Here is a 57398-nt window from a genome sequence, read left to right as displayed (position 1 = left end):
GCAGCAGTTCGCCGATCTCGGTGTCCTCCAGCTTGCGCAGCAAGCGCTTGTGGAGGAAATCCGGGCCGGGCAGCTCGAGCTCGTGGCCGTCCCGGAGCCGGCCGGTGGCGGCGAGCAGCGTGCGCACGTCGTAGGTGGACGCGAACACCTCCGGCACGCCCCGCTCGACCCCGAGCAGGGTGTAAACCGCTTCCATCGCGGTGCGCACCGAGTATTCGGTGGTGAAGATGCAGTCCCGCCCCGACTCGGCGAACTGCCCGATGAAGGCGAAATTCACCGATCCTTCGGGTACGACGTCGGGGCGGTCGCCGGCCTGGCGGGGCATGAAGAACGAGGTGACGTACGGCATCATCACCGGCACCGTCTTCGCCCCGGTGGCCGCCATCTCGGCGATGTCCTCGACCGGCACGCCGAGGTGGTACAGCCATTCCTGGGTGATCTCCTCGCCGGTGCACTCCTGCATGGTCTTGCCGACGAAGTCGCCGGGGCGGTCGACGAAGAGCGAGTAGATCCAGACCACGATCTGGTCGGCCGGCTGCTGCTTGAAGTGCGGCTGCCGGTTGACCGTCCAGCTCAGCAGCCAGCTCGAATCCTTGACGGTGACGATGCCGCCGGTGACCACCTTGCCGCTGAACGGGTCGCGCTTGCAGATCTTCTGGATGTAGTCGGGGATCCGCCGGTCGAGGGTCGTCACGGTGGCCGACTCCCACTTGGTCTGTGCGATGTGCGAGCCGAAGACGTCCGGCCGGCCGAACAGCGGGTCCTTGGCCGCGATCCGTCGCCACAGGTCCCACGCCGGCGCCGGGCCCTCGTCGAGCTTGGCGGGCGTGTGGTGGTCGCCGTTGTCGGAGTTCTCGGTCAGCGACCCGATCGTCATGAACAGCAGGTCGTCCGGGCCGAGGTCGGCTCCGCCGGCGGCGCCGTCCCGGAGCCAGTGCAGCCGGGTGGCCTGCCGGCGGCCGTCGGTGCGGTCGACGTCGAAGTCGACGTCGGTGACCTCGGTGTCGAAGTGGAAGACGACGCCCTGGTCGAGCAGCCACCGGTAGAGCGGCAGCACCAGCGACTCGTACTGGTTGTACTTGGTGAACTTGAGCGCGGTGAAGTCCGGCAGGCCGCCGATGTGGTGGATGAAGCGGTGCAGGTAGAGCTTCATCTCCAGGGCGCTGTGCCACTCCTCGAAGGCGAACATCGTCCGCCAGTACAGCCAGAAGTTGCTGTCCAGGAACTCGCGGCCGAAGACCTCGTCGATCCGCTTGTTCTCCATGTCCTCGCGCGTGGCCAGGAAGACCTTGATGATCTCCTTCTGCGCCTTGTCGGTCAGCGTGAACAGGCCGTCGGTGTGCGCGTCCTGCCCCTGCTCGACGGTGGCCCGCTGCAGCGAGAAGTTCGGGTCGTCCTTGTTGAGCCAGTAGAACTCGTCGAGGACGCTCGCCCCGGCGGTCTCGATCGACGGGATCGACCGGAACAGATCCCACAGGCACTCGAAATGGTCCTCCATCTCGCGGCCGCCCCGGATCACGAACCCTTTCCGCGGCTCCTTGATGCCGTCGAGGGCGCCGCCGGGCAGCTTGAGCCGCTCCAGGACGGTGATCCGGTCGCCGGGCATCTGACCGTCGCGGATCAGGAACGCCGCGCCGGACAGCGACGCGAGGCCACCCCCGACGAACCAGGCGGTCTTCTCCTCGACCCGGTCGGCCTTGCGCGGCCGGGCGAACGCTTCGTAGTTACCGCTGCTGTAGAACATCTCCGCTCCTCCGGGGTCCGTGCCAGTTACGCACCTGGCAGTAGCGAAACTCCCAGTAGCGATATTAGACTCCTCGATCATGAGCGACAACTCGGCCCGCCCGCGTGGTGGCCGCCCCCGCCGGGCCGGCGTCGGCGCCGCCGTGCGGCAGGCTGCGGAGGAGCTGATCGCCGAGCGCGGCTACGCGGGCACCACCCTCGATCTGATCGCCCAGCGGGCCGGCGTCGCCAAGACCACCGTCTACCGCCGCTGGCGGTCGAAGAGCCACCTGGCCATCGACACCCTGGCCGACCTGCTCGGCGACCCGCCCGCCGGGATCGATCTGCTGTCGCCGATCACCTGGCTCGCCGCGCAGGTGCGCGAGCCGAGCGTGCGCCGGCTGCTGGTCGGCCTGGTCGGTGAGGCCGGGCAGGACGAGAGCGTCCGGGCCGAGCTGCGGGCCCGCATCCGGGAGCCGTTCACCCGGCACCTCGTCGACGAGTTCGGGCTGTCCGCACCCGACGTCGACCTCGCGTTCGACGTGGTGGTCGGCGCCCTGCTGCACCGTCTCGCGATGACCGGCGAGCTCACCGACACCGACGCCCTCGCCGTCACCGACCTGGCCACCAGGCTCGTCTTCGGGCGCTGAGCCGATCGACCGTTCCCGATGTCTGCGCAGTAGGGTGTGGGGATGCCGGTCGAGCCGAACGTGCTGGTGGTCGCCCCGGATCACCGCGACCTCACGTCGCCGCTGAGCCGGCACGGCTACCGGGTCACCTCGACGGCGACCGGCGCCGCCGCGGTCCGGCTGCTCGACGCGCACGACGTCGACCTGGTCGTGGTCGATGTGGACACCCCCGACCTGCACGAACTCGCCCGGGGGCAGCGGACCTTCAGCGAACGCCCCCCGGTCCTGGCCGTCACCGCCTGCGAGTTCCTCGGTGACCTGGTGCCGGTGCTCGGCACCCGGATCGAGGACTACATCACCAAGCCGTGCCGCAGCGCCGAGTTGCTGGCCCGGGTGCAGGTGCTGGTGCGCAATCGGGCCGCGGCCGGCCGGGCCGACGTGCTGCGCCACGGTGACCTGCTGCTCGACGACGTCGTCTGCCGGGCCTGGCGTGCCGACCGGATGCTCGGGGTGACCCCGGCCGAATATCGGCTGCTGCGCCATCTGCTGCGCAACGCCGACCGGGTGCTGTCCAAGGAGCAGCTGGCCTGGCATCTGTGGGGCGAGTCGCGGGACGTCAACGCGATCGAGCGGATGGTCTCCCGGCTGCGGCAGAAGGTCGACCGGACGCCGCCCGCGCTGATCCATACGCATCGAGGATTCGGGTACCGGCTGAGCCTCGCGGAGTGACCCCCGTCACGTTCATGCGCTGTCAGGTCGCTGTCCGGATCGTGTCAGGTTGCCCTGCTGGGATGGGCGCATGCCTGAGACGCCCGACTACCCGGCGGCCCGCGAGCCGGGCTGCCCGTTCGCCCCGGCCGCCGCCGTCCGCACGATGACCAGGGACAACCCGGTCGGCCGGGTACGCATCTGGGACGGCAGCACGCCGTGGTTCATCACCCGGCACGCCGACCAGCGCGCCCTGCTCAACGACCCCCGGCTGAGCATCGACGAGAAGCGGGCCGGTTACCCGCACATGACCCGCGCCCGGGCGGCCTCCGCCCCGCACCATCCGGCGCTGATCACGAACACCGACCCGCCGGAACACACCCGGTTACGCCGTACGGTCAATGGGCCTTTCATGGTTAAAAGGGTGGAGGCTCTTCGGCCGCGCATCCAGGAAGTGCTCGACAGTCTCATCGACGACATGCTCGCCCTGCCTTCAAAAAAGGCCGACCTGGTGCAGGCGATCGGGCTGCCGGTGCCGACGCTGGTGATCACCGAGATCCTCGGCGCGCCCTACGCCGATCACGAGCTCTTCCAGACCACCAGCCACGTGCTGATCAGCCACGACTCGACGCCGGAGGAGGCCGCGGCGGCCGGGCGGGCGATCGGCGGCTACCTCAGCGACCTGCTCGACCGGAAGATCGCCGAGCCGGGCGACGACGTGGTGTCCGAGATGGCCGGCTGGGTCACCGCCGGGCAGATGACCCGACCCGAGGCGATCACCATGGCCAACGCGATCCTCATCGCCGGCCACGAGACCAGCGCGAGCATGATCTCGCTCGGCACCCTCGCGCTCCTGCAGAACCCGGAGCAGCTGGCGCTGTTGCGCGACAACAGCGACGACCCGAAGTTCGTCGCGAACGCCGCCGAGGAACTGCTGCGCTACCTGACCATCGTGCACAGCGGCATCCGGCGCATCGCGAACGAGGACATCGAACTGCACGACACGGTGATCAGGGCCGGCGACGGCGTCATCTTCGACCTGGCCGCGGCCAACTGGGACGACGCTCAATTTCCGGAACCGGACCGCCTCGATCTGCGCCGCCCGGCCCGCCAGCATCACGCGTTCGGCTTCGGCGCCCACCAGTGCCTCGGCCAGTCGCTGGCCCGGGTCGAGTTGCAGATCGCGTACGGCACGCTCTACCGCCGCATCCCCACGCTCGCCCTCGCGGTGCCGTTCGAGGAGGTGCCGTTCGCGATGGAGGGCGTCGCCTACGGCCTGAAGTCGCTGCCGGTCACGTGGTGAGGATCGAGTTCGACGAGCCGCGGTGTGTCGCGGCCGGTCAGTGCGCGATGGTGGCCCCGGAGCTGTTCGATCAGCGTGACGACGACGGCGTGGCGATCGTCCTGAACGCCTCGCCCGGCCCGGACCAGCAGGACGATGCCCGCGAGGCGGCGGCGGTGTGTCCCGCCGCGGCTATTCGCCTGGTGGCGGAGTGAACCGGATCGTCATCGTGGGTGCCTCGGCCGCCGGCCTGACGGCGGCGGAAACCCTGCGACGCGAGGGCTTCGGCGGCACGATCACGCTGATCAGCGAGGAGAGCGATTTACCGTACGATCGTCCGCCGCTCTCGAAGCAGGTGCTGGCGTCCACCTGGGACGCCGACCGCCTGTCCTTGCGCACCGATGAACAACTGACCGCGCTGAAACTGGACCTGCGCCTCGGCACCCGGGCCACCGGTCTGTCGGAGCGGGAGGTGTGGCTCGCGGACGGGACCGGGGTGCCGTTCGACGGGCTGATCGTGGCGACCGGGGTGCGGCCGCGCCGGCTTCCCGGGGCGTCCGCGCACGTCCTGCGTACCCTCGGCGACGCCCTTGACCTGCGCCGGACCCTGCGCCCCGGCACCCGGCTGGCCATCGTCGGCGCCGGGTTTCTCGGCGCCGAATGCGCCGCGGTGGCCCGCGGGCTCGGCTGCGCGGTGACCCTGCTGGAGCCGGCCCCGGTGCCGCTCGCCCACGCGATCGGCGACCAGGTGGGCCGGTTCCTCACCGCGGTGCATGAGGAGAACGGCGTCGACCTGCGCACCGGCGTGACCGTCACCGCGGTCACCGAGAACGGCGTGCAGCTCGGCGGCGGTGAGTCCGTCGAGGCCGACGTGGTGCTGGTGGCGGTCGGGTCGGTGCCCAACACCGAGTGGCTCGAGGGCAGCGGCCTCACCCTCGACGACGGCCTGGTCTGCGACCAGTACTGCGCGGCCGCGCCGGGCGTCTACGGCGCCGGCGACGTGGCCCGCTGGCACAACCCGCTGTTCGGGCTGTCGATGCGGATCGAACACCGCACCAACGCCGCCGAGCAGGGCATGGCCGCCGCCCGCAACCTGCTCAACCCCGGTATGCCATTCGCGCCGGTGCCTTACTTCTGGTCCGACCAGTACGACCTGAAGATCCACGCCTACGGCTACCTGCGCGGCCACGACGAGGTGGAAATCGTCGAGGGTTCGCTCGCGGACCGGCGCTTCCTCGCTGCGTACCGCACGGACGATCGCCTGGTCGGTGTCCTCGCCGCCGGCATGCCGCCCAAGGCCATTCGCCGGTGGCGGCACGCCATCGCCACCGGATCCAGCTGGAAGGATGTTCGATGACAGTCGTAGTTATCACCGGCGCCGGCGGCATGGGCGCTGCCGTGGCCCGTCGGATCGGTGCCGGGCGCACGCTGGTCCTGGCCGACGCCGCCCCCGAGGCGCTGGACCGCTGCGCCGAAGCCCTGGAGGCCGAGGGCTATACGGTGAAGACGCACGTCACCGACGTGTCGGACGCCTCGGCGGTGACCAAACTGGCCTCGGCTGCGGCAGCCGAGGGCCCGTTGACCGCGGTCGTGCACACCGCTGGCGTCTCGGCGGCCACCGCCACCACCCACCAGATCATGCAGGTCGACCTGCTCGGCACCGCCCACGTGATCGACGCGTTCGAGCAGGTCGCGACCGGCGGAACGTCGTTGGTCTGCATAGCGAGCATGGCCGGCCACTACGCGACGCCGACCCCTGCGCAGGAAGCCGCGCTGGCCACCACCCCCACCGCCGACCTGGCGGCCCTGGACGTGGTCCGGTCGGCGGGCGACGACCCGATCGCGGCCTACATCCTGGCCAAGCGGGCCAACCAGTTGCGGGTTCAGGCGGCCGCCCTGGCCTACAACCGCCGGGGCGCCCGGATCAACACGGTCAGCCCCGGCGTGATCGCCACCGCGATGGCCAAGGCGGAACGCGAGGGCCCGGCCGGCGCCCACATGATGGCCACGCTGGACGCCTGCGGCATCGGCCGGGCCGGCACCCCCGGCGAGCTGGCCGAGGCGGTTGCCTTTTTGACCGGTCCCGGTGCGCTCTACATCACCGGGACCGATCTGCTCCTCGACGGTGGCCAGGCCGCGTGGTTGCGCTGGCACCGCCCGCGGTAGGCGCTTACTTGGCGATCGCCGTCCCGTGCCGGCAACCGGAACAGGTGACGGCGGTGAGGCTCGTCCAGGTGTTGAGGTCGGTGCTGGTGGCGGTCCAGATGTTGCCGCCGGTGCTGTACTTGTCGACGTAGATCCGCCAGCTGCCGTTGTCCAGCTTGACCAGCGACGGGCCCTCGTAGCCGGAGGCGAACAGGGTGCCCTTGTTGACCCAGCCCGTGGTCAGGCTCGCGGTGGTGGTCCAGTGCTCGATGTACTTGCCGGTCTCGTCCTTGACGAACGCGTGCCAGGTGCTGCCCGACTTCAGCACGTAGGCGTCGATGTGGTTGGTGCCGAGGCCCCACATCTGCGACGGCCCGCTCCACGAGGTCAGGGCGGTGTTCTGGGCGGTGTAGACGTACGGCCGGAAGCAGGCCGAGCAGGTGCTGGCCGCGACGTTGGTGATGATCCGGACCGTGCTGCCCTCGACATAGAATTCCGGAGCCCAGGTGTACGCCGTGTTGGCGATCCCGGACGGGATGCTCGCGATGTTCGTCCAGCTGGTGAGGTTGCTGCTGGACGCGATGTTGAAGTAGGTCGAGTTGGTCGTCCACGACTGCACCGTGTAGGCGATGTAGTAGATCCCGTTGTATTTCAGGATGCTCGGGTCGCGCAGCACCCCGGTCGGGCCGTGGAAGTTGGTGTCGGTCAGCACGCTGTAGCTGGTGCCGCCGTTTGTCGACTGGTAGATCCAGAGTTCCTCGTCGGCGGCCGCGTCACCCTTGAAGGTGGCGTAGATCAGCGTGGTGGCCGCGGCGGCCGGCTGCGGCGGAGCGGCCAGGACGGCGAGGAGCCCGGCGAGCACGAGGGCGAGAAGGCGCTTCACAGCCCCCACCCCCAGCGCAGCTGTGCGACCCCGGAGGCGTTGTTGACGGCCAGCCCGGTCCCGCTCTGCCGGGTGATCGAGTAGGTGTCTCCGGAGCGCAGGCCGGGCCAGTAGACGATGCCCATCTGCCGGGCTCGGGTGAGGTCGGTGGTGGCGGCGAAGTACGAGGTGAACACGTTGCCGTCCTGATTCTGGCCGCCCGTGTAGGTCAGCCCGGTGGTCATCGGGGAGCCGGCCTCGTCGATCACGGTGCGCGACGAGTAGGAGCCGAGCCGGTTGCTGAGATTGGTGGTCCACGCGGCCCGGGTGGTGTCCGAGGCCCAGAACCCGTAGAAGTGCAGCGAGAGCAGGGTGCCGCTGAGCGCGCTCGCGGCGCCGACGCCGGTGACGTTGTCGTTGTAGCCGGTACCGCTGATCAGGACCCGGCCGCGGGGGATGGCCGAGTGCCGGGACAGCCAGGTCGAGCAGAGCGACACCCAGGAGCTGAGGCTGTAGCCGAACGGCTCGTTCATCGGCTCGAAGTAGACGTTGGCGTTGCCGGCGAAGTCGCTGGTGACCTTGTCCCACATGGTGTTCCAGGCGGCGGTGTCGTCGACGAGGCCGTCCTTGGCGGTGTCCGCCTCCCAGTACGACACGATGACCTTCATGCCGTGCGCGAGGGCGGAGTCGAACGCCCCCTTGTAGCTGGCCCACCAGGTGCTGTTGACGCTCTGCGGGTTGATCGGGAGCCGGACCGTGTTGGCGCCGAGCAGGTTCTGGAAGCCGGTGATGATGCCGTCCGCCTTGGTGTAGACGGTGCTGTAGCTGTCCGCGGCGGTCAGGCCGGTCGGGATGACCCAGCCGTTGACGTAGTTGTCGCGGGCATCGGCCCAGTTGACCCCGCGGAAGCTGTTGGTGGCGGCGGAGGCTTCCCCGGCGGTGACGGCCACCGGGACGGCGACGGCGATGGCGAGGGCGGCGGCGAGTAGTGCGCGTTTCATGGAGCACTCCAACCATGGCGAATGTTTACGTAAACATCGTGCTGGGGGAGCAGTGGATGCACACGTACGGGGGATAGCTCGGCACGTCATCTCGACGTATCGGAGTTGCTGAATCTTTACGTCGAGATGACGTGCGTGTCAAGAAATCAAGACGCGGCCCGCGCGATCCGGATCACCCGGTCGTCGAGGCCGGTGGCGACGATTTCCCGGTTGCCGAAGTCGAAGCTGGGCGTCGCCGCGTCGGCCGGTATCGCCAGGGCAGTGATGAACATCTATATTACTGCGCCGCTTGTGGACGATAGATATCGAAAGATATCGTTCGGTCTTGTGGGAGTGTGTTCGCCGGTGGGTGGAGGCTACGGATGACTCGATGGCTGCGCGCGCTCCTGATCCTGTTGCTGATCCCCGTGGCCCTGCCTTCGCCGGCCGCGGCTGCGCCCCCATCGCATACGGTCACCTTCGACGGCTACTCGTTCCTCGTCGACGGGCAGCGCACCTACCTCTGGGCGGGGGAGTTCCACTACTTCCGGCTGCCCAGCCCCAGCCTCTGGCTGGACATCTTCCAGAAGTTGAAAGCGGCCGGCTTCAATGCCACCTCGCTCTACTTCGACTGGGGCTACCATTCGCCGCGACCCGGGGTCTACGACTTCACCGGCGTCCGCGACGCCGATCTGGTGCTCGACATGGCCGAGCAGGCCGGCCTCTACGTCATCGCGCGCCCCGCGCCGTACATCAACGCCGAGGTCGACAGCGGCGGCCTCCCGGTCTGGCTGACCACCAAGGACGAGCAAAACCGAAGCAACGACCCCAAATTCCTTGCGTACGCCGATGAATGGCTCACGCAGATCGACAACATCGTGGCCCGTCATCAATTGACCAACGGCACCGGGTCGGTCATCGCCTACCAGGTCGAGAACGAGTACTACAACGGCAGCGCGGCTGCCCGCCTCTACATGCAGCACCTCGCGGACAAGGCCCGCGCCGACGGCATCACCGTGCCGTTGACCGGCAACAACAACGGGACCTTCAACGAGGGCGTCGGCAAGCTCGACATCGATGGTCCCGACTCGTACCCGCAAGGCTTTGATTGTTCGAATCCGACGGTCTGGCGCGGGGTGCCGGACATCAGCTACGACCATCCGGCCGGGCGGCCGCTCTACACGCCCGAGTTTCAGGGCGGGGCCTTCGATCCGTGGGGCGGGCCCGGTTACGACAAATGCGCGCAGCTGATCAACGACCAGTTCGCGAACGTGTTCTACAAGAACAACATCGCGGTGGGGTCGACCGCGCAGAGCTTCTACATGACCTATGGCGGCACCAACTGGGGCTGGCTCGGCATGCCGCAGAACTACACGTCCTACGACTACGGCGCGGCCATTCGCGAGACGCGGCAACTGGATCCGAAGTATTACCAGGACAAGCTGATCGGCTACCTGACCCAGTCACTTCCGGACCTGACGAAGACCGACCGGATCCCGGTGACGCCGCCCGATGCCGCGGCGATCGTCGACACCGCACGCCGCAATCCCGACACCGGCGCCCAGTTCCACGTGCTGCGGCACAACGACTCGACGTCGACCGCGGTCACCCGGACGCACCTTTCGATCGACTTCAATGCGCGGGCGACCACGTCGTACACCTATGACGATGTCGACCCGGCGCTGCAATACGCCGGTGCCTGGTCGCACGTGGCGAACGAGAGCTACACCGGAAGCGACTACCTTCATACCGAGTCGTTCTCCAACGTCGCCGGGGATTCGCTGACCGTTCCGTTCGCCGGCACCGCGATCCGGTGGATCGGCTCGAAAACCAGTAACCACGGACTCGCCGACGTGTACGTCGACGACGTCAAGCAGGCCACCGTCGACGCATCCGGGGGAGCCGCACAGGCAGTTCTCTTCCAGGCGACCGGTCTCGCCGACGCGCCGCACTCCTTGAAAATCGTGGTGACCGGCACGCACGCATCGGGATCCACCGACAATTTCGTCGCGGTCGACGCGATCGACCTGCCCCCGGCCGTGGCCACCACCGAGCCGGTCTATTCGACGGTCCCGCAGAAGCCGGGCACCGCGATCACGCTCAACGGCCGCGATTCCCGCCTCCTGGTCGCCGACGCGAAGCTCGGGCAGACGCAATTGCAGTATTCGACCTCGGAATTGCTGACCCAGGCCGCGATCGGGGCGCAGGACGTAGCCGTTCTCTACGGCGATCCCGGCACCGACGGCGAGACCGTTCTGCGATTCGCGACCAAACCGGCGGTGCGGGGCGCGGTCGAGGAGACCTGGGATCCGGCCACCGGCGATCTGCGGCTCAACTACACGCATGGTGGTCTGACCCGCGTCGTTGTTTCCGAGGCGGGCCGGCGACCGCTGCTCCTTCTGCTGGCCGACAAACCGACCGCGGAGACGTTCTGGCGCCAGGACACCGCCGCCGGGCCGGTGCTGGTGCGCGGCACCCATCTGTTGCGGACGGCGGTTTCCCACGGCCGGACCCTCGAACTGACCGGCGACAACGGGACCGACCCGACCATCGAGGTCTTCAGCACGGCCTCTTCGGTCCGATGGAACGGTGCGGCCATTTCCCATGGCACCATCCCGACCGCCGCGCCCGTTTCCCTGCCCGCCCTGACCAACTGGAAGCACCAGGCCGAATCGCCCGAGGCTCAGCCCGGATTCGACGATTCGGCGTGGGTGGTCGCCGACAAGACGACCACGTTCAGCATCACCGGCCCGGGTGCGCTGCCGATCCTCTACGCCGACGACTACGGATTCCACACCGGCAGCACCTGGTATCGAGGTCGTTTCCCGGCGTCGGCCGGCGTCACCGGCGTACACCTCACCTCCGATTCCGGCGGCGGCGCGCAGGCCTTCTCGGCCTGGGTCAACGGCGTGTTCCTGGGTAGTTCGACGACCGGCGCCGGCAATTTCCCGTTCCCGGCCGGCAGCCTCAAGCCCGACGGCGACAACATCGTCTCGGTGCTGACCGTCAACATGGGCCACGAGGAGGACTACAACTCCAGCAACGGCAACAAAGCGGCGCGCGGCTTGACCGGCGCCGCGCTGATCGGCGCCCCCACCACCCCGATCACCTGGCGGCTTCAGGGCGCACGCGATGTCGATGCGGTCCGCGGGCCGCTGTCCACCGGCGGACTGTTCGGCGAGCGCGCGGGTTGGCAGCTACCCGGTTTCGACGACCGCCGCTGGGTTATGGCATCGCCCGACCGGGACACCACTCCCGGCGTTTCCTGGTATCGCACCACTGCGGATCTGCACCTGCCGAAGGGGCAGGACACGTCGATCGGCGTGACATTCACCGACGACCCGTCCCGCCGCTACCGGGCCCAGCTGTACGTGAACGGCTGGATGCTCGGCAATTACGTCAACTACCTGGGTCCACAGCACACGTTCCCGATCCCGAACGGCATTCTGAAGACCGACGGCCGCACCACGATCGCGATAGCGGTCTGGAACCTGGACGGCTCGACCGGCGGCCTGGGCCAGGTGTCCCTGACGAATTACGGAAGCTACGCGTCGTCCCTGAAGGTGCACGATGTGGCGAGCCCTGGTTATGACGCGCGCAAGTATGCGATCCCGCCGCCGCCGAAGGTGACGGTCAATCTGCGGGTGCCGCCGAGCGTCCAGCCCGGCGTCCCGTTCACCGCCACCGCGCAGGTGACCGGCTCGGCGCACGCCACCGCCACGCTGACCGCACCGACCGGCTGGACCATCCGAAGGCTCACCGCCCTGACCTGGGAGGTGACCCCACCGACCGGCACCCAGCCGTCGACGGCGGCGCTCACCGTGACCGTCCCCTACCGGGGCGGAACCGCCCGCGACGAACGGATGGTCGGTTACTACGTGCCACCACCCGCGGGTTCGGTGGCGGTGAGTGACCTGCCGTTCCTGTCCTCGACCAACGGCTGGGGCCCGGTCGAACGAGACACCAGCAACGGCGAACAGCCATCCGGCGACGGCAGGCCGATCACCATCGCCGGCCAGGTCTACCCCCGGGGCCTGGGCACCAACGCGGTCAGCGACGTGCAGGTCTACCTGGGCGGCAGGTGCACTCGCTTCACCACCGCCACCGGCGTCGACGACGAGCAGAACGGCGCCGGCACGGTGACCTTCGAGGTGCTGGCCGACGGCCGCCCGCTGGCGACAACCCCGGTCCTCCGTGGCCACCAGCCCGCCACGACGATCGACGTGGACGTAACCGGCGCCCAGGCCCTGGAACTGGTCGTGGGCGACGGCGGCGACGGAAACGGCAACGACCACGGCGACTGGGCGGGGCCCACGTTGACTTGCGGCTAAGTCGTCAGGCCGCACGGATCGTCAACACCAGTTTGCCGGTGACGTGGTTCTGCTCGCCGAGTCGATGTGCTTGGGCCGCCTGCTCAAGGGGGAAGGTTTTCTCGACCGCGACGACGAGTTCCCCGCTGTCGGCCAGGTTCGCCAGTCGATTCAGGCCGGGGCCGTCCGGGTCGACGAGGATCGCCGGAGTCACCCTGATCTGACGGTCGCCGGCCTTGGCGGCAAGGTCCGGCGGGACGATGGGGGCGACCTGGACAAAAAGGCCGTTCTTCTCGAGTACGTCCAGGGATCGGGTGCTCGTCCGGTCGTAGCCGTCGCCGACGAGGTCGATGACCACGTCCACCGGGTCGATGGCGTCTTCGAAACGGACGGCGGTGTAGTCGACGACTTCGTCGGCCCCGAGTTCACGCAGCCAGTCGTGTCTGGGGGCGCGGGCAGTGGCGATGACGTGCGCGCCGAGGTGTTTGGCGATCTGCACCGCGAGATGGCCGACACCGCCGCCGCCCGCGTGGATCAGCACCCGTTGACCGGGGCGGACATCGGCGGCGTCGGTCAGAGCGTGCAACGCGGTGAGGCCGGCGAGTGGCATCGCAGCGGCATGCACGTGGTCGAAGGCAGCCGGTTTGCGGGCGAACTGCCGAGCCGGTGCCGCCACGTACTCGGCATAGGCGCCGCCCGGACGAGGGAACCACACCAGGCCGTAGACCTCGTCCCCCGGGGCGAGCAGGTGCACTCCCGGGCCGGCCTCCTCGACGGTTCCCGAGACGTCCCAGCCGAGAATGTGCGGCGGATCGCCGAACGCCGCAGCAGCCGGGGTGGGAAATCCCGCGCGCGTCTTCCAGTCGACCGGGTTCACTCCAGCGGCGTGCACCCGGACCAGGACGTCACCGGGCAACGGCCGGGGACGGGCAACCGTCGCCATCCGCAATACCTCAGGACCGCCGAACGCCTCCACCACGACAGCACGCATCACGCCGGCGTCCTGAACTCCCGTTGACTTCACTTCAGCCCACTTCCGATGACCATGCGGGGTGTCGTCGAGAACGGTAGGCGCGGCTGCCGGGTCACCCGCAAGGGAACCCACTATCATTTGGATAGCCATGCAGCTCAGGAGGGGTTCTGGATGACAGCGGCCTGCCGCACGGGAGAACACGACAAGCACGACGTCTACGCCGTTCTGTGCCCATGCCGGGACGTCTTCGAGGTCCTCACCAACAAGTGGTCAGCGCTGACGATCGGTGCCCTCGCCGACGGACCCCAGCGTTACACCGCTCTGCAGACTCGCTTGCAGGGAGTCAGCCCCAAGGTGCTCAGTGCGACCGTACGGCGCCTGGAGGCGTACGGATTCCTCACTCGCACCGTCTACCCGGCCGTGCCGTCCCACGTCGTCTACGAACTCACCGACCTCGGCCACAGCGTCTGCGCGCCGCTGGCCGCACTCAGCGACTGGGTGGAGGAGCACGTCGACCGCATCCGCGCCGCCGCAAAATAGCGACCCGGGCCGCCCTGGTGGATCGGCGCGGTCAGGGTGCGGGGCAGCGTCGAAGGAGCGCTCAAGAGGGCCAGGCGTCCGGGATCAGCTCGATCTCCGGCATCCCCGCGGGACGACTCTCGAACGGATGAACCTCGGCACCCGGCGGGATGCCGGCCCGGCCGAGCCAGATGCCGTGATGGCACCGGTCGCACCAGGCCGTCACCGAGCCGGTGCGGCTGTCGGGATAGCCGTAGAAGGTCAGGCGGATGTGGCCGCCGTCGCCCTCCGGGCACGGCACCTCGACCGGCTGGGGAAAGGCCTCGAACACCCGGAGAAAGGCCTGATACCAGGACTCCCAGCGACGTTCCGCCTCCGTCATCTCCGGCATCCGCGGTCATTCCCCCTCGAGTAGATGCTTGTGTTCCTGCCACCAGCGTTCCTCATGGGCATACGCCCGCGCCTCATAGGCGCGCCGGGCGGCCTCGGTCCACGGGAACGGCAGGCCCTGCCGCAACTCGTCGAGGTGGAACCGCTCGTGCGCGAGGGTGCGGGCCAGCTGCTCCTCATCCATGAACGCGTCCCGCGCCAGCTTGATCTCGCCGTCCGGCATGGTCGCACCGTAGAACTCCTTGCCCGGTCCGCCGCCGCGCCGGAACTTGTCGATGCTGAGCTGCACGCCTTTCATGTCGATGCCGTACTTCTTCGCCAGCGCCAGCACATTGTCGCGGCTCATCAGGATCTTCCGGCCGTTGCGGACGATCCCGTCGCCTTCTCGGAGGAGACCGTGCTCCAGCCCGCGCGATCCGCGCAGCCGGGCGATCAGATCCTGGATGATCTCGCCGAGCTTGCGCATCGCCGAGCCGAGGTTGCGCAGGCTGGAGAGCAGGTCCCGGAGCCAGCGGGCGATCTTCGCGGCCCAGGAGGCACACAGCGTGGCCACCTGCTCGACCACCACCGGCGTGGCCGCGCCGAGCGTGGCGATCAGTTCCCCCGCGTAGACGATCAGCCGCGAGACCACCGTGGCGATCGCATCCCGCACCATCATCCGCACGGCGGCGATCAGCATTCCGGCGCCCTCGGTGATCAGGGCCATCGTGTCGGCGGCCTTGACCAGCGCGCGCATCGACTCCTCGCGCTGACCGGCCCAGGTCCGGTAGGCGTCGGCGGCAGCCCCCTGCCACTCGGCCAGGTCGAACCGGACCGCCCGGACCAGCTGGTCCGACTCGGCCCGGACCGATGCGGCGACGTTGCGCCAGGTCTGGGCATGACCGGCGATCGCACCCGGGTCTCCGGCCAGCCAATCAAGGGCCTCGGAGAGCGGCTTCACGTGTTCCATCAGCCACGCGATGCCGTACTGCAGGAGAGCGCCGACCGGGTCGTCACCAGGGCCAGACCGTCGAGGCCGACGCCGACCGCCCCCAGGGTGCCGTCCACCCAGCTGCGGTTCTGCACACCCTGGGCGATGAGCTCGATGTCCTCGGCGATCCAGACCCCGGCCCAGGCCGATTTCGGCTGCTCGACGGGGCCGGCAACCAGCGGGTTGCCGGTCATCCGGCGCCCTTGAACGAGTCGGCGCTGAAGGCGTCGGAAGCCTCGTACTCAGCGGCGGTGACGCGCAGTTTTGCGCCGGTGTCCCGCAGCGACTCGGCGCACTCGTCCAGGCCATCGACCAGGATGTCGTGCAGTAGGTTCAGCATCGTCGGCACCATCACGCAGAGCTGCCCGTACGCCCCGTCGTCGGCGCGGACCGCACGACCGGCCCCGGCCGCCGTCGACACCTGGTCGGCGATCGCCTCGACGTGGCCCGCGTGCGTGACCAGCGCGTCGTGCCGCACGCTCACCTGATCGGACAATGGAGGCACCTCCTGCCTCCGCCCAAGCTAACGAGGCTGGTCAATGTCCGCGTTGGTGCGGATGACCTCGTAGTGGGCCATGACGAAGGCTGCGTTGCGGGTGGTTTCGCGTAGGCGCAGGTCGAGGCGGCGGGGGAGCAGCGGGGCGCCCGCCCCGAGCGTCACCGGGGCGTAGCTCACCATCAGCTCGTCGAGCAGGCCCGCGTCGGTGAACTGGCCGGCCAGGTCGCCGCCGCCGACCACCCACACGTTTCTGCCGTTTGCGGCCTCGGTGGCTGCGGCGTGCACCTCGGTTGCCGGGGCGCTGGTGAAGCGGATGTCGGCGCCGTCCACTCCGGGCAAGGTGCGGTGGGTGAAGACCCAGGACGGCTGGGTGTACGGCCACTTCTCGCCGGTGCCGGCCTGGTGTTTCACCAGCCACTCGTATGTTGACGCGCCCATGATGACCGCGCCTGCCTCGGCGATGAAAGCGTTGTAGTTCATCGGGCCGTTCTCGTCGATGTCCTGCTTGAGCAGCCAGTCCAGCGAGTCGTCGGGGTCGGCGATGAAGCCGTCCAGGGTGCTAGCCACGTAATAGATCGTCTGGGCCATCAGATGTCGTCTCCTCGTTGCGCTGGCGGCGTAGCCACATGATCGGGTCGCCCGGTCCCACCGGGTGGCCGGCGGTGCGCAGCATGAGCCGCGCCAACTGGCGGCGGTGGGCCGAGTAGGTCAGGACGTGGGCGACGACGCTGCTGATCACGAAGCTCTCCGGTGGCTCGCACAGCGCGTCGATCAGCCGGTCGCCCCACGCGCCGCGGGCGTCGAGGTCGCGCACCATCGCCAGCCAGGCCGCGCCGGCGACCTCGTGCCGCTCGATGAGCTCGGCGACCGAAGAAGGCCGGCCGCGCGAAGGGGTGTCCCGGCCGTCGATGGAGGCGAGCCAGGTCTCCTTGGTGCGGACCAGATGGTGCAGGACGTCGCCGATGGTCTCCTCGGGGCCGTCCCACTCGAGCACCACCGCCCCGGGCAGGCGCACCTCGGACAGCTCGGCCTCGGAAAGGCCGGTGGCGAAGGAGAGGAGCGCGGCCGTGTCGTCGAGGTCGTGCCGGACGAGCTGCGAAGTGAGCGGGTTCGTGGTGTGCTCGTTCGCGTCGACCCACAGCGAGAGCGGCGGGTGGAAGTGGATGCCGTTCGGCGCCGGCAGCCAGTGCCGGGCGGCGGGCCGGCTCGGTGGGTGCCCGAATGCCCGCGAATAGGCGCGGGAGAACCCCTCCGCCGAGTCGTACCCGGCCGCCCAGGCCGCGTCGGTCACCGCCGATCCGTTCGACAGCTGCCAGGCGGCCCGCTCCAGCAGCACCCGCCGCCGCATCGCCACCGGTGACTCACCCGTCCCGCGGGCCAGCATCCGGCTGAAGTGAAACGGCGACGAGAACGCGTCGCCGGCCATGTCGTCCAGCGAGCGGGACTCGCCGTCGGCGAGCACTGCGTCGAGGAGCTCGCGGAGCCGATCCCGGCCAACGTTGGTCACCGTTGAATTGTGGTGCCCGGAGCCACCCGGAACCTGACAGTTCTTGCTCTTCCCGGAGACCCCCGAATGGCGCGGCGAGGCCGGAACCAGACTGACGCCGGGGGAGGGCCGGGGATGGACTCCAGAGTGTCCCCTGTGCTCGGCAGGGGAACCGGTGACCAACGGCCCGCCCCGCGAGGGGCGGGCCGGATAACGGTCAGGCCGCGTAGAGCGCCGCGACCTCTGCGTCGCTCAGGCTCCGCTGGTAGACGTGGACGTCGTCGACCGAGCCGGACCAGTAGTCGGTCCGGTTGCCCGCGTACTTCGCCCGCCCGATCGACAGCGGACCGGTGCTCACCACGTCCGGCCCGGCCGGTACCGCGGCGGCTCGCTGCCCGTCGACGTACAGCCGCACCTCACCGCCGGCGTGATCCCGCACGCCGACCAGGTGGTACCAGTGGTTCAGCGCAGGCGTGATCGCCAGCCGGGCGCGATTGCCGCCCGGCGTGCTGAAGGCGAAGGCCCCCTGGCCGTACTGCAGATAGAAGGGATTTTCGGTGGCCCGGCCGTCCTGGCTGACCGCCGAGGCGTAGTTGCCGGGCAGCTTGTCGAGCGTGACCCACGCGGCGACCGTGTAGTCCTTCGTCGTGTCGAGGACGGGCGCCGCGGTGTCGGCCGAGTCGCCGTCACCATCGAACTTCAACGCCTGCCCGTGTACGCCGTCGGTCCACGTGGTGTCGCCGCTCAGCGTGAGGTCGGCCTTGCTGCCACTGGTGTCCTGGGTCGTGCCGTCTAGCGCCCAGTCGCCCCGGCCCGGGAACGTCGCGTCCGCCCCGGCCGCGGCCCCAGCCGCGATGACCTGCGCATTCACCGCCCGTACCTCAGCGGCGTTGACCTTGATCTCGCGCCGGTCGTAGGTCCAGAGGCCGTTGAGCTCGGTCTCCAGGTCGGTGATCTGGGTGTAGACCGAACCGGACAGCTCCGCCCCGGCCGCTTCGAGGTAGAAGCGCGAGGTGTTGTCCACATACTTCGCGGTCAGCGCCGCCTTGTCGGCCACCCCGCTGTAGATGACCGCCGGCGTGCCGGGCCACATGTGACCCGGGGTTCGCAAGGTGAAGCCGCCGTGCTCGCCGTCCATCGCGATCCGGGTCGCGTCCGGGTAGGCCGGGTCGTTGTTGACGTAGTCGTGGTGGTCGATCACGTCGCCCTTGCCCGAGTCACCCTTCGACGAGCAGCAGTTGACGCCGCTGTGCGCGTTGACGATGCGCGACGGGTCAGCCGCCTTGACCTGCTCGGTGATCTGCCCGGTCGCGGTCCGGTCCCATTCGCCCCAGCCCTCGTTGAAGACCACCCAGCCGATCACCGACGGGTAGCTGTGTAGCTGCCGCATCTCCTCGAGGCCCTGGCTGAGCCACGCCTGCTGACCGGCCACGCCGTCGATGTCGGCGGACACGAAGTCCTGCCACACCAGCAGCCCGACCTCGTCGGCATGCCGGTACCAGCGGGCCGACTCGACCTTGATGTGCTTACGCACCGCGTTGAAGCCGAGCTTCTTCGTCTCGACCAGGTCGAACCGCAGCGCCGCGTCGCTCGGCTGGGTGTAGAGCCCGTCCGGCCAGAAGCCCTGGTCGAGGGTGGCGAGCGAGAAGATCGGCTTGCCGTTCAAGACCAACTTCGGAAAACCGCCGACCTTTTGTACGCCTACCGTGCGCAACCCGAAGTAGCTCTTTACGGCGTCAGCGCCGAGGCGAACGTCCAGGTCATAGAGGTACGGGTCGTCCGGCGTCCACAGGTGCGGATTGGCGACCGTCAGCGTGAGGGGAGTGTTGGCCACGCCGCTGACCGTGCCGACCTTCTTGCCCTTCTTGTCGTAGGCGGTGGCGGTCACCCGGGCGTTCGGCGTGGCCGAGTTGACCTGCACGTTCACCGAGGTGAGGGTAGGGGTCGTGACGACCTCGTCGATCGAGGCCGGCGCGACCGGCTCCAGCCACACGGTCTGCCAGATGCCGGAGGACGGCTCGTAGACGATGCCGCCCGGGTTCAGCGACTGCTTGCCCTTGGGCTGGTTCGGGCCGGTCTCGTCGGTGACCGCGACGATGATCTCCTGCTGGCCGCTAGGCTTGAGCGCGCCGGTGATGTCCGCGGTGAAAGCGGTGTAGCCACCGGTGTGTTCGGCCACGAGCGTGCCGTTGACCCAGACCTCGGCCTGGTAGTCGACCGCCCCGAAGTTAATTTTGATTCGCTTTTTGCACCAGTCTTTCGGCACGGTCACGAGTTTGCGGTAGAACATGTGCGACTCGCGCCGCTCGATGCCGGACAGCTGCGACTCGACCGGGTACGGCACGGTGATCGTCTCGGCGAGCCTCGTCCCGAAGGCAGGTTGCGCACCCGCGGCGGCGCCGGCGAACTCCCACGGCCCGTTGAGGTTGAGCCAGTCCTTGCGGACGAGCTGCGGCCGGGGATATTCGGGCAGCGGGTGCTTCCTGTCGACCTTGTCGCCCCACGGCGTGGTGAGCCGGTGCGTGGAGTTGTTGGTCGCCGAGCGGATGACCTGCGGGACCGTCTCGGTGCCGACGACCAGGCCGCCGGTCCCGTCGTAGTTGACCTGGACCTTCTGCCCCTTCTGCACGGGCTGGCCGAGGGTGATGGTGATGCGAGTCCCGTCGCGCCGGGCCGACTTGATCGGGAACGGGGTGGTGTCGACCTCGACGGTGGTCTTCGCGGCGAACTCGCCGAGCGTGGTCACCGTGGCCTCGAAGGCCGCGGTCAGCGTCGTGCCGGCCGGGTCGACCGTGAAGTCGACCGGGAAGATCTGGAAGCCGTCCGGCGGGGTGAACGCCGATTCGGGCACGATCTGCTTGGCGAGCCCGGCCGCCGCCCATCGCAGGAACAGGTTGGCACCGCCGACATCCTGGAACATCTCGATGCGTACGACGTGGGCCTCACCCGCCACGAGATGCACCGGGGCGCTGTTCTGCTCGACGTCCCAGTCGCCGACCCAGTGGTCGATCACCGGCTGCTCGTCCAGCGAGAACCGGAACCCGTTGTCGCCGATCATCGAGAACGTGTAGTCGCCGGTGGCCGGGGCGGTGAGCTTGCCGGTCCAGCGGGCGGTGGTGTGCTCGGTGCGCCCGGTCAGCGACTGGAACGTCCCGACCAGCCCGCCGAGATCGATGTTCGGGTCGAGCACGATCCCGCCGAGCTCCGCGAAGTCCCGGGCGCCGGGCGCCGACATCCGGAAGTACTCGCCCTTGAGCCCATGCACATCGGCGGCGGCAGCGGTCGCGACGCCGGCCGGCGCCACCAATATGGACAGAACCATCAGGGCGGCAAGCAGTAGTGGTCGCAGGGGTGATCGCAGCATCGAGTGTTTCCCTTCGATCAACGACGCGTTGCGAGCACATTTACGCATAGACATCCGTGATGTCAACAGAAAGAAACAAGTGCAAACATTTCCGCTAAGAGTCTGCCCGGACTTACCAACGCCTCCCTGCGGAGAGGGCCGCTCGCACGGGGAGCCGCCGTGGTGTGCGAGGCCGGCAAGGCCGGCGGCACGAGGCGGTCGCCGTGGTGCGGGCCGCGCCCGGAGCCCATTTGTAGCAATCGATCGGAAGGGGCCCTGCGCTTAGAGTGGCCATGTGGGAGCTGTCTGCTCAGACTCGTGCTTGGAGGGGCCTTGATGTTGTCGGCGAACCACCGCATCAAGGACTCGCATGTGGATCTGCTCTGCCATGGATACGGGAGTGCGGATCTGACAGATGCACTGTGGCGAACCGAGTTCAGCCGGCGTCTCCTGCTCCTCGGCGCCGTCGTGGACCTCGTCACGCACCGGCCTGATCTGCTCGGACCGTTGCCGCCGCCGGCCACCTCGATCGAGATGCTGATGGAGATCGACGCCTCGGATCGGGCGATGTTTCGAGAATTGCTGTTGCATCCGCAGGTCGGGAGCTGGGCTGCTTACCTTCTGCGCCGCGCTCGCGGCCTCGTGACGTCGCCGTCTCCGCTGTGGGTTGATGCCGGCGTTCTGCATGCCCTGGCGTTCGTCGGCGCGGTCCGTCAGGGCCGCAGCTGGGCCACGGCTATTCCGGTGCGTGATGGCAAGGTGATGCTGCCCGGCTTGGGCATGGCGGTGTTTTCGGACCGGGCGGCGTGGGGTGTTGCCGAGGCTGAGACGGATGGCCATCAGGTGACGCTCCATCGCCGTGGGCAAGACTTGACGGTCGCAGCTGACGGCCGAAGCTGGTCGGGGGATGGCGACTGGTGGGAGCTGCGCCGGCTTCGGGTCGGCTCCGATCCCGTCATGGAGGTGACACTCGACGACATCGATCTGTTTCGTGACCTTGGCGATCCGGTCGAGCCGCAACGGCTGTCGATGGCCGATCACGAGCGGTGGGGGTCCCTCTTGTCCGAAGCCTGGGAGATCCTCTGCGCGCATCACCGGGCCTCTGCGGAAGCCATGGCCGACGGTGTGGTTTCCCTTGTCCCCCTGAGCGACAACGGTGTGGGCGAGACGCGGAGCGCGTCGACCGGTGAGGCTTTCGGTAGCGTCCTTGTCTCCCAGCCTGTCGATGCCCGGGCCTTGGCCGTCGCTCTGGTCCACGAATCTGCGCACATCCGGCTAGGTGGTCTTCTGCATCTGCTGCCGGCAACCTCGGGCGTTCAGCGGGAGAATCTGTATGCCCCCTGGCGGGACGATCCGAGACCGTTGGCCGGTCTGATCCAAGGAATATATGCATTTGTTGATATATCGGACTTCTGGCGTGTCCAGGCAGGCCTGAGCCAGTCACCGGCCGACGAGTTTGAATATGTTCTCTCGCGCCTTCAGGTGGAACAGGCTCTCCGTGCGGCGGCCGGCTCGGATGGACTTACCCGCCTCGGTGAGCGCCTGATCAACGGCTTGGCCGACCGCGTCGCCGGGTGGAAGCTCGCCCCGACCACCGAAACCGCGGTACGCGCGGCCGAACTGGTAGCTTCCGCTCATCGCACGGGTTGGCGCCTCCGGCATTTGAGCCCGGCGAAGGACACCGTGGATCGGCTCGTCGTCGCCTGGTCGAGCGGAAAGGATGCGCCGGTCCTGGATCCTGGATATGTCGTCGTTGCGGGTCAGCGGCAATGGTCCCAAGGACGGCTCGCCCTCGCCCGCAGATGGGTGATTCGAGGAGACGTGCCTCTTACGGATCGCCTTCGCGCGATGGGGGTGGACGACGCGGACGCGAACCTCCTGCACGCGGAGCGCGCTGAGGCCGCCGCGGCTTTCACCCGCCGTCTGCTCGATGACCCGGACGACCTCGACGCGTGGAGCGGTCTCGGCTTGGCCGTCGATGGGCCGGCGGCAGCAGTCCTCCGTGAGGATGCCGCCCTGGTCCGGGCGGTGCATCGTGGTACCCGCAACCCTGCCCCGGACCCGTCGGTCCTGGCGGAGTGGCTGGCACGGGCGAGCCGTACGGCTACGCCCGGCTCCAGTTCTGCCGGATGACGGCAGCCAAGGCGCCGAACTCCGGCGAGTCCTCGCCGAGCAGCACGCACAGCGAGTCCAGGAGGGCCTCTCGTCCGCTCGGATAGCCCGAACAGGTGCTGACGATGGAGATGACGTGGATCCGGGGAGTCGAACTGTAGGGGACACCGGACCGGATGTAGGCGGGAAGCAGGTCGATGAGCTGCGACCTGGTGTGTTCGTCCCGTACTGCCCGACTGCCGAGGAGCGCCTCGACGATCCGCGGCAGTCCATCCACGTTCCGGTTGCCGCCGGCCCGCGTCGGCGTCGAGATCTCCGGCATGAGCGCTCCCAGAAGAGCGTGCAGATAGGCCGTCGAGGCTGCTGCGGCATGTCCATGCCAGCGGTCGTCCTTTTTCTGATCGGCGAGGTCGGAGATGGCCCGGACGACGAAGAACTCACGGCCGCAGAGTCTTGCGGCGGTGGCCACTCCGGACGCCTCCATCTCGAGCGCGATGATCCGGTGCCGGTGTGCGAGGCCGTCACGCAGGATGGCGTCGCGGAGGAGGATGTCGGCACTGCCGATTGCCCCGCGATGGACGGTCGTGGTTTCGCCTCCACTCGGCCGCCGGAAGGCGACGTTGCTTCGCTCCAGGGTGGCGAGCGTGGTCAGCCACGGGCGGTGTCCATGGATCTCGTGCTCCGCAAGGCGGTTGTCGGCATCGAGGACGGCGGCCGAGACATCGCCAAGCGGACGCCGTAGTTCGGTACCTTCGCCGGTCACCCTCAGGTGCGAATAGTCGACGACACCCTCGGTAGCGCTGACGATGTCACCGAGGCCCAGGCCCGCGTCCGGAATACCGGCCGCTATGCCGGAAACCATGATGGTCCGGACCGAGGGGAAGGATCGGACGAGGCCGATCACGGTGGCAGCCGCGTCCCGAGTCCCATCCCGGGTCAACTGTGTGGCTACGACCTGATGCGGCGTGTCCGGGGCGGCACTGGGAACGCTGCCGACGCAGTAGAGCTTTTGATCACCCTGCATGTGCTGATCGTGCGCGCCTTCCAGCACCTTCCGGACCGGCGCGTACTCGATCGCCAAGGCCGTGACGATCCCGATTGTTATGTCACCCGGCATGTGCGAAGACCCCACTCACCCATACTAATTCCCGCCGGATCATGTATCACGTCGATCATTATCGAGATTGCTGCCGCCCCGAAGCGAATCGTGCCTTGCATCCCAGCGGATATGAGAGACTGGCGAAGATGAATGGCGAAAGGTCCCGCGTGCCGCCATCCCGGTGACCGTACGCTCAACCCCGGCGTGGCCGGCCTTGAGAAGGGAATCTGCGCTGTGGATCTCGATCCCCCAGAGATCGAAACTGATTTGATCGACTTAACGGGTACTTCTCTCCGCGATCTCTGCAAGGCAGATCGCCGGCTTCTCGAGCCGTCGAAGTCGATATTGTTCGAACAACTGGAGCACGCTCGGGTCAATCTGGGCTCCGGCCCACCTGGGCGCATCGACTGAGACGGCGGATGGCGACGGCGGGAAGCCGTCACCATCCGCGATCCGGCGTGCTAGAGCGGCATCGGGTCGACGTCACAGTCGGCCCGCAGGTTCTGAAGTGCATTCAGCGTCGCAGGGTGGCGCTCGCCCAGGGCTCGGCGCAGGCTCGCCAGCGTGTCCGAGAGAATTCGATCGGCTTCGGCCACCCGCTCCAACGCCCTGAGGTCCAACGCCAGATTGACGCTGCAGGCGAGTGTCGAAGGGTGATCATGGCCGAGAATGCGCTCCGACCTGGCGAGCGTGTCGATGTCATGTTCGTAGGCCTCGCCCACGTCTCCGGTCGCAAACAGGTCACTGCCATAGTTGGTTGCGCAGATAAGCGTGACCGGATGATCGGCGCCGAGCGTTTCTCTGAGAATACTCAGGGAATCCTTGTCATGACCCAGCGCCGAGTCGAGCGCTCCGTCCAGGCGAAGAATGACGGCGAGGTTCGTCCGTGCCGAAAGTGTGTACGGGTGCCGCGCGCCGAAGAGTCGCACATACCTTTCCAGCGTGTCTTCGGCCAGCTTGCGGGCGCCTTGCAGATCTCCGTCGTGGCGGCGGTCGACCGCAAGGTTCTGCGCCGTCGCGATGGTCTCAGGATAGTCGTCGCCATAACGGCGCTGGTATTTGTCGAACGTCTCACTCGACATCTTCAACGCCCCTGGGTGGTCGCCCGCCTTGCGGCGGGCCACCGCCAGGGCCCGAGCCATCCGCAGCGTTGCCGGGGCGTCCTTGCCGAAGATTTCGATGCTTCGGGCATATGCGCCCTCGTGTTCTTTGCGAGCCGCGACGTAATCGCCGGACTCGCGCCGGTCGATAAGAAGGTTGTAGAGCGAGAGCGTGGCAGCGTCGCTGTCCGATCCGAGCACATTGACCAGGCGGCGGTAGTTGTCCCGATCGAGTTTTTCAGCTTCCTGGAACAAACCCAGGATCCGAAGATTGACGCCGAGGTTGTTCGTGCCTTGCAAGGTGATGGGATCGTCCGGCCCGAAGGCGCGTCGTGCGGCCTCCACGGCGCGCTGATCGAGTTCCAGGGCAGACTGGAAGTCGCCGGTCACCCGCAAGTCCATCGCAACGACCTTCATCGCGTCCAGCGTGCCCTCGTCCTCGTCGCCGAAGGTCTGCCGATAGAGCTCGAGGGTCTGCTTGTTCAGTTCCCGGGCATCCTCGTACCTGCCGTTGACGAAATACATCCAACTGAGCCACTTCGCCAGCCGCAAGGTGTGCGCGTCGGCCGGGCCGCGGTCGACCTTCCGATGTTCGAACGACTGCTCGGCCAGAGCTTCGCTGCCCTTGTGATCGCCGAAGTAGTACAGGTACTGCACGACACTGAAGACGAGGTCGTGTACTCGGGGCTCGTCCGAGGACACCGCGTCCGATGCCTCCACGTGCGCGCGGAGTGCGCTGTAGCGGTCCCACTGGCTCCGCCGGCCCGGTTCATTCGGGTCCGCGTTCGCCAGCAGGGTGTTCGCGCCCCGTCGCATGCGCTTCTGTTGACCCTCGTCCATGCTGTCGGTCAGCACCAATCGGATGAGGCGGTGAATCTGGAGTGTGTTGTTGCGGTGGTCATACTTTGCCAGCGCCAGCTTCAGGATGTCGCGGATCGCCCGGCCGATGCTGTAGGTGTCGCGCAACATGGCGTCCAGCTCCGGCGTGATGTCTGCTGCGCTCGAGCCGGTGAACAGATTGCGGGAGATCGGCTCCGGGGCGAAGAACGAGCAGACCTGCAACAGCTCAAGGGCGGCGAGGTTGCCCTCGGCCAGCTTCCCGAGCGACATGCTCCACGCCGCCCGCACGGTGAGCCGGTAGTCCGGCGGCGGGTCCACGTCGAAGAGTTCCAGCCGCTTCTCGCTCAGCAGCCGGAGATACTCCGTCGTTTCCATGCCGGTGGTCGCTCGCCAGGCGGAAGCTGCCTCGATCGCGAGTGGCAGGTCACCGAGCGCCTCGGCCAGGCTGTTTGCGTCCTCGTCGTGCAGATCGCTGTTGCGGTTCTGCAGAAAGGTGATGCTTTCGTCGCGGGTGAAAACATCGACCTCGAGTGCGCGAGTTCCCCGTTCCCAGTCAGGGTTCCGAGAAGTCACCAGAATTTGGCCGGCACCGCCGGTCGGGAAGTATTTCCGGGCCTCGGTGGGATTTTCGGCGTTGTCGAACACCAAAAGCCAGTCGCGATAGCCTGTTATTCCCGTGCTCAATGCCTCTTGCACCGCAGGGACGGCCGCATTGGCCTCGAGGCTGACATCCAGTTTCAGGCGCTGTGCCAGCTTTGTCAGTGACGACAGAATCTGACCGGTGTCCTCGGCCGGGATCCACCAGATCAAATCGTATTCGCGGCTGTGGCGATGAACGTATTCAATGGCTATTTGAGACTTGCCGACGCCACCCATGCCATGGATGGCCTGCGGTAGAACGGCGGTCTGGCGTCGTTCGCTGAGTTCGTTGTGAAGCGTTTCGAGAAATTCTTCCCGACCGGTGAAGTCGGGGTTTCTCTGTGGTACTTCTCCCCATACTTGCGGAAGCTTTTCATGGGTGAGCTTCCGGTCGGCGACGGGAGCCATATCATCTCCAATCTTTTCGCTCGTGTCGCCATGGGTCGCCGGCACGGCCTCGGCATCGGCCCTTGAGCTGGGCCCGATATCAACAGCTGGCATGAATCTTGTTCGCGTGTCGTGCTGGTTGTCCATATCACCATTTTCGTCACCAAAGCCACCAAGCTGACCATCGGGGGCGATAAACTGCAAATCGTCCGACATTACGCCTGGTGGCGACGGGTCCGACGGCACATCGGGAGTGTCACCCCGGACGGCGGCTTCGGTGTCGGGGCCCGACGTCACGTCGTCGAGCAACTCGAGCCTCTCGGCGACCTGCTCGACCCAGGCCGCCAACTCCGCGCGGAGGGTGCCGTCGAGCTCGGCCGCGACTCGGTGCGCGAGGATCAGGGCGGTGGCGGTATGCCGGGCGGTGTCACGGCCTGCGGCGAAATCGAATGCCTGCACGAGGTCTGGCGGAGGCTTGATGGAGCCGGAGATCGTCGACAGGGTGATCTCGTGCCATACGGCGTCGTCGGCTTCGGCCGCGGCCCTCCGAAGGAGGTGATGCGCTTGTTGGCTCTCGCCCTGCAGGAGGAGGCTGGCCAGGCTGGCATTGTCGACGAGGGAGCACGCCAGCCGGGTGCCGGGCGCCTCCGGCGCCATGACGATCAATGCTTCTTTGAGTGCGCGGAGCCCTCCGCGGGTGCTTATGCAGGCAAGGACGATCTCAATTACATGGGTCCTGGCCTGATCGCGTTCCGGGACGTCGGGGAACGTGCGGACGTCGCGCCGGACCAGGTTAATCAGCAATCTCCGGTCGGCAAGACTATGTGTGACCGGCACGTCGACCAGGGCGGCCACCAGAGCTTTCCGGAGCTCTGCCGCGGGATCCCGCTTGGTGTTGGTCAACGTCAGAGCCCCCAAATGCTGCGATGACAACGGTCGACGCGCTTCAATGAGTGGCCGGGCTTAAGTAATAGGTTGGCAGCCTACTGGGTCCTGGCCCAAGGCCCCAAACCCGACTGTTAGCCAGGTGGAAAGTTTCTCGGCTGTCGTCGAGTAGCTAATAATGCAAGTTGCACGGATAGGCGTACCATGCCCGAGTATGTGCACTGTGGAGGCGGGCACGCAAGGTAGCTCAGGGTTTCCTGCCCGACCGTGGTAGGCGATCGGGGCTCCCATGGTCACTATCGGGCGATCTTAGTCAGCCCCACGGTGCCGTTATCAAACAGAAATAGGATCTGAAGTCGTTTAATGGTCAACTGCCTTGACCGGGTCGAATAGTTGTGAGTTGCCGGCGCCTCCGGCATGCGGCGGCCGCGGTACCCGCCGGCAGGCGGGCCGACGCCGGTCTCGGCACCTGCACCCGCCCGGCCTCCAGCTCACGGATCGCCCGGACGCTGACCCGGCCCGCTCGGCCGGCTCCTCCTGCGTCAGGCCCAGCCGCCGCCGCTGATCCACGAACATAAGCCTCCCCGTGGGGTCAGTGCGCCACCCGCCGAACCGCGGGCCTACCAGCCGACGTTGTCCGCGGCGAGCACCCCCGAGTGCAGGTTGACGCCGTTCTGGGTGGCGCGCCAGCGGGTGCCGGTGACCGTCATGCCGCTGCCGGTGGCGACGTCCACCGCCCACCGGGCGCTGCCGTAGACGACCGTGTCCTTGACGACCACCCGGTTGGAGGTGGTCACCGAGACGCCGTCGTAGACCTTGTCGGCGGCGTTCGTCCAGCCGTAGCCCGGGTCCTGCACGATGTTGCCGCTGATCTGGGCGATGTCGGCGCCTTCGAGGCGGATGCCGTGCAGGTGCGACCGGTAGACGTGGTTGCCGGTGATCCGGGTGACCTCGGCGCCGACCACCTTGATGCCGAAGTCGCCGGGTGCGTTGTCCTGCAGGTCGATCCGGTTGTCGGCGATGATCGTGCCGCTGACCTGCGCCGTCCCGTCCTCCTGCACCAGGATCCCGCCGTCGGTGGGCTGCAGGATCACGTTGCCGGAGACGACCGTGCCGGTCACCGACCTGTCGAGCGGGTCGCCGGCGAGGATGCGCACGCCGCGCTGCGGGCGCCGGAACACGTTGCCGGTGATCGTGTTGCCCACGCTCACCTCGTCGCCGATGAAGACGCCGTCCTTGCCGCCCTCGGTGGTGTTGCCGACGATGGTCGTGCCGGTGCACCCGTAGCAGTCGATGCTGTTGTCGACGAAGCCGACGATCGTGTTGTTCTCGATCCGGCCGCTGCGGCCGCGGCCGTTGGAGACGCCCTGCGACGTGCCCGTCGCGTCGGCGCCGGCGACGATCAGGTTGCCGCTGCACTCGTAGTAGCTGATCTCGGGCTGGCCGCGGAAGTAGACGCCCCAGTCGCAGTCCAGCAGGTGGCTGTCGACCAGCGTGGTGTAGTCGGCGGCGATCCGCAGCGTGGCCACGAAGGACGTGTCCAGCTTGCCGTCGCTGCCCAGCGGCGGGCGGTGCCCGCAATGCTGGAACAGGCAGCCCGCGATCCGGGTGCGGACCGCCCCCGGGTTCACCAGGATCGCGCTCTCGGCGAGGTCGGTGAAGCGGCAACCCTCGATCCGCGATCCGGGCGCGGTGTCCTCGACGATGATCGCCTTGCCGCCCGCCTGGGCGCGGATCGCCGGGTCGATGCCCTCGAACGCCAGGCCGGAGACCTGGTGCGCGGCCGCCTTCAGGCGCAGCGGACCATGTTTGGCACCGCTGAACCGGATGATCGCGCCGGTGCCCACCAGGAACTGCGGGGTGGCCTGGCCGGCGATCAGGTCCGCGGTCACCCGGTAGATCCTGTCCGGGCCGCCGAAATCGAGCACCCGGGCCTGGGCCAGAGCACGGTTGAGCGCCGCGGTGTCGTCGGCCACGCCGTCGCCGGCCGCCTGGAAGTCGGCCGGCGTCGCGACCGGCCCGGCGGCGGCGGCCAGGGCGGGCGCGGCGGGTGCGCCGACCGCCGCGGTGACGCCGACCACCGGCGCTCCGGCCAGCAGAATCCGGCGGCTGATTCCCCGTGTTGTCACAGATTCGTCCCCTCGTACCGATCGTGTGAGGGCGGGATCATATCGACGGGCGAGAGCCCCGCGCTGTCCCGCGGCGGGGCCACACGAGACGACCGCGCCGCCGTACGCTGCTCCCGCCACGAAGTAGCAAGAACGGGGAAATCTACTGTGGACACAAGTGTGCCCGGCGCGGCCGGTGACGGCGTCACGGACGACACCCTGGCCCTGCGCGCGGCGCTGGCCGGGCAGCGGGTGGTGGACCTGGGCGGTCCGGAGAACGTCTATCTGATCACCGGGACGCTCACCCTCGACCAGGCGGCCGGCCGGCGGCTCACCGGCCGGGGCGCGACGATCCTGGCCGGGACCTCGGGGCTGACCCTGCTCGATCTGGTCACCGGCGGGCACACCGTCGACGGGCTCGTTCTGCACGGCGGCACCGCCATCGTCGTACGCGGAGCCGGTGTTCGGATTGGATCTTGTGCTTTTGATGGTGTGGAAAGCACGGGCGTGCGGGTGGCTGGCGGCGGCGAACGCGTGATCGTGAACCGGTGCGCGTTCCGGAGCTCCGGACAGCTCGCGGTGGCCGTCGAGGGTGCGAAATACGCGACGGTGACCGGCAACGACGTCCAGGGCGGCGGCGGGTTCCGGTTCGGCTCGGGGTCGATCGGCTTCACCTGCCGGGGCAACACCCTCACCGGCGCGACCGGCATCGTGGTCAGCGGCGGCCGCTCCGGATCGATCACCGGCAACACCATTACCGGCGGCACCGGCGACGCGATCGTCAGCGAGGCGAGCAGCGCGCTGGTGATCGCCGGCAACACGGTCAGCGGCGGCAGCGGGGTCTCGGTCACCGGCACCACGGTCGGCGTCACCATCAGGGGAAACACCTTCCGGGACGTACGCCTCGGCGTGCAGCTCGCCGACACCGGCGGGTCCGTCCGCGGGGTGCTGATCACCGGGAACACGATCCTGCAGCCGGCCGCCGCGGGCGTTCAGGGCGTGGTGGGCGCGAGCCAGATCGCCGGCCTGCTGATCGCCGACAACAGCATCGACGTCGGCGGTGCGGGCACCTACGGCGTCGCGCTCACCGGTGTCGACAGCTCCCAGATCCGCGACAACCGGGTGCACCGCCCGAAGGCCGACGCGATCCGCCTCGACGCCGGGGCGATGATCCAGGTTGCCGGCAACACCGTGCGGGACGCCGGATACCCGGGCGCGGTCGCCGACGGCGTGTCGGTGAACGGCTCCGACCGGGTGTTCGTCCGGGACAACGTCGCCTACGGCGGCGGGCGCGCGGTGTTTCTCAACGCGGCGACCAACGCGACCGTGGCCGGCACCCGCTGGCGCTCGGCCGATCCGTCCGCGATCCAGGACACGGCCGAGTCGGCGACGCTGCTGGAGAACGTGGTGCTGACCGGCTGCCGGATCATGGCGCTGGGCGACTCGATCACCGACGGCATGGACCGCACGCGGCCCGGCGCGTACCGCAAGGTTCTCCGGCAGTTGCTCCTCGCCGCGAATTACTCGATCGATTTCGTCGGCACCCGCTACAACCGGGCCGGCGACCTCCCCGACCCCGACCACCAGGGCTACGAGGGCAAAAAGATCACCGACCTTGATGTACGGGTGGAAGCCGCGCTCCGGGCGACGGTGCCGCACGTCGTCCTGCTGCACATCGGCACCAACGACGTCTCCGACCTGACCCTGGCCGTCGCCACCCTCGAGCAGCAGCTGGGCGTGCTGGTCGACCGGATCCACGGCGTCGACGCGCGCATCGACCTGTTCGTTGCGAAGATCATCGACCGCCCGGTGAGCGCGACGATCATGGCGCGGATCAAGGAGTACAACGCCGCCGTGCAGCGGGTCGCCGACGCGCGGGTGGCGAGCGGCCGGCGGATCCGGGTGGTCGACATGTACCCGCTGCTGACCGTCGCCGCCGGGGACTACGAGGACGGCACGCACCCCAACGACCAGGGGTACGCCAAGATGGCCCAGAAGTGGTTCGACGGGCTGGTCGCGGTCCCGGGAGCGTTGTCCGCTCGCTGAAGGGGAGATCGAGCGATAGCGTGCGGTCATGGCGACACGTGCGTTGGTGCTGGGCGGTGGCGGCGTTACCGGCGTCGCCTGGGAGATCGGGATGCTGACCGGCCTGGCCGGGGCCGGGGCGGGGACCGACCTGACCGACGCCGACGTGGTCATCGGCACGTCCGCCGGGTCGGTGGTGGGCGCGCTGGTGGCGGGCGGCGTCGACGCGCAGGCGATGTACGCGAGCCAGCTCGCGCCGCCGGCCGCGGAGATCCCGGCCCGGCTCGGCGCGGGGATGATCCTGCGCTGGGCGTGGGCGGCGGTGGGCCGGCGCGACGACCAGAAGGCCCGGGCCCGGATCGGCGCGATGGCGCTCGCCGCGCCGACCCTGCCGGAGGCCGATCGCCGGGCGGTCATCGCGGCCCGCCTGGGTGACCAGGGCTGGCCCGACCGCCGGCTGCTGATCACCGCGGTCGACGCGCGGACCGGCGAGTTCGTGGTCTTCGACCGCGACCAGGATGTCGACCTGGTGGACGCGGTCGGCGCCAGCTGCGCGGTGCCCGGGGTCTGGCCACCGGTCACCATCGGCGATCGCCGCTTCATCGACGGCGGCGTGCGTTCGCCGGTCAACGCCGACCTCGCCGCCGGCTACGACCGGGTCGTCATCCTCGCGCCGGTGACCGCGAGCTTCGGCCCGGCGAACAGGTTGAGCCGGCACCTCGCCGCTCTCGGCACCGACGTCGTCCTGATCCGGCCGGACAAGGCCGCGAAACGTGCCTTCGGCCGCAACGTGCTGGATCCGGCGCATCGGGCGGCGGCGGCCCGGGCCGGCCACGCCCAGGCCGAGCTGGAGTCCGCACGGGTGGCCGAGGTCTGGGGCCGGCCCGCTCAGCGCGAGTAGCGGTGTTTGACGCCGGCCGGGAAGTACTGGTCCGGTGGCTGGACATTTTGCATGTGTTGCCAGCTCATCAACGATGTCTCACCTGTTGATCACGGCATTCTAATCCCTAGTAGTCCCATAGGCTTTCTGTTAACGTGATCGCGTGTCCCAGGCAGCCCACCTCATCAGCCGGCGATACCTCGACCTGTGTCGTCACGCCGGCTCTCGCGGTCGCTGTTCACCTTCCTGAGACCCCCCGACATCTCTGCGCCCTGACGCCGGCCTGATCGCCCGGCGCCGATGACGCCTGCCCGCCGACCGGCTCCACCGCCGCGCCGTGCCGAAAAACCGCGCCTGAAAGGCCCCCCGCCATGACCACTGACGAATCCACCCTCACCACCAGACCCCCGGCCGCCGACGGCGGGGGAGAGCTGCCCGCCGGCGCCGTGTCCGGGCTCGGCGTCTTCGCCCAGGGGCTGGCCGCGGCCGCCCCCAGCGTCGCGATCGCCGGCGTACCCGGCTCGTTGTTCCTCGTCGCCGGCAAAGGCGCCTTCTGGGCGGCGATCGTCGGCGGCGCGCTGGTCTACCTGATCGCCGCGCTCATCTCGTTCCAGGCCAAGCGGACCGTCTCCTCCGGATCGCTCGGCACCTACGCCGGCAACGGCCTCGGCCCGGTCGCCGCGTTCGTCACCGGCTGGGCGCTGATCCTCGGCTACATCGGCTTCGCGGCCGGCGGCGTGCTCGGCGCGGTGCTCTACTTCAACGCGTTCCTGCAGGAGATCGGCCTGCACACCGACCATCTGGCGATCAAGGTACTGCTGCTCGTGCTCGCCTCGGCCGCCGCCTTCTACCTGCCGTTCCGCGGGGTCAGCCTGTCGGTCAAGTGGGGTCTGGGCTTCGAGGTCGTGTCGCTGGTGGCGATCTTCGTGGTGCTGATCGCCTCCTACCTCCACTATGGCGCGAACCTCGACACCGAGCAGTTCAGCCTCAGCCATCTGGGTGCCAGCACCACCCTGATCGCCGCGGTCACCGCGGTCGGGTCGTACGCCGGGTTCGAGAGCTCCGCCTCCCTCGGCCACGAGGCCCGCGACGCGCACCGCAACGTGCCCCGGGCGGTGCTGCGGCTGGTCATCATCCTGTCCGCGCTCTACCTCTTCGCCACCTACCCGGAGGTCCTCGGCTTCCAGGGGCCGAAGCTGCTGGACGCCGACAGCACCCCGCTGCCGGTGGTCGCCGACAACGCGAACGTCGGCTGGGTCACCTACATCGTCACGCTGTCGCTCGGCACCGCGATGATCGTGTTCTCCGCGGCGGTCATCAACTCCGGGGCGCGCAGCCTGTTCACCCTGGCCCGCGAGCACGCCCTGCCCGCCTCGCTCGGCCGGGTGCACGCCTCCTTCCGTACGCCGCACGTCGCGATCGCCCTGGTCAGCGTGGTCGGCTTCATCATCGGCCTGATCGGCACGGTCAACTCGGTCGGCCGGTTCCAGTGGGACGTCTACGTCGGCATCGTCTCCAGCTACGCCTACCTGTTCGCCTACCTGCTGGTGGCGATCGCGACCCCGCTGTGGCTGCGCAAGATCAAAGCCTTGACCCCGGGCGTCGTGGTGGTCGCGGTGCCGGCCGCGGCCGGCATCCTCTACGTGATCTACAAGAACCTGATCCCGGTCCCGGCCGGTGCCTACAAGTACCTCCCGTATGTGTTCATCGCCCTGCTCCTCGTCGGCCTGGCCCGCTTCCTGCAGCTGCGGGCGACCAAGCCGGAGATCGCCGCCCGGGTCGGCTCGATCCAGACGCTGTCCGAGGCCGAGCAGGAGCGCCTGGCCGAGCTGGGCATCCTCGACGCCGTCCACGGCGACCACCGGAGCAACTGATGCCCTTCTTCGACGGCGCCACCGGCCGCGTCTACTACCGCCACTGGTCCACTCCCGACCCGCGCGCCGCTCTGGTCTTCCTGCACGGGTTCGGCGAGCACACCGGCCTCTACCACCGTTACGCCGCCGAGCTCGGCGCCCACGGCATCGACCTGTGGGCGCTCGACGAGATCGGCCACGGCCTGACCGAGGGTTCGCGCGGGCATTTCGGTTCGCTCGACGACCTCGTCCAAAACGCTCGCGTTCTCGCGTCGCTGGCGAGAGAGCACGGCATACCGCTGGTGGTCGGCGGCCACTCACTCGGCAGTCTGGTCGCCGTGCTGACCGCGCTGGAGGAGGACTTCCGCGGCGTGGTGGTCAGCGGCGCCCCGCTGTCCCCGCTCGCGTGGCTGACCGAGGCGGCGGGCGAGACCCTCGACCTCGACCCCGAGGCCCTGTCGTCCGACCCGTTCTACCTCGACCAGCTGGAGACCGACCCCCTCGCGTTCACCTCCGGCGACATCGTGGAGCTGCTGGCCGCCGCGTTCCCGCCGGCCTGGGAGCGCCTCGACGCGGAGCTGCCCGGCCTGCGGGTGCCGCTGCTGGCCGTGCACGGCCAGGACGACCAGGTCGCGCCGCTCGACGGCGTCCGGCGATGGCAGGAGCGGCTGCCCGGCCTGCGGGTCGAGGTGATCGACGGCGCCGGGCACGACGTGCTCAACGAGGTCGCCCACCGCCGGGTCGCCGATACGGTCGCGGCGTTCGTGCTGGCGGTGACGGCATGACGCTGGACATCTCGGCCAAGGAACAGCAGGCGATCGCCGCCCTGCTGGAGTTCCCGCTGGTCTCGGCGATCACCGGGCGCCGGTCGCGCCGTTTCCCGGTCGGCGGCGCGATCCCGGCCGGCGCCCTCGCCTTCAGCAGCTCGAAGCCGGTGCAGCCGCTCAGCGAGGTGGAGCGGGCCCTGGTGCTGGCCACCGTCACCGGGGTGACCGGCTGGAACTTCGGCATCTCGCACCATCCGGGCTACGCCCCGGCCTTGCCGAACTACTCCGGATCGGCCGGCGGGCGCACGTTCCCGTCGGCGGCCGGCTTCCACACCACCGAGTTCTTCTTCACCGACGACTCCGGCACCTACTTCCTGTCCAGCCGGGACGCCGCCCCGGACCCGGACGAGGACTGGCTCGAAGCCACCGTCAAGCGCTACCACAAGCTCTCCGACCAGCGGATCTGGCTGCCCCGCGAGGAGCCCTACCTGGAGGGCCACAACACCTGGATCGCGAACCACCCCGGTTCGCTGCTGGTCATCCCGGTCGCCGACCTCGCCCAGCACCTGATCGCCAACCTGGCGTTCTTCCTGCAGAACGGCTACGGCGTCTACGACGACATCAACCACCGCCCGATCCCCGGCAGCGACCACCCGTCGCTGCGGCACGCCGGTGACCCGTTCCCGCTGTCCTTCGTCGAGCAGTACACGCTGGCCGAGGCGAGCGCCGAGCTGATCACCAGCGTCTACAACGGGCACCTGCTGCTCGGCGGCCTCGGCCTGGGCGGCTGGACGTTCGACGGGATCGACCGGCTGTCCATCCTCGGCGCCGCCGGGAATCCGGACGTGCCCGGCCTCGGCCTCCACGTCGAGCACGACGACCGCTGGCCGTTCCCCAACCCGACCGGCCTGCCCGGCGTCTTCGAGACCCTGACCCGCCCGCACGTGCGCGACGCCGAGGATGCGGTGGAGAGGTTCACCGAGCGCAAGTTCGGCCGCGGCGGCCCGTTCCACCCGGACACGCCCGGCCCGTGGGCGGACAACGCGGCGGTGCGCGGGTCGGCGGCGCCGTACGACGAGACGTTCCGCCGCCTGCTCACCGACGAGGTCCGCTACATCGACGACACCTTCGGCAAGGTGCCCGGCACGGTGCCGAGCGTGCACATCCTCAACTACCTGCAGGCCCAGCACCTGGACACCGACTTCTACGACCACCACTTCGGCGCCGGCGCCTACCTGGCGACCCACCGTGACCACCAGGAGATCTGGCACTGAGATGACGATCCATCTGCACTGGTACCTGCCCACCAACGGCGACAACCGGGACATCGTCGGCTCCGGCGACGGCTCGCAGAAGACGCTGCTGCGCGACGGGTTCCGTAGGCCGTCGGTCGCCTACCTCAGCGGCATCGCCCGGGCCGCCGAGGACCTCGGCTTCGAGGCGGTCCTCACCCCGACCGGCACCTGGTGCGAGGACGCCTGGATCACCACGGCCGCACTGTCCGCGCTGACCACCCGGCTGAAGTTCCTGGTCGCGTTCCGGCCCGGGCTGATCTCGCCGACCCTGGCCGCCCACCAGGCCGCCACCTTCCAGCGGGTGTCCGGCGGGCGGCTGCTGCTCAACGTGGTCACCGGCGGGGACTCGGTGGAGCAGCGCCGCTTCGGCGACCACCTCGACCACGACCAGCGCTACGACCGCACCGAGGAGTTCCTCACCGTGCTGCGCGGGGTGAGCGGCGCCGCCGAGCCGTTCGACTTCCACGGTAAGCACTACGACATCGAGCAGGCGAGGATCCCGTTCGAGCCGTACGAGCCGCCGGCGGTCTTCTTCGGCGGGGCGAGTCCGTCGGCGGAGCGCGTGGCGGCGCGCACCGTCGACACCTACCTGGCCTGGGGCGAGACACCGCCGCAGATCGCCGAGCGGCTCGCCCGGATGCGCAGGCTGGCCGCCGAGGCGGGCCGGACCCTGTCCTTCGGCATCCGCTTCCACGTGCTCAGCCGGGACACCGCCGAGCAGGCCTGGGCCGAGGCGAACCGGCTGCTCGACAACATCGACGACCGCCGGATCGAGCAGACCCAGCGCGACCTGGCCGCCACCGAGTCGGTCGGCCAGCAGCGGATGCGGGCCCTGCACGGCGGCGACCGCCGCAACCTGGAGGTCTACCCCAACATCTGGGCCGGCTACGGCCTGGTCCGGGGTGGGGCCGGCACCGCGATCGTGGGCAGCCACACCGAGGTCGCCGACCGCATCGCCGAGTACCACGACCTCGGCATCGACCACTTCATCCTCTCCGGTCAACCCCATCTGGAAGAGGCTTACCACTTCGCCGAGGGTGCCGGTGCCGAGTTGCGCCGCCGCGGCCTCGTCGGCGGAAACGGAGCCGAAGCATGACCACGATCGCCAGCTCCACCTCGCCGCTGTTCGCCACGGCCGCGCCGTCCGCGTACTTCAGCGACGACGACGAGCTCGACCGGCTCTACCGCGACGTGCGCACCGGCAGCCTGCACCCGCCGAACACCGACGTGATCCTCGACGTCATCGGCAAGACCGCCGTTCACTTGTTCCCGTAGGAGTGCCGCCGTGAGCATTGAATTTCGAGATTTGCGTACGCCGGAAGAAGTGAACGCCGGTTTCCGGGTGTTCCTGCGGGCGATGGTCGGACTGCCGTTCCGCGACCTCGACGCGACCGAGCTGACCGAGCCGGGCCGATACCTCGGCGCGGCTGACGGCGACACGATCGTCGGCTCGGCCGACTCGTACACCAGCTGGTTGGTTGTCCCCGGCGGAGCGCGCGTGCCGCACGCGGCCGTGACCCACGTCGGGGTTCTGCCGACGCATCGCCGGCGGGGGATCGTCAGTGGGCTCATCGAACGGCAGCTGCGCGACGTCGCGGCCCGCGGTGAGGTGGTCGCGTCGCTGCGGGCGTCCGAGGCGGTCATCTACGAGCGGTTCGGCTACGGCGTGGCCAGTTCCACTCAGTCGGCCCGGGTCGGCCTGAAGCGGGCGAGTCTGCGCCCCGGGGTGCCGGCCGGGGGAGAGGTGCGGCTGGTCGACGGGGAGGTCACCGTGGACCTGCTCGACGGCATCTACCAGCAGGCGGCCTGGACCGGCGCCATCCACCGGCCGCACGGCTGGTGGCGGCTCGGCCAGATCCTGCGCGAGGCCGACGCGACCGCCCACTACGTCGTGGTGCACCGCACCGGCGGCGTCGACGACGGCTACGCGATCTACCGGCCGGAGAACACCGATTCCTGGTTCACCAGCCCGGAGCGGGTCGTGACGGTCACCGATTTCGTCGCGCTCAACGACGGCGCCCGGGCCGGCCTGTGGCGGCACCTGCTCGCCCTCGACCTGGTCGACGTGGTCGCGTTCGACGCGCTGCCGCTGGACGACGTGCTGCCGCTCGCGGTGCTCGACCGGCGGTCGGTGGCGCTCGGCCCGGCGCACGACGAGACGTGGCTGCGGCTGGTCGACGTCGAGGCTGCGCTGCGGGCCCGGGCCTACGAGAGCGAGGAGACCGTCGTGATCGAGGTCCACGACGGTCTCCTCCCGGCCAACGACGGCCGCTACGAGATCAGCGCCAAGGCAGTGGCCCGCACCGAGAGCGCCCCCGACCTGACCGTCGACGTCGCCACCCTGGCCGCCGCCTACCTGGGCGGCACCCGCTGGCGGCACCTGGCCGCGGCCGGCCGGGTGGTCACCCACTCGCCCGAGGCGGTGCGCCGGGCCGACGCGCTCTTCGCCTCCGACACCCAGCCCTTCGCCGGAACGGTTTTCTGATGACCCGTCAACTGCACCTTCTCGTCCTCGGTAACCCGCGCTTCGGCAGCTCGTGGCGCTATCCGGGGGTCGTCAACGGGCCCGCCGCCGTGCTCGACTCGGTGATCGAGACCGCGAAGACCGCCGAGCGCGGCACCTTCGACGCCATCTTCTTCGCCGACACGCTCAACTACGGGCTGGAGGCGGCCTGGGCGCACAAGGCGACCGAGGACTTCGAGCCGTTCACCACGACCGCCGCGCTGTCCCGGGAGACCGAACGGCTCGGCCTGGTCGTCACCGGCTCGGCCACCTTCCAGGCGCCCTACCACCTGGCCCGCCAGCTGATCTCGCTCGACCATCTCAGCGGCGGCCGGGCCGGCTGGAACGTGGTGACCAGCTTCGCCGAGGCCGCGGCGGCCAACTTCGGCGACAACGGGGTGCTCGCCCACGACGAGCGCTACCGGGTCGCCGAGGAGACCCTCGACGTCGTCCGCAAGCTCTGGGATTCCTGGGGTGCGGACACCGTCGTCGAGGACCGGCCGGCCGGCGTCTACAACGACCGCAGCAAAATTCACGTGCCCAACCACAAGGGCGAGTTCTTCACCGTACGAGGCCCGCTCGGTGCCGCTCCGTCGCGTCAGGGCCGCCCGGTGATCTTCCAGGCCGGCTCGTCGCCGACGGGTCGCGCGTTCGCCGCCCGGCACGCCGAGGTCATCTTCACCGGGCAGGGCGACTTCGACCGCGGTCGCGCCTTCTTGGAGCAGGTGCACTCTTTCGGCCGGGCTACACCTCCGCTGGTGACGCCGTCGCTCGGCTTCATCGTCGGCTCCACCGAGGAGGAGGCGGCCCGGCTGGAGCAGACGGTCTTCGAGCAGTTCATCCCGGAATACCAGATCGGCTGGCTCCAGGAGGTCGACATCGACCTGACCGGCGCCGACCTGGACGGCCCGGTGCCCCTGGCGGCGTTCGCCGCGTCGACCGAGACCCATCAGACCGCGCTGGCCGGCTACCGCGCCCTCGCCACCCAGGGCAACCCGACGGTACGGGAGTTCCTGTTCCGCACGGTCACCGCGTTCGGCGCCCGGGTGGCCGGCTCGCCCGAGCGGGTCGCCGACGAGATCGAGCGGTGGTTCACCGGCCGGGCCGCCGACGGCTTCGTCCTGGCGCCCTCCGGCCTGCCCGGCCAGCTGGACGTGTTCGTCGACCACGTGGTGCCGATCCTGCGCCGCCGCGGCCTGTTCCGGCACGAGTACGCGGGCGACACCCTGCGCGCCCACCTCGGTCTTTCTCGCCCGTAATCCTATATCTCCGATCTGTAAAGAAGGGAAAGACCAGCCATGGCGTCTTTCAAACGCCTGACCGTCATAGCCGTTACCGCCTCGCTGCTGGCTGCCTGCGGATCCGGCTCGAGTGGCGGCAGCGCGGCCGCCGCGGACTCCACGCCCCGTGACGGCGGCACCCTGATCGTCGGCCAGTACCAGGAGGTCACCCAGTTCGACCCGAACCGGCAGTACTCCTGGGAGACCTGGCGGATCGACCGCAACATCTACGAGACGCTGGTCAACGAGGACCTCACGTCGCCGACCGGGGTGCCGAAGATCGTGCCCGGCCTGGCCACCTCGTGGACGGTCAGCCCCGACGCCACGACCTACACCTTCACCCTCCGCCAGGGCGTGAAGTTCACCGACGGGACGCCGTTCGACGCCGCCGCCGTGCAGTTCAACGTGCGCCGCTTCACCGACCCGGCGTTCGAGTACTACGACAAGGTCAGCGCGGCCACGATGTCGCTGGTCTACGCCGACCTCAAGTCGTTCGACGTGGTCGACGCGAACACCGTGAAATACACCTTCAAGCACCCGTTCCTCGACTACCTGCGGCAGATCCCGAACAGCGGTAACGCCGCGTCCGGCATCTTCAGCCCGGAAGCCCTCAAGAAGTACGGCCAGGACGGGCTCGCCGACCACCCGACCGGCACCGGCCCGTTCACCTTCCAGGAGCGGGTTCGCGGTGACCACACCACGCTGGTCCGCAACACCGACTACTGGGGGCAGCGGCCGCACCTCGACAAGGTGATCTTCAAGCCGATCGGGGACGACCAGAGCCGGGTGGCCGCGCTGCGCAGCGGAGCGGTCGACCTGATCAGCCGGGTCCCCCCGGACTCGGTCGCCAGTCTCGAAAAGGCCGGCTACGCGGTGCCGGAGAACAAGAACGTGCCGCAGATCATCTACTACAACTTCAACTACACCAACAAATACCTGCAGAACAAGAAGGTCCGGCAGGCCATCATCCAGGCGGTCGACCGCAAGACCCTGGCCGAGAAGATCTACAAGGGGTACGCCGAGGCGGCGACCTCGATCATCAACCAGGGCAACGAGGCGTACGACGCGTCGGCGGTCGACTACCCGTACGACCCGGAGGCGGCCAAGAAGCTGATCGCCGAGGCCGGCTACCAGCCCGGGCAGATCTCCTTCACGATCCTGAGCGACACCACCGGGCAGCCCACCGCCGAGTACATCCAGCAGCAGCTGAAGGCGGTCGGCATCGAGGCGTCGGTGCAGTCGTTCGAGTGGATCACCTACGGCACCCGGTCGGCCAACCTCAAGCCCGAAGATGGTCTCAACCTCGGCGAGTGGGGCTACGTCGCGCCGAACTGGGTGAAGATCTCGCACAACTACAGCGTGGGCATCCGGGACGGCGACAAGTACTCCGACACCAGCGCCGACACGCTCAAGGCGATCGACACGGCCGCCTACAACCCCGACCCGGCCAAGTCCACGGAGCTCTGGCAGGCCGCCGCGCAGACCTGGGCCACGGACGCCACGGTCTTCCCGCTGCTGTCCTTCAACCGCTACTACGCCGTGTCCGAGCGGGTCGGCGGGTTCGTCTGGCCGCAGCAGGACCACTACGACCTCGCCCAGGTCTGGGTGGCTGACTGACCATGACGCGACAGATCCTGTGGCGGCTGGTGAACCTCGTCCCGCTGCTCTTCGTGATCAGCCTGCTGGTGTTCTTCATCTCGCAGGCCGGCCCGGCCGACCCGATCAAGGACGTCCTCAGCCAGAAGATGTCGGCGGAACAGATCGAACAGATCCGGCAGGCGTACGGCCTGGACCAGACCGCCTGGTCGCAGTACCTGCACTGGCTGCGCGACATGTTCACCAACGGCGGCGGGATCTCGCTCAGCGTTCGCAGCCCGGTCTCCGGCATCGTCTACCCGGCTTTCCTCAACACGCTCATCCTGGGCGCGGCGACCACCGTGGTCACCGTCGTCCTGGGCGTGCTGATCGGGTTCGCCGCCGGGATCCGGCACGGCCGGCCCGCCGACCGGGCCGCGATGCTGTTCGTCCAGATCGGCAGCAACCTGCCGATCTACTGGTTCGGCCTGATCATCATCTGGCTGACCGCGGTGCGCTGGAACTGGCTGCCGGCCGGCGGCATGCACGATCTGCGCGGCGACGGTGGCTTCGGCGACCTGCTGCTGCACCTGATCGCCCCGGCCTTCGCGGCCTCGCTCGTCTCGATGCTGATCGTCGCCCGGTTCGTCCGGGCGGCGGTCATCGAGAGCGCGCAGTCCGACTACATCCGCACCTACCGGTCGCAGGGCTTCGGCCGGGCCGCGATCCTCGGCAAGCACATCGGCCGCAACATCCTGCCGCCGATCGTCAACACCACCGGCCTCACGGTCGGCTCGGTGATCACCGGCGTGGTGTTCGTGGAGACCATCTTCTCCTGGCCCGGCCTCGGCAGCGTGCTGCTCAACGCCATCGCCGGCTCCGACTACCCGGTCATCCAGTCCGGCATCCTCCTGGTCGCCGTCGTGTTCGTGGTCGTCAACCTGATCACCGACGTGCTCCTCGACCTGCTCAACCCCCGATTGAGGCACGCATGACCGCGGTCATCGCTCCACCCCGCCTCCGGCGCTCGGCGGTCGCCCGCTTCGTCCGCAACCGCGAGGCCCTGCTCGGGCTCGTCGTCCTGGTCGTGGTGATCGGCATCTCGGTGCTGGCGCCGTGGCTCGCCCCGCACGACCCGAACGCCGGCGACCCGGAGAGCGTGCTGCTCCCGACCGGGTCGGCCGGCCACCTCCTCGGCACCGACGACCAGGGCCGCGACGTGCTCAGCCGGCTGCTGTACGGCGGTCGCGGCGCCCTGGTCGTCGCCACCGTCTCGGTCGCGGCCGCGCTGGTCATCGGGACCCTGCTCGGCCTGACCGGCGCGTTCGCCGGGCGCCGGACCTCCGGCGTACTCATGCGGGTGATCGATCTGCTCTTCGCCTTTCCGGTGATCCTGGTGGCGCTGTCGCTGGCCGCGATCGTCCAGCCCGGACCGGGCGTGCTGATCGGCACGGTCGTCTTCGGCGCGGTGCCCTACGTGACCCGGATCGTCTACGCCGAGGCCAAGATCGAACGCGGCAAGGACTACGTGGAGGCGGCCCGCTCGCTCGGCGCGTCCGAGCCGGCCATCCTGCTCACCGAGGTGCTGCCCAACCTGGTCTCCTCGGTCGTCATCTACGGCACGAGCCTGGTCGGCATCAACATCGTCTTCACCGCCAGCCTGAGCGCGTTGGGCCTCGGCATCCAGCCGCCCAACCCCGACTGGGGCCGGATGCTCGCAGAGGGCGCGAAGGTGCTGGTCACCGGCTCGCCGGGCGTCGCGACCTTCCCCGCCGTCGCCATCCTGCTGGTCGCCCTCGCCTTCAACTGGCTCGGCGACGGCCTCCGCGACGTCCTCAACCCCTAAGGCAGGTGACCCTCCCATGACCGCCGTGCTCACCGTCGACGGCCTGCACGTCGACTTCCCACTGCCCGGGGACGTCGTGCACGCCGTTCGCGGCGTCGACCTCGAGGTGCGCCCGGGCGAGGTGCTCGCGCTGGTCGGCGAATCCGGCTCGGGCAAGAGCGTCACCGCCGCGAGCATCCTCGGCCTGCTGCCCGGCACCGCCCGGATCACCGCCGGCAGCATCCGCTTCGAGGGCAACGAACTCGTCGGGCTGCCGGAGAAAAGGCTCAACGTCTTCCGCGGCGCCGGGATCGGCATGATCTTCCAGGACCCGGTGACGTCGCTCGACCCGTCGTTCACCATCGGCAGCCAGCTCGGCGACACCGCCCGGCTGCACCTGCGCGTCTCCCGCGACGAAGCCCGGGAGGTCGGCCGCACCTGGCTCGACCGGGTCGGCATCACCGATCCGGAGCGGGTGCTGCGGTCCTACCCGCACGAGCTCTCCGGCGGCATGCGGCAGCGGGTGATGATCGCCCTGGCCGGGCTATCCGGGCCGAAGCTGCTCATCGCCGACGAGCCGACCACCGCGCTCGACGCCACCGTGCAGAAGCAGATCCTGGACCTGCTGCTCGACCTGACCGGCGAGACCGGCACCGCGGTCCTGCTGATCACCCACGACTTCGGCGTCGTCTCGCACACCAGCTCGCGGGTCGCGGTGATGCGCGAGGGCGCCATCGTCGAGGTGGGGGAGACGGCGCAGGTCCTCGGTGCCCCGGAGCATCCCTACACCCGCACCCTGATCGACTCGGTCCCGGAGATCGGGCAGCGCCACTCGGCCGGCGGCCAGGAGCGGCGCCTTCTTTCCGCCGCCGCGCACACTGCCCGCGTACACCTGAGCAGCGAGACCGACTCACCCAGGCCGAGCCCATCGCCAAGGCCGAGCCCATCGCCAAGGTCGGGCCGATCGCCCAGGCCGGGTGGTTCGGCCGGCCTGGGCGATTCGACCGGCCCGAATGTATTGGCCAGCCCGGCTGCAGGTCGGCCGATCTTGGAAATTTCGCGCGTCAGCAAGGACTTCACGGTCGGCGGGCTCGGCACCGGGCGCCACAAGGCAACGCTCCGCGCGGTCGACGACGTCACGCTCAGCGTGCGCCGGGGCGAGATCTTCGGCCTCATCGGCGAATCCGGCTCCGGCAAATCCACCCTCGCCCGCCTGGCCGGCGGCCTTCTCCCGCGCACCGCCGGCAAGATCAATTTCGACGGTACGGACGTCGCCGCGGCCGGCCGGGAGCTGCGCCGCCGATTCCAGTACGTCTTCCAGGACGCCACCACCGCCCTGAACCCGCGCATCAAGGTCGGCGACCAGATCGCCCGCCCGCTGCTGCGGCTGGGCAAGGCCACCGGCCGTAGGCAGGCCGCCGAGCTGACCGGCCGCGCCCTCGACCTGGTCGGGCTCAGCGCCGGTTACGCCGACCGCTACCCGCGCGAGTTCTCCGGCGGGCAGCGGCAGCGGGTCAGCATCGCCCGGGCCATCGCCCTCGAACCGGACCTGCTGATCCTCGACGAGCCCACCTCGGCCCTGGACGTGTCCACCCAGGCCACCATCCTCAACCTGCTGCTCGACCTCAAGGACGAGCTCGACCTGACCTACCTGTTCATCGGCCACAACCTGGCCGTCATCGAGTTCGTCTGCGACCGCATCGGCGTCATGCACCAGGGATCGCTGATCGAGACGTTCTCCGCCGACGAACTCTTCGCGGCCGACCGGCAGCCCGCCACCCGAGCGCTGCTCGACGCGGTCCTGCCGATCGGCGCCCCCACCACCACGAAGGGTTGATCATGACCACCATCCACGCCCCGTCCTACCTGCGCCCGGCCACCGCCACCGACGCCGAGCTGTCCGCGCTGTTCCAGCCGGTCTTCGACCGGATCGCCGAGGGCAACGTCGCCCGGGAGAAGGAGCGGATCCTCCCGCACGAGCAGGTGGGCTGGCTGAAGGAGGCGGGCCTCGGCCGGGTGCGCATCCCGGTCGAGCGCGGCGGCTTCGGCGCCTCCCTCGAACAGACCTTCGCGCTGCTCGCCGACCTCGCCGAGGCGGACGCCAACGTCGCGCACATCTGGCGCAACCACCTCGCGTTCGTCGAGGACCGGCTCAACGCGGCACCGTCGGCCACCAACGACCGGTGGATCCAGCGTTTCCTGGACGGCGAGTTCGTCGGCGGCGGCTGGACCGAGGCCAACAACGGCACCTTCGCCGACCTGAAGACCTTCGTACGCCGCGACGGCGACCGGTTCCTGGTCAGCGGGGCCAAGTTCTACGCCACCGGCAGCCTCTACGCCGACTGGCTCGACGTGCTCGGCAAGGGCGACGGCGACACCGTACTGACCGCGCTGGTCCGCCGGGACGACCCCGGCGTGGAACTGGTCGACGACTGGCCCGGCTTCGGCCAGCGGGCGACCGCCAGCGGCAGCGCCACCTACACCGACGTGCCGGCCGCCGAGGGCGACGTCTTCCCGGCCGGCGAGCGCTTCGCCTACCAGGGGCACTTCTACCAGACCGCGATGCTGTCGGTGCTGACCGGCATCACCCGGGCCGCGCTGCGCGACGGGGTCGCCGCCCTCAAGGCCCGCGGCCGCAACTACCCGCAGGCCCTCGACGCCGCGCCGACCCGCGACGGCCAGTTGCTGCAGGTCATCGGTCAGGTGTCGGCGCACGCGTTCGCGGCCGGGGCGGCACTGCGGGCGGCCGCCCGCAGCATCGACGGGGTCGCCCTGCACGAGCGGACCGTTCTGGAGACCGAGGTCGCGGTCGCGCAGGCGCAGCTGACCATCATCGAGGCGGCCCTGCAGGCGACCACCACCGTCTTCGACGCGCTCGGCGCCTCCGGCGTGTCCGAGAAGATCGGGCTCGACCGGCACTGGCGCAACGCCCGCACCCTCGCCTCGCACAACCCGCGGGTCTACAAGGCCCGCATCCTCGGCGACTGGATCGTCAACGGCACCGACCCGGTCCCCAACCTGTCCTTCAGCGCTGTCCAGCGTGGTGGGCAGGGCAACTGATGGTGCTCCGCCTGGGCTTCGCCCTCAACTTCCGCACCAGCTCGGGGCAGATCGACCAGGTCGCGCGGGTCTACGACGAGGTGATCGACACCATCGCGTACGCCGAACGACTCGGCATCGACAGCGTGTGGGTCGACCAGCACCACTTCGACAACACCGACGGGCCGTTCCCGTCGCCGCTGCCGTTCCTGGTCGCCGCGGCCGCCCGCACGTCCCGCATCACCCTCGGCACCGGCATCACCACCCTGTCCCTGGAGGACCCGCTGCGGCTGGCCGAGGACGCCGCGGTCGTCGACGCGCTCACCGGCGGCCGGCTGCACCTGGGCCTCGGCACCGGCGGCGCCAACCTGGACGGCTTCGCCGCCTTCGGCGTGGCCGCCGAGCAGCGCCACGAGCTCTACGCGAGCAAGATCGCCACGCTGCACGCCGCCCTCGACGGCCGGCCACTGTTGCCCGGGGCTTCGGGGCGTTTCCCCGCGGCGGGGGTCGAGGGGCGCCTCCCGGCGGCGGGAGCCGCGGGGCGCGGCCCGGCGGCTGCGGCCGCCGGGCCGCGTCTGTATCCGGACGGCTCGCGGGTTCGCCGGCACCTCTGGCAGGCTGCCACCAGCGTCGAGTCGGCGGCCGCCGCCGGGCGGGCCGGGGACGGACTGCAGCAGGGCGCGTTCTTCGACCCGGCCGGCACCGGCCAGGCCCCGAAGGTCCGGGCCTATCTCGACGCCCTTCGGGGCGAGCCGCGCGTCGCGGTGTTCCGGTTCGTCTACGCCGGACGTGACAAGGAATCGGTGCTGCGCGAGTTCGAACCGATCCTCGGGCCGCGACTGCAGGGCCTGGCCGACCGGGCCGCGCTCAGCGGCAACGACCGGCTGCGCGGCCTCAGCGTGCGCGAATACCTCGACCTCGTGCCGTTCTACGGCTCACCCGGCGACATCGCCGAGCGGATCGGCACCGACCCGGCGATCACGGCCGGCGCGACCGACTTCGTCGCCAACTTCTCCTACCGCGACGAGTTCGACGCGGCCAACGCCCGGGCCCGGCTGCACGTGCTGGCCACCGAGATCGGCCCGGCGATCGGCTGGCGGCCGTCCTTCCAACTGGAGGAAAGCAGATGACCCACCTCGCCCTCGGCCTCGCCGGGCCGCACCTCATCGAGCTGGCCGGGAACCCGGCGCTGCTGGCCCGCTGGGAGGCGCTGCCGCTCGCGTACACCGTGCTCGGCATCGACCGGATCGACGGCAGCGGCCCGTCGCCGGTGACGCTGGACAGCAGCGCGATCGGCGCAAGCCTGGCCGCCCGTACCCGGCAAGCCCGGTTTTTGATCGTTGCCAGCCCGCAGCGTGACCAGCCCTACAACCTCGCCCGCCGGGTCGCCTCGCTCGGGCACCTTTCGCGCGGGCGCAGCGGCGTGCTGTTCGGGGCGGCCGATGCCTACGCGGTGCCCGAGCCGGGCGGGCTGCCGCTGACCGCGGCGACCGCGATCGACGCGGCGCGGGTCGTGCGGGCCCTCGAACAGAGCTGGCCGTACGACTCGGTCATCGGCGACCGGGAGACCGGCATCCTGGTGCAGTCGGACCGGATCGTGCACATCGACCACGACGGCGTCTACTCCGTCGCCGGCCCGCTCAACGTGCCGGAACCACCCACCGGAGCGTCGCTGATCGCCTGGTATCCGACCGGCCCCGACGACGTCGTCGCCGACTCGGCCCCGATCGACCTGATCGTCGGCCCCGGCACGCTGCTGCGGCCGGTCGCCGGCCAGAGCCTCGCCGAGATCCTGACCGACATCGAGAGCAGGGCCTTCACGCCTGTGCCGCCGGGCCCGCTGCGCGCCGCCCTCGGCCTGTCCGCTCCGGCCCGTGCGGTGGGCGGCCGGCCCGCGTTCGCCGTGCCCGCGCCGAACCCGTCCCTGTGATCCCTGGCCCTCTGTGAAACCCGGCCCTCTGTGAAACCCGGCCCTCTGTGAAACCCGGAAAGAGACAACCATGACCGACCGCCGCACGGGGCACGTCATCCTCGGCATCAACGTGCTCGTCCTCGGCTACCTGCCGGCCGCCTGGCAGTCGCCGCTGCTGGCGAAGGACTCCTTCGTCGACCCCGCCTACTGGGAGGGCATCGGCCGCACCGCCGAGCGCGGCACCCTCGACGCGATCTTCCTGGCCGACGGCCCGGCCCTCGGCGATCCCGCCTACGACGCCAACCCGATCAAGCTGGAACCGACCGTGAACTGGGGTTACGTCGCCGGCGCCACCTCACACGTCGGCCTGGTGTCGACCGCCTCGACGACCTTCAACGACCCGTACGAGCTGGCCCAGCGCCTCCTCTCCGCCGACGTGCTGTCCGGCGGCCGGGTCGGCTGGAACATCGTCACCACCCGCGGCGCGGTGTCCGCCCGCAACTTCGGCCTCGCCGACGTGCCGTTGCGCGACGACCGTTACGAGCGGGCGTCCGAGTTCGTCGACGTCGCCACCGCGCTGTGGGAGTCGGCCGCCACCGGCCATGACATCCACCACCACGGCGAGTTCTTCGACGTCGACGGCCGGTTGCGGGTGCCGCCGTCCGCGCAGGGCCGCCCGGTGCTGCTGCAGGCCGGCGGCTCGGCGAAGGGCCGGGCGCTGGCCGGCCGGGTGGCCGAGGGCGTGTTCGCGGCCGAGCTGACCAAACAGCAGGCGATCGAGCACTACCGCCTGGTCAAGGGCTACGCCCGGGACAACGGCCGGTCCCCGGACGACGTGAAGATCCTGCCCGGCCTGCTGCTGAGCCTGGGCAGCACCGAGGAGGAGGCAAAACGGCGCAGCGACGAGCTGTACGACGCCGGCCCCGCGTCCTACTCGATCGGTTGGCTGTCCCAGTCGATCGGCTACGACGCGTCGAAGCTGGAGCTGGACGAGCCGTTCCCGGAGGACGTCCTGGCCGCCCCCGCCGACCCGCAGACGTTCCAGGGCAGCATCGGCTTCCGCGAGTCGATCGTGACCCAGATCCGCCGCACCAACCCCACGGTCCGCGAATACCTGAAGCAGACCCGCTACACCGGTTCCGGCCACGCGGGTTTCGTCGGCACTCCCGAGCAGTTGGCCGACCACATCGAGGACTGGTTCCACGCGGGCGCGATCGACGGTTTCAACCTGCAGCCGGACGTCCTGGCCGACGGCCTGGAGGTGATCGCCGACGAGCTGGTGCCGATCCTGCGCCGCCGAGGCCTCTACCGCCACGAGTACGAGACCACCACGCTGCGCGGCCACTTCCAGGCAGCGGCACCGACGCCCGCTTGGTGAACGCCGGGTCAGGCCGCCGGATCGCTTGGTCAGGCCGGGCGGGTCTTGGGCCCGCCGGTCAGGCCGCCCGGTGGTTGGCCCACTTACCTTCGACCCGCCCGGTGGTTGGCCCACCGGCCTTCGGCCCGCTGGTCAGGCGGCAGGTCAGGCCGGGCGGTCGTGGACTGCCGGGCGCGGAGGATTTCGCTCCACCGTGGTGGTTGGGTTTCCACGGCGTCCCGGGCCTGGCGGAAGAGGTCGTGGCCGGGCACGAGGGGGAGTACCTCGACTTCTTCCTGCGCGCCGGCACCTACGACGGGAACGGCGTGCCGGCCGGGGTGCGGGACGCGTTCGTCACGGCGTACCGCGGGTGAGTTCTCCGACGCTCGGCCACTCGTGCGGGTGCGCGGTGCGGATCACGGTCACCAGGGCAGCTCGGTCAGGGCCGAGCGGGTGATCACGCCGGTGATCCGGCCGTCGGTCAGGACGGCCAGCCAGGTGGCGTCGGCCGGGGTGCGGGCCAGCGCCTCGGCGACCGGCTCGCCGACCCCGACCGTCGGCAGGGGGTGCGGTGTCTCCGGCCAAGAGCCGTCGACCCAGCCGACGACGTCGCCGGGGGCCGGGGCGTCGTCCGACGGCGTCGAGCGGGGGAGCACGAGCAGGGCGACACCGGTCGGCGCGGCATCGACGTCACCGACCTGCCCGCCGGCCGGGTCTTCGACCTGCTGGTCAGCTGGGTTTTCGGCCCGGTCGCCGGCTGGGGTTTCGGCCCGGTCGCCGGCTGGGGTTTCGGCCCGGTCGCCGGCCGGGTCTTCGGCCCGGTCGCCGGCTGGGGCGAAGGCCGGCGGCTGCACCGGGCCGTCGCCGACCAGCGGCCCGGGCGCCGGTGGGGCCGGGAAACCGGCCCGCCGCAGCCAGCCGTCGTCGAAGTACTTCGACAGGTAGGCCCGGCCCGAGTCGGGCGCGAGCACCACCACCAGCGCATCCGGTCCGAGCTCGCGGGCCACCCGCAGGGCCGCCACCACCGCCGTCCCGGTCGAGGCGCCGACCAGGATGCCCTCCTCGCGGGCCAGCCGGCGGGTCATCTCGATCGACTCCCGGTCGGTGACCCGCTCCAGGCGGTCCACCACCGCCGGGTGGTAGGACTGCGGCCACACGTCCTCGACCGTGTCCGGGTGGACGTAGTGGCCGATGCTCTCCACGTAGTACGGACTGCCGTCCCCGCCGCCGTAGGCCGAGCTTTGTGGGTCGGCGCCGACGATCGTGACCGGGCCGGTCTCGTGCAGATAGGCGCCGGCGCCGCTGATCGTGCCGCCGGTGCCGACGCCGGCCACGAAGTGGGTGACCCGGCCGCCGGTCTGCCGCCAGATCTCCGGGCCGGTCGTGGCCAGGTGGGCGCCGGGGTTGGCGGGGTTGTCGTACTGCCCGGCCAGCCAGGCGTCCGGCGTCTCCTCGGCCAGCCGGGCGGCGACCTGGGAGACGTGCCGAGGGTCGTCGCGGGTGACCCCGCCGGTGGTGACGACCACCTCGGCGCCGTACGCCCGCAGCGTCGCGACCTTCTCCGCGCTGCTCTTGTCGGGCACCACGACGATGGTCCGGTAGCCGCGCTGCGCCCCGACGATGGCCAGCCCGATGCCGGTGTTGCCGGATGTGCCCTCGACGATCACGCCGCCCGGCTTCAGCTCGCCGGATGCCTCGGCGGCGTTGACCATCGAGAGCGCGGCCCGGTCCTTGACGCTGCCGCCGGGGTTGAGGAACTCGGCCTTGAGGTGGACCGCGGCGGCGATCCCCGCGGTCACCCGGGTGAGCCGGATCAGCGGCGTTTCGCCGATGGCATCGAGAACGCTCATTCCGATAACCTATCAGCAGAATAGGAATTCAGAGTTCACGGAGTCATGACGTCGCCTTCTCGATCTCCGCGGCGGCGTCGGCGACCGTGCGGCCGTGCGCGGCGGGCCGCCCGCCGTACGGGTCCGCGTCGCTCCACAGCGTGGTCGGCGCGGCCTTGCGGACGACCGGGAGCACCTCGGCGGCGAGCCGCTCGAGCATGGTCAGCTGCTGCTCGTGCGGGATCATCGTGGGCAGGCTGAACGACTGCAGGTCGTGCCCGAAACCCTCGTGGAACCACAGGATCTTCTCGGCGATCTGCTGCGGCGAGCCGACCAGGACCGGCCCGCGGGCGATCGCGTCGTCGATGTCCGAGAAGGTCATCTCGTTGCCGGGCGTGTGGTTTCCGGGCTGGTTGAAGTAGGCGACGATCCGTTCGTACGTCGGTCCGAAGGCTTCTCGTGCCTGTTGGGTGGTGTCGGCGAGGTAGAGGAAGCCGGCGCCCGCCGCGACGTAGGCGAACCGAGGGTCGTGGCCGCGTTCGGCGTACCGCTGCCGGTAGTGGTCGATCAGGACGGTGTAGTTGTCGCGGGGCTGGATCGCGTTGGCGGAGAAGAGCGGATCGCCCCACTCGGCGGCGAGCTCGGCCGAGGTGAGCGTGGTGGCCGAGCCGTGCCAGATCCGCGGTGCCCCCGCGTACGGCCTGGGCAGGCTGGTCACTCCGTCGAGCGGGCCGCGGAACCGGCCCTGCCAGGTGACATTTTCCTCGCGCCACAGCCGGCGCAGCAGACCGTACTTCTCGGCCAGCGCGTCCCACTGCTCGCCGTTCTCGATGTTGAACATCGGCAGCTGGCGCAGCTCGTTGCCCTTGCCGATGACCAGCTCGAGCCGGCCGCGGGAGAGCTGGTCGACGGTGGCGTAGTCCTCGGCGGCGCGCAGCGGGTCGTGGATCGACAGCACCGAGACGCCGGTCTGGATGCGCACCCGGCTGGTGGTGGCGGCGATCGCGCCGAGCAGGACGCCGACCCCGCTGGACAGGAACGCGCCGGCGTGCCGCTCGCCGAGCGCCACGGCGTCGTAGCCGAACTGCTCGGCGTAGCGGGCCGAGGTCAGGGCCTGGGCGAAGCGCTCGTCCGGCCGGATCTCGCGGCCGGTGACCGGGTTCGTGAGGTGCGGCAGGATGTCGAGGACCTGAAATCGCACGGTTTCTCCCGTATCTATCCATCAACCATAGGAGATCAATAGATTACGCCGTTCGGAGCTCGCCCTGCGCGGTGATGATTCCCGAGCCCGGCACGGCCGCGTCGAAGCGGGTCATGCCGTCCAGTGTCGCGGCTGTTCAGACCGCGGCGAACACCGATGCGTACCGGATGCCCGCGCCGAGGCCGCCGCCCTGCACCGAGATCGGGAATCGGCCCTGCGCGGCCTGGGTGTCGAACTCGGTCTGGTACTGCGCGGACGTCTGGTCGTGCCGGGCGACCCAGGGGCCGACGCTGTCGTTGGTGAAGATCGCCGCGTACTGCAGGGCGTCGGACGCGTCGACCACGGTCGGCCGCATCCCCAGCTGGGTGTACTGGTTGAACCAGCCCTGGTAGTCACTGGACGAGCCCATCTGGTGCGCCCGCCAGCCGACCCCACCCGCGTTGGGCAGGACGGTGGCGGCGTAGGTGCGGTCGGCGGCGCCGCCGTAGATCGCCAGCGAGGTGGGGATGCAGTTGTTGGTGCGCGCCCAGGACATCAGGTTCGACAGCGTGCCCGGGGTGGTGGCGGCCCCGTCGACCAGGCCGTGCCGGGCCTGCCAGGTGCCGGGCGGCCGCTGCTCGAAGATCGCGGCGAACACCGGGTCGACCCGGCTGCCGGTGGCACTGACCCGGGTGGCGACGTAGCCGTCCGCGGTGAGTTGGTCGAACCGCGCCTGATAGCCGGCGGCGTTGAGTCCGTGCAGCGCGGCCCAGGCCGGCCCGCCGCGCTGCACCCAGACGGCGGCGTAGAGCGGACTGAACCGGCTCCCGTAGACGCTGACCGAGATCATCCGGTAGCCCTGCTGGATGAGGCTGTCGAAACGCTGCTGGTGAACCGCGCCGGAGACCCCGTGGTAGGCGGTCACCGCGTCGCCGGCCTTGGCGAGCGCGGGCGCGCCCCCGAGCAGGCCGGCGGCGGCGCCGGCGGTGAGCCCGACGCCGGCCAGCAGAGCACGGCGGGAGAGAGCGGATTCGAGTGTCATGACGTGCCTCCACGGCCCGGTGCGCATCCGCGGCTGGACGCGGCCCGCGCCGACCCTCCCACAAAACAGTCCTTTAAACCCCAAAACCCGATAAGTCCGACATCAGAGTTCAACCGACCGGGTACGGGCGGCGCGCGCGACGCCGGCGGCCGCGTCAGCGCCCTGATCCTGGCGGCCTGCCGCCGGTGACGTCAGCGAGTCGTCAGGTTCGGCAGGGCCGGGAGCTCGTTGACGATGGTGGCGGCTACCTCGCTGAGGTGCCGGTTGGTGTTGCGGGAGAAAGCGCGGATCAGGGCGTACGCCTCGTCGGGGTTCACGCCGTAGGCCTGAGCCACCACGCCCTTCGCCTGCTCGATGATGACGCGGCTGTTCAGGGCGCCCTGTAGTTGTTCGGTGAGGGCCTCGCCCCGGCGGATGGACCGTTCCTGCAGGAGGCCGATCACCGCGACGTCGGCCAGGGACTGCACGATCAGGGTGTCCGCGTCGTCCAGCTCGGTGGCGCTGCCGAACACGCCCATCGCGCCGATCACCTCCCGGCGCAGCCGCAGCGGGAACGCGTGCACCGACTGGAATCCGGCCTGGGCGGCGCGCGGTGCGAACTCGGGCCATTTGCCGGCCGCGGCGGCCAGGTTCACGTTGGTCACCGGGCGGGCGGTGCGGAAGGCGTCCAGGCACGGACCGTCACCATATTGAAGTTGGAACAACTCCATCAGGCGGGCGCTCTCGTCGGAGGCGGCCATGAAATTCAGCCTGTTGCGATGATCGGCGAGCATCAGCCCGGCCTCGCCGGTGTCGAACAGGTCGGCCACCCGCTGGGTGAGCATCTGCAGGAACTCGACCACGTCGAAGTCGTCGATCAGCGTGTCGGCGACCTCGACGAACAGGGTTGCGAGCCGTTCGGCGGAAACGGTGGTCACGGGGCCTCCCACCCTTGTCCGGAAACCGTGCCGACGGCGGTCACGACTGGCCGCTGCCGAACGAAAGCCTACGCGCCACCACGTCGCGCGCTACCTCTCCCAACGCGCGATCCTCCGCGTACGCGTGGGCACGCAGCCGGGCCAGCGCGTCGCTGAGCGTGACCCTGAGCTGCACCGACACCATTCCCTGGGCCTGGAAGACCTCCGCGCGCTGCCCCATCACCTCGTCGAGCCCGTCGGCCGCGGCTCCCGGCGGCGCCTGCGCCTGACCGTCCAGCAACGTCGTGACCGCCACGTCGGCGAAGGTCAGCGCGTCCCGCAGCTCGCCGGCGGTCAGGGAGCCCGGCCGGCCGCGGAAGATGTCGAGGGTGCCGAGGCGGGCGGCGCCGATCTGCAACGGGAAGGCGAACACCGCCTGCACGCCCTGTTCGTGCAGGGCCGGCAGGTAGGCCGGCCACCGCCCGGGCGACTCGTCGGCCAGGTCGGGGACGAGCACCGGCCGGCGCCGGTTGAACGCCTCCAGGCACGGGCCCTCGCCCAGGGTGAACTGCAACTCCTCGAGCGCCCGGCAGGCCGGCCCGGACACCGCGGCCACGCCCGGCACGCCGGCCTCGGCCCCCACGCTCACGCCCACACCCTGGGCGGACAGGGCTCGTTCGGCGGCGCTGCACAGCCGGCGCAGCACCCCGGTGACGCCGTCGCCGTCGCCGCCGCGCACCGGCTCGTCGGTGATCAGCCGCAGCACCCGGCCGGCGCGCTCATCCATCGTCACGCCCGCCCATCTTACGGACCATCGAGCAAGTCGCCTCGCCTGCATATGCGGCCGGAACGGCATACGCGCTTGGCACGTGGGAGTCATTGCCGGACGCGGGAGACGGCCCTTACCGTCGTCAATAGATGCCCTCGTGCATCAGCCGACGCCAGGACGGCACTTCAACGACGAACCGCCTGGACGTGCGTACTTCACCAAGGCCGAATGCCACGACGCCGGCCGCGTCGTGCTCCGCCTCCCCCCGAACAGTTCGATGTGAAGGCTGGCTTCCGCATGCCCAAATTCCGTGTACGTCTCTCCGTTCTGGCCGGTGTTCTGCTGGCCGGCACCATGCTCGTGGCCCCTCCCGCGCATGCTGCGGTGCCCACCCTGGCGAGCCGGATGGCCGCCGTGCAGGTCGCGAAGACCATCAACTACTACCCGTCGACCGCCGGCTGGACGTCGATGTGGACGAACTTCGACCCGGCCCGGATCGACATCGACCTGACCAAGGCGGCCGCGCTCGGCGCCACCGCCGTCCGCGTCATCGTCTTCCCGACGACCTTCGGCTACCCGGCGCCGTCCTCGGCGTACACCGCGAAACTCAGTCAGTTCATCGGCATCGCCGATGCCCACGGGCTCAGCGTCAAGCTGACGCTGTTCGACTGGTGGAACGGCTACTCCGACGTGGACAACAGCGTCATCTGGGCGTTGAGCCTGCTCTCGCCGTACATCGATGATCCGCGGGTGATCGCCGTCGAGCTCAAGAACGAGGTCTCGCCGGGCGATGCCGCCGCGATGAACTGGGCCCGTCAGCTGATCCCGGCGATCCGCGCCACCCTGCCGGCCATGCCGCTGACCCTGACCGTCGACGGCACCAGCGGCGCGGCCGGGATGACCAGCCTGAAGGCGCAGCTCGCCACCACCCCGCTGGACTTCTACGACTTCCACTTCTACGGCGCGTCCGAGCGGGCCCTCGCCGAGATCCGCCGGGCCCAGACCGCGGTCGCTCCCGACCTGGTGGTCGTCGGCGAGACCGGGCTCAGCACCCTGTCCGGCACCGAGGGGGAGCAGGGTGCCTTCCTGGCCCGGGTCTTCCGCGCCGCCCAGGTGGCGGGCGTCGGCTCGGTGGCGCCGTGGATCCTCAACGACTTCGCGGCCGGCGCCATCCCGTCGAACTCGGCGGTCTCCACCCAGCCGGCGCAATACAAGTACGGCCTCTACCGCACCGACGGCACCGCGAAATTCGCCGCCGGAGTCGTCAGCGGCGCGTGGACCGGCGGGTCGACCCCGAACAGCATCCTCAACCTCGGGTTCGAGGCGGCCGCGATCGACTCGCCGTGGCGGAACTACCAGCCCGCGGCCGGCGTCGCCGTGATC

General features: G+C 69.6%; 49 protein-coding genes (2 of these 49 running past the window's edge). 29 read left to right on the top strand and 20 right to left on the bottom strand.

Annotated features, from left to right (window positions below):
• Window positions 1–1744, bottom strand: partial view of an oleate hydratase gene (locus tag Adu01nite_RS08500; protein WP_203725974.1) — the 5' portion only. 50 nt of this gene lie to the left of the window's left edge; only the first 1744 of its 1794 coding nucleotides appear in the window; it begins with the start codon at window positions 1742–1744; the stop codon falls past the left edge of the window.
• A gap of 79 nt (window positions 1745–1823) precedes the next feature.
• Between Adu01nite_RS08500 and Adu01nite_RS08495 the strand changes: the two genes are divergently transcribed.
• From Adu01nite_RS08495 to Adu01nite_RS08470, 6 genes are all read left to right on the top strand, one after another.
• Entirely contained in the window at window positions 1824–2372 is a 549-nt protein-coding gene (locus Adu01nite_RS08495) for a TetR/AcrR family transcriptional regulator (RefSeq protein ID WP_203725973.1), read from the top strand.
• 42 nt (window positions 2373–2414) lie between these two features.
• On the top strand, window positions 2415–3080 hold the full coding sequence (locus Adu01nite_RS08490) for a response regulator transcription factor (protein WP_203725972.1): 666 nt from the start codon (window positions 2415–2417) through the stop codon (window positions 3078–3080).
• A 70-nt stretch (window positions 3081–3150) separates the two neighbouring features.
• Complete coding sequence (locus tag Adu01nite_RS08485) at window positions 3151–4362, top strand: cytochrome P450 (protein ID WP_203725971.1); 1212 nt, start codon at window positions 3151–3153, stop codon at window positions 4360–4362.
• On the top strand, window positions 4359–4556 hold the full coding sequence (locus tag Adu01nite_RS08480; protein WP_203725970.1) for a ferredoxin: 198 nt from the start codon (window positions 4359–4361) through the stop codon (window positions 4554–4556). The genes Adu01nite_RS08485 and Adu01nite_RS08480 overlap by 4 nt, the downstream gene beginning before the upstream one ends.
• The gene (locus Adu01nite_RS08475) at window positions 4553–5698 is read left to right on the top strand and encodes an NAD(P)/FAD-dependent oxidoreductase (RefSeq protein WP_203725969.1); all 1146 of its coding nucleotides are present in this window, start codon (window positions 4553–4555) and stop codon (window positions 5696–5698) included. The genes Adu01nite_RS08480 and Adu01nite_RS08475 overlap by 4 nt, the downstream gene beginning before the upstream one ends.
• Entirely contained in the window at window positions 5695–6507 is an 813-nt protein-coding gene (locus Adu01nite_RS08470; RefSeq protein ID WP_203725968.1) for an SDR family oxidoreductase, read from the top strand. Before Adu01nite_RS08475 ends, Adu01nite_RS08470 begins: the two co-directional genes overlap by 4 nt.
• Window positions 6508–6511: 4 nt before the next feature.
• Here the strand turns inward: Adu01nite_RS08470 and Adu01nite_RS08465 are convergent, their stop codons facing one another.
• From Adu01nite_RS08465 to Adu01nite_RS48410, 3 genes are all read right to left on the bottom strand, one after another.
• Window positions 6512–7369: a glycoside hydrolase family protein gene (locus Adu01nite_RS08465; protein ID WP_239132233.1), complete on the bottom strand. Its 858-nt coding sequence runs from the start codon at window positions 7367–7369 to the stop codon at window positions 6512–6514.
• On the bottom strand, window positions 7366–8349 hold the full coding sequence (locus Adu01nite_RS08460; protein WP_239132232.1) for a cellulase family glycosylhydrolase: 984 nt from the start codon (window positions 8347–8349) through the stop codon (window positions 7366–7368). The genes Adu01nite_RS08465 and Adu01nite_RS08460 overlap by 4 nt, the downstream gene beginning before the upstream one ends.
• Window positions 8350–8495: 146 nt before the next feature.
• Window positions 8496–8621, bottom strand: a complete 126-nt coding sequence (locus tag Adu01nite_RS48410; RefSeq protein WP_275414627.1) for a hypothetical protein — start codon at window positions 8619–8621, stop codon at window positions 8496–8498.
• 90 nt (window positions 8622–8711) lie between these two features.
• Here Adu01nite_RS48410 and Adu01nite_RS08455 point away from each other — a divergent pair, with 90 nt between their 5' ends.
• Entirely contained in the window at window positions 8712–12659 is a 3948-nt protein-coding gene (locus Adu01nite_RS08455) for a beta-galactosidase (protein ID WP_203725967.1), read from the top strand.
• A 4-nt stretch (window positions 12660–12663) separates the two neighbouring features.
• On the opposite strand, the gene Adu01nite_RS08450 is transcribed toward Adu01nite_RS08455, so the two are convergent.
• Complete coding sequence (locus Adu01nite_RS08450; protein WP_307836594.1) at window positions 12664–13617, bottom strand: NADP-dependent oxidoreductase; 954 nt, start codon at window positions 13615–13617, stop codon at window positions 12664–12666.
• Window positions 13618–13782: 165 nt separating this feature from the next.
• On the opposite strand from Adu01nite_RS08450, the gene Adu01nite_RS08445 reads away from it, so the two are divergent.
• Window positions 13783–14151, top strand: coding sequence for a winged helix-turn-helix transcriptional regulator (locus tag Adu01nite_RS08445; RefSeq protein ID WP_203725966.1), 369 nt, complete (start codon window positions 13783–13785; stop codon window positions 14149–14151).
• 61 nt (window positions 14152–14212) lie between these two features.
• On the opposite strand, the gene Adu01nite_RS08440 is transcribed toward Adu01nite_RS08445, so the two are convergent.
• The 7 genes from Adu01nite_RS08440 to Adu01nite_RS08410 form a co-directional block, all read right to left on the bottom strand.
• Window positions 14213–14521, bottom strand: coding sequence for a hypothetical protein (locus Adu01nite_RS08440; RefSeq protein ID WP_203725965.1), 309 nt, complete (start codon window positions 14519–14521; stop codon window positions 14213–14215).
• Window positions 14522–14527: 6 nt separating this feature from the next.
• Window positions 14528–15469 carry a WXG100 family type VII secretion target gene (locus tag Adu01nite_RS08435; protein WP_203725964.1) on the bottom strand — a complete coding sequence of 314 codons (942 nt, stop codon included), beginning with the start codon at window positions 15467–15469 and terminating at the stop codon, window positions 14528–14530.
• Window positions 15469–15684 carry a hypothetical protein gene (locus tag Adu01nite_RS08430; RefSeq protein WP_203725963.1) on the bottom strand — a complete coding sequence of 72 codons (216 nt, stop codon included), beginning with the start codon at window positions 15682–15684 and terminating at the stop codon, window positions 15469–15471. The genes Adu01nite_RS08435 and Adu01nite_RS08430 overlap by 1 nt, the downstream gene beginning before the upstream one ends.
• Window positions 15681–15986 (bottom strand): type VII secretion target, encoded by a 306-nt coding sequence (locus Adu01nite_RS08425; protein WP_203725962.1) that lies wholly within the window; start codon window positions 15984–15986, stop codon window positions 15681–15683. The genes Adu01nite_RS08430 and Adu01nite_RS08425 overlap by 4 nt, the downstream gene beginning before the upstream one ends.
• 27 nt (window positions 15987–16013) lie before the next feature.
• Window positions 16014–16556 carry a dihydrofolate reductase family protein gene (locus Adu01nite_RS08420; RefSeq protein ID WP_239132231.1) on the bottom strand — a complete coding sequence of 181 codons (543 nt, stop codon included), beginning with the start codon at window positions 16554–16556 and terminating at the stop codon, window positions 16014–16016.
• Window positions 16549–17496: a helix-turn-helix domain-containing protein gene (locus Adu01nite_RS08415; protein WP_203725960.1), complete on the bottom strand. Its 948-nt coding sequence runs from the start codon at window positions 17494–17496 to the stop codon at window positions 16549–16551. Before Adu01nite_RS08415 ends, Adu01nite_RS08420 begins: the two co-directional genes overlap by 8 nt.
• 196 nt (window positions 17497–17692) lie before the next feature.
• The gene (locus Adu01nite_RS08410; RefSeq protein ID WP_203725959.1) at window positions 17693–20839 is read right to left on the bottom strand and encodes a LamG-like jellyroll fold domain-containing protein; all 3147 of its coding nucleotides are present in this window, start codon (window positions 20837–20839) and stop codon (window positions 17693–17695) included.
• 315 nt (window positions 20840–21154) lie between these two features.
• Between Adu01nite_RS08410 and Adu01nite_RS08405 the strand changes: the two genes are divergently transcribed.
• Entirely contained in the window at window positions 21155–22951 is a 1797-nt protein-coding gene (locus tag Adu01nite_RS08405; RefSeq protein WP_203725958.1) for an HEXXH motif domain-containing protein, read from the top strand.
• Here the strand turns inward: Adu01nite_RS08405 and Adu01nite_RS08400 are convergent.
• Window positions 22923–24047 (bottom strand): effector-associated domain 2-containing protein, encoded by a 1125-nt coding sequence (locus Adu01nite_RS08400; protein WP_498371275.1) that lies wholly within the window; start codon window positions 24045–24047, stop codon window positions 22923–22925. The genes Adu01nite_RS08405 and Adu01nite_RS08400 overlap by 29 nt on opposite strands.
• Window positions 24048–24233: 186 nt before the next feature.
• On the opposite strand from Adu01nite_RS08400, the gene Adu01nite_RS08395 reads away from it, so the two are divergent.
• Window positions 24234–24440 carry a hypothetical protein gene (locus Adu01nite_RS08395; RefSeq protein ID WP_203725956.1) on the top strand — a complete coding sequence of 69 codons (207 nt, stop codon included), beginning with the start codon at window positions 24234–24236 and terminating at the stop codon, window positions 24438–24440.
• A 50-nt stretch (window positions 24441–24490) separates the two neighbouring features.
• On the opposite strand, the gene fxsT is transcribed toward Adu01nite_RS08395, so the two are convergent.
• Together fxsT and Adu01nite_RS08385 are read right to left on the bottom strand one after the other, a co-directional pair.
• On the bottom strand, window positions 24491–27898 hold the full coding sequence (gene fxsT, locus Adu01nite_RS08390) for an FxSxx-COOH system tetratricopeptide repeat protein (protein ID WP_203725955.1): 3408 nt from the start codon (window positions 27896–27898) through the stop codon (window positions 24491–24493).
• 602 nt (window positions 27899–28500) lie between these two features.
• Window positions 28501–30009, bottom strand: a complete 1509-nt coding sequence (locus tag Adu01nite_RS08385) for a right-handed parallel beta-helix repeat-containing protein (RefSeq protein ID WP_203725954.1) — start codon at window positions 30007–30009, stop codon at window positions 28501–28503.
• A gap of 147 nt (window positions 30010–30156) precedes the next feature.
• Here Adu01nite_RS08385 and Adu01nite_RS08380 point away from each other — a divergent pair, with 147 nt between their 5' ends.
• The 18 genes from Adu01nite_RS08380 to Adu01nite_RS08295 all read left to right on the top strand — a co-directional run bounded on the left by Adu01nite_RS08380 (window position 30157) and on the right by Adu01nite_RS08295 (window position 50673).
• A complete protein-coding gene (locus tag Adu01nite_RS08380) occupies window positions 30157–32034 on the top strand; it encodes a right-handed parallel beta-helix repeat-containing protein (RefSeq protein WP_203725953.1) in 1878 nt (625 codons plus the stop codon).
• 28 nt (window positions 32035–32062) lie between these two features.
• Window positions 32063–32914, top strand: a complete 852-nt coding sequence (locus tag Adu01nite_RS08375; RefSeq protein ID WP_203725952.1) for a patatin-like phospholipase family protein — start codon at window positions 32063–32065, stop codon at window positions 32912–32914.
• Window positions 32915–33264: 350 nt separating this feature from the next.
• Window positions 33265–34767: an APC family permease gene (locus Adu01nite_RS08370; RefSeq protein WP_203725951.1), complete on the top strand. Its 1503-nt coding sequence runs from the start codon at window positions 33265–33267 to the stop codon at window positions 34765–34767.
• The gene (locus tag Adu01nite_RS08365; protein WP_203725950.1) at window positions 34767–35531 is read left to right on the top strand and encodes an alpha/beta fold hydrolase; all 765 of its coding nucleotides are present in this window, start codon (window positions 34767–34769) and stop codon (window positions 35529–35531) included. Before Adu01nite_RS08370 ends, Adu01nite_RS08365 begins: the two co-directional genes overlap by 1 nt.
• Entirely contained in the window at window positions 35528–36787 is a 1260-nt protein-coding gene (locus tag Adu01nite_RS08360; RefSeq protein WP_203725949.1) for a hypothetical protein, read from the top strand. The genes Adu01nite_RS08365 and Adu01nite_RS08360 overlap by 4 nt, the downstream gene beginning before the upstream one ends.
• 1 nt (window position 36788) lies before the next feature.
• Window positions 36789–37904 carry an LLM class flavin-dependent oxidoreductase gene (locus Adu01nite_RS08355; protein ID WP_203725948.1) on the top strand — a complete coding sequence of 372 codons (1116 nt, stop codon included), beginning with the start codon at window positions 36789–36791 and terminating at the stop codon, window positions 37902–37904.
• On the top strand, window positions 37901–38083 hold the full coding sequence (locus tag Adu01nite_RS08350) for an acyl-CoA/acyl-ACP dehydrogenase (RefSeq protein WP_203725947.1): 183 nt from the start codon (window positions 37901–37903) through the stop codon (window positions 38081–38083). Before Adu01nite_RS08355 ends, Adu01nite_RS08350 begins: the two co-directional genes overlap by 4 nt.
• Before the next feature lie 10 nt (window positions 38084–38093).
• Window positions 38094–39293: a GNAT family N-acetyltransferase gene (locus Adu01nite_RS08345; RefSeq protein WP_203725946.1), complete on the top strand. Its 1200-nt coding sequence runs from the start codon at window positions 38094–38096 to the stop codon at window positions 39291–39293.
• Window positions 39293–40570: an NtaA/DmoA family FMN-dependent monooxygenase gene (locus Adu01nite_RS08340; protein WP_203725945.1), complete on the top strand. Its 1278-nt coding sequence runs from the start codon at window positions 39293–39295 to the stop codon at window positions 40568–40570. The genes Adu01nite_RS08345 and Adu01nite_RS08340 overlap by 1 nt, the downstream gene beginning before the upstream one ends.
• A gap of 39 nt (window positions 40571–40609) precedes the next feature.
• On the top strand, window positions 40610–42208 hold the full coding sequence (locus Adu01nite_RS08335; RefSeq protein WP_203725944.1) for an ABC transporter substrate-binding protein: 1599 nt from the start codon (window positions 40610–40612) through the stop codon (window positions 42206–42208).
• A gap of 2 nt (window positions 42209–42210) precedes the next feature.
• Complete coding sequence (locus Adu01nite_RS08330; protein ID WP_203725943.1) at window positions 42211–43161, top strand: ABC transporter permease; 951 nt, start codon at window positions 42211–42213, stop codon at window positions 43159–43161.
• Window positions 43158–44012 carry an ABC transporter permease gene (locus tag Adu01nite_RS08325; protein WP_203725942.1) on the top strand — a complete coding sequence of 285 codons (855 nt, stop codon included), beginning with the start codon at window positions 43158–43160 and terminating at the stop codon, window positions 44010–44012. The genes Adu01nite_RS08330 and Adu01nite_RS08325 overlap by 4 nt, the downstream gene beginning before the upstream one ends.
• Window positions 44013–44028: 16 nt before the next feature.
• Window positions 44029–45828, top strand: a complete 1800-nt coding sequence (locus tag Adu01nite_RS08320) for a dipeptide ABC transporter ATP-binding protein (protein WP_203725941.1) — start codon at window positions 44029–44031, stop codon at window positions 45826–45828.
• Window positions 45829–45830: 2 nt separating this feature from the next.
• On the top strand, window positions 45831–47051 hold the full coding sequence (locus tag Adu01nite_RS08315) for an acyl-CoA dehydrogenase family protein (RefSeq protein ID WP_203725940.1): 1221 nt from the start codon (window positions 45831–45833) through the stop codon (window positions 47049–47051).
• A complete protein-coding gene (locus Adu01nite_RS08310; protein ID WP_203725939.1) occupies window positions 47051–48160 on the top strand; it encodes an LLM class flavin-dependent oxidoreductase in 1110 nt (369 codons plus the stop codon). Before Adu01nite_RS08315 ends, Adu01nite_RS08310 begins: the two co-directional genes overlap by 1 nt.
• Entirely contained in the window at window positions 48157–48960 is an 804-nt protein-coding gene (locus Adu01nite_RS08305; protein ID WP_203725938.1) for an LLM class oxidoreductase, read from the top strand. Before Adu01nite_RS08310 ends, Adu01nite_RS08305 begins: the two co-directional genes overlap by 4 nt.
• Before the next feature lie 70 nt (window positions 48961–49030).
• Entirely contained in the window at window positions 49031–50320 is a 1290-nt protein-coding gene (locus tag Adu01nite_RS08300) for an NtaA/DmoA family FMN-dependent monooxygenase (RefSeq protein ID WP_203725937.1), read from the top strand.
• A gap of 200 nt (window positions 50321–50520) precedes the next feature.
• Window positions 50521–50673 (top strand): hypothetical protein, encoded by a 153-nt coding sequence (locus tag Adu01nite_RS08295; RefSeq protein ID WP_203725936.1) that lies wholly within the window; start codon window positions 50521–50523, stop codon window positions 50671–50673.
• 48 nt (window positions 50674–50721) lie between these two features.
• Here Adu01nite_RS08295 and Adu01nite_RS08290 read toward each other — a convergent pair whose 3' ends face one another.
• From Adu01nite_RS08290 to Adu01nite_RS08270, 5 genes are all read right to left on the bottom strand, one after another.
• Window positions 50722–52149, bottom strand: a complete 1428-nt coding sequence (locus Adu01nite_RS08290; RefSeq protein ID WP_239132230.1) for a cysteine synthase family protein — start codon at window positions 52147–52149, stop codon at window positions 50722–50724.
• A gap of 43 nt (window positions 52150–52192) precedes the next feature.
• Entirely contained in the window at window positions 52193–53329 is a 1137-nt protein-coding gene (locus Adu01nite_RS08285; RefSeq protein ID WP_203725935.1) for an LLM class flavin-dependent oxidoreductase, read from the bottom strand.
• A 136-nt stretch (window positions 53330–53465) separates the two neighbouring features.
• Window positions 53466–54350 (bottom strand): hypothetical protein, encoded by an 885-nt coding sequence (locus tag Adu01nite_RS08280; protein ID WP_203725934.1) that lies wholly within the window; start codon window positions 54348–54350, stop codon window positions 53466–53468.
• A gap of 191 nt (window positions 54351–54541) precedes the next feature.
• The gene (locus Adu01nite_RS08275; protein ID WP_203725933.1) at window positions 54542–55267 is read right to left on the bottom strand and encodes a GAF and ANTAR domain-containing protein; all 726 of its coding nucleotides are present in this window, start codon (window positions 55265–55267) and stop codon (window positions 54542–54544) included.
• A 40-nt stretch (window positions 55268–55307) separates the two neighbouring features.
• Window positions 55308–56033, bottom strand: coding sequence for a GAF and ANTAR domain-containing protein (locus Adu01nite_RS08270; protein WP_203726004.1), 726 nt, complete (start codon window positions 56031–56033; stop codon window positions 55308–55310).
• 279 nt (window positions 56034–56312) lie between these two features.
• Here Adu01nite_RS08270 and Adu01nite_RS08265 point away from each other — a divergent pair, with 279 nt between their 5' ends.
• Window positions 56313–57398, top strand: the 5' portion of a protein-coding gene (locus tag Adu01nite_RS08265) for a cellulase family glycosylhydrolase (RefSeq protein ID WP_203725932.1). It continues 369 nt past the right edge of the window; 1086 of the gene's 1455 nt are visible here — the first part of the coding sequence; the start codon lies at window positions 56313–56315; its stop codon lies off the right edge, out of view.

Origin of the sequence: Paractinoplanes durhamensis (assembly GCF_016862175.1) — a bacterium.
Taxonomy (GTDB): domain Bacteria; phylum Actinomycetota; class Actinomycetes; order Mycobacteriales; family Micromonosporaceae; genus Actinoplanes; species Actinoplanes durhamensis.
This window is presented reverse-complemented; position numbering and strand designations above follow the sequence as displayed.

Excerpts from the sequence above, each read along its gene's own strand:
- Adu01nite_RS08495 (WP_203725973.1), top strand. The coding sequence starts at position 1,824 with ATGAGCGACAACTCGGCCCGCCCGCGTGGTGGCCGCCCCCGCCGGGCC.
- Adu01nite_RS08490 (WP_203725972.1), top strand. The coding sequence starts at position 2,415 with ATGCCGGTCGAGCCGAACGTGCTGGTGGTCGCCCCGGATCACCGCGAC.
- Adu01nite_RS08485 (WP_203725971.1), top strand. The coding sequence starts at position 3,151 with ATGCCTGAGACGCCCGACTACCCGGCGGCCCGCGAGCCGGGCTGCCCG.
- Adu01nite_RS08470 (WP_203725968.1), top strand. The coding sequence starts at position 5,695 with ATGACAGTCGTAGTTATCACCGGCGCCGGCGGCATGGGCGCTGCCGTG.
- Adu01nite_RS08460 (WP_239132232.1), bottom strand. The coding sequence starts at position 8,349 with ATGAAACGCGCACTACTCGCCGCCGCCCTCGCCATCGCCGTCGCCGTC.
- Adu01nite_RS48410 (WP_275414627.1), bottom strand. The coding sequence starts at position 8,621 with ATGTTCATCACTGCCCTGGCGATACCGGCCGACGCGGCGACGCCCAGC.
- Adu01nite_RS08455 (WP_203725967.1), top strand. The coding sequence starts at position 8,712 with ATGACTCGATGGCTGCGCGCGCTCCTGATCCTGTTGCTGATCCCCGTG.
- Adu01nite_RS08445 (WP_203725966.1), top strand. The coding sequence starts at position 13,783 with ATGACAGCGGCCTGCCGCACGGGAGAACACGACAAGCACGACGTCTAC.
- Adu01nite_RS08440 (WP_203725965.1), bottom strand. The coding sequence starts at position 14,521 with ATGCCGGAGATGACGGAGGCGGAACGTCGCTGGGAGTCCTGGTATCAG.
- Adu01nite_RS08435 (WP_203725964.1), bottom strand. The coding sequence starts at position 15,469 with ATGGAACACGTGAAGCCGCTCTCCGAGGCCCTTGATTGGCTGGCCGGA.
- Adu01nite_RS08430 (WP_203725963.1), bottom strand. The coding sequence starts at position 15,684 with ATGACCGGCAACCCGCTGGTTGCCGGCCCCGTCGAGCAGCCGAAATCG.
- Adu01nite_RS08410 (WP_203725959.1), bottom strand. The coding sequence starts at position 20,839 with ATGCTGCGATCACCCCTGCGACCACTACTGCTTGCCGCCCTGATGGTT.
- Adu01nite_RS08405 (WP_203725958.1), top strand. The coding sequence starts at position 21,155 with ATGTTGTCGGCGAACCACCGCATCAAGGACTCGCATGTGGATCTGCTC.
- Adu01nite_RS08400 (WP_498371275.1), bottom strand. The coding sequence starts at position 24,047 with ATGCCGGGTGACATAACAATCGGGATCGTCACGGCCTTGGCGATCGAG.
- Adu01nite_RS08375 (WP_203725952.1), top strand. The coding sequence starts at position 32,063 with ATGGCGACACGTGCGTTGGTGCTGGGCGGTGGCGGCGTTACCGGCGTC.
- Adu01nite_RS08370 (WP_203725951.1), top strand. The coding sequence starts at position 33,265 with ATGACCACTGACGAATCCACCCTCACCACCAGACCCCCGGCCGCCGAC.
- Adu01nite_RS08365 (WP_203725950.1), top strand. The coding sequence starts at position 34,767 with ATGCCCTTCTTCGACGGCGCCACCGGCCGCGTCTACTACCGCCACTGG.
- Adu01nite_RS08360 (WP_203725949.1), top strand. The coding sequence starts at position 35,528 with ATGACGCTGGACATCTCGGCCAAGGAACAGCAGGCGATCGCCGCCCTG.
- Adu01nite_RS08355 (WP_203725948.1), top strand. The coding sequence starts at position 36,789 with ATGACGATCCATCTGCACTGGTACCTGCCCACCAACGGCGACAACCGG.
- Adu01nite_RS08350 (WP_203725947.1), top strand. The coding sequence starts at position 37,901 with ATGACCACGATCGCCAGCTCCACCTCGCCGCTGTTCGCCACGGCCGCG.
- Adu01nite_RS08340 (WP_203725945.1), top strand. The coding sequence starts at position 39,293 with ATGACCCGTCAACTGCACCTTCTCGTCCTCGGTAACCCGCGCTTCGGC.
- Adu01nite_RS08335 (WP_203725944.1), top strand. The coding sequence starts at position 40,610 with ATGGCGTCTTTCAAACGCCTGACCGTCATAGCCGTTACCGCCTCGCTG.
- Adu01nite_RS08330 (WP_203725943.1), top strand. The coding sequence starts at position 42,211 with ATGACGCGACAGATCCTGTGGCGGCTGGTGAACCTCGTCCCGCTGCTC.
- Adu01nite_RS08325 (WP_203725942.1), top strand. The coding sequence starts at position 43,158 with ATGACCGCGGTCATCGCTCCACCCCGCCTCCGGCGCTCGGCGGTCGCC.
- Adu01nite_RS08320 (WP_203725941.1), top strand. The coding sequence starts at position 44,029 with ATGACCGCCGTGCTCACCGTCGACGGCCTGCACGTCGACTTCCCACTG.
- Adu01nite_RS08315 (WP_203725940.1), top strand. The coding sequence starts at position 45,831 with ATGACCACCATCCACGCCCCGTCCTACCTGCGCCCGGCCACCGCCACC.
- Adu01nite_RS08310 (WP_203725939.1), top strand. The coding sequence starts at position 47,051 with ATGGTGCTCCGCCTGGGCTTCGCCCTCAACTTCCGCACCAGCTCGGGG.
- Adu01nite_RS08305 (WP_203725938.1), top strand. The coding sequence starts at position 48,157 with ATGACCCACCTCGCCCTCGGCCTCGCCGGGCCGCACCTCATCGAGCTG.
- Adu01nite_RS08300 (WP_203725937.1), top strand. The coding sequence starts at position 49,031 with ATGACCGACCGCCGCACGGGGCACGTCATCCTCGGCATCAACGTGCTC.
- Adu01nite_RS08290 (WP_239132230.1), bottom strand. The coding sequence starts at position 52,149 with ATGAGCGTTCTCGATGCCATCGGCGAAACGCCGCTGATCCGGCTCACC.
- Adu01nite_RS08280 (WP_203725934.1), bottom strand. The coding sequence starts at position 54,350 with ATGACACTCGAATCCGCTCTCTCCCGCCGTGCTCTGCTGGCCGGCGTC.
- Adu01nite_RS08270 (WP_203726004.1), bottom strand. The coding sequence starts at position 56,033 with ATGGATGAGCGCGCCGGCCGGGTGCTGCGGCTGATCACCGACGAGCCG.